A 57,671-nucleotide genomic window follows, 5' to 3' on the forward strand; every position below is an offset into this window, starting at 1 on the left:
CCGTAATCCTGAAAGAGCCCTCAGACGCAGAAATACGGTTCTGGAAAACATGCATAACGCAAATTACATCAGCGATGCTGAAGTAGAACTTCTGAAGAAAAGCCCTTTAAAACTGGCATTCAATCCTTCTGATCATAACGAAGGATCGGCACCCTATTTCAGGGCAGTACTCAAGAAAGATATTCAGCAGACCCTTGAAGAAAATTCGATCTATAAAGCCGATGGCACACCTTATGACCTGGACAGGGATGGGCTCAAGATCTATACAACCATCAATTCGCGAATGCAGAAATATGCAGAGGATGCTCAGCAGGAATATTTGAAGACCTTGCAGGTTAGTTTTAACAATTCATGGAAAGGCCGTGATCCCTTCAATTTTAAAGAAGCCAAAGGCCTCATCGATCAGGGGATGAGACGTTCTGACCGTTACCAATCTCTTAAAGCTGAAGGAAAAACCGAAGAGGAAATACTTCAGGATTTCAGAACACCTGCAAAGATGAGCATCTTTAGCTGGAAAGGGGAGCTTGATACGATTATGAGGCCAATTGACTCCATTAAGTATTACAAATTACTGCTGCGGAATTCATTAATGTCTATGGAACCGCAAACAGGTTACGTGCGTGCCTGGGTTGGAGGTATAAACTTTAACCACTTTAAGTACGATCAGGTAAAAGTAGGAACCAGGCAGGTTGGCTCTACAGCAAAGCCATTTACTTATGCAGTTGCAATTGGAAACGCAGGCTTTTCTCCCTGTTATATGGTTGACAACCTACCTGTAAGTATCGATGCTGGTGACGGAACTACCTATACACCGGCAGCATATAAACCTATTCCGGGTCCTATCACATTAAAAAAGGCTCTTGCTCATTCACAAAATAACGCTACAATGTTTGTAATGAAGCAGGTAGGCCCAACAGCGGTGTCAACTCTGATTAAAAACCTTGGAATTACTAGCCCGGTGAAAGCCATTCCCTCCAATGCATTAGGTTCATTTGAGGCCTCTGTATATGATATGGTGGGTGCTTATTCAGTTTTTGTCAATCACGGCATCTGGACCGAACCGATCTATCTGTTAAGAATCGAAGACAAAAATGGTAACGTTATTTACGAACGTAAACCAAGGATTAAAGTGGTAATTGATGAACAAACGGCTTACGTAATGACTGATATGCTAAAAGCAGTTGTTCAGGAGGGTACAGCTAGAAGATTAACGTGGAAATATAACCTTACTAACCCAATAGGTGGCAAAACAGGTACTACAGATAATAACTCTGACGGTTGGTTTATGGGCATTACACCCGAATTGGTTACTGGTGTATGGACCGGTGCAGAAGATAGGGCAATACATTTTACCTTAACGAATAATGGTGACGGTGCTACTACCGCACTCCCAGTGTTTGGCTTGTACATGCAAAAGGTTTACGCAGATCCCGTATTGAAATATAGCAAAGGTGATTTCCCTCCTCCAAAAGGTGGAATTACAACAGTCCTTGATTGTGCTGAATATACCAAACAGCAGTCAGGTGTGAGCGAACTTGATAAAAAGCTTGGTTTCTGATTTTTATATTTTTCCTTACAATTTGCAATTTTGCAGATCAGGTTCTGCCTTCACCATTATCCTGACATGAAAGAATTTGATCCCCGGCCTGAGTTAAAAAATATTCCGCAAAAACCCGGTATCTACCAATTTTGGTCGGAGACGGAAGAGCTTATCTATATTGGTAAGGCCAAGAATTTAAAAAACAGGGTTTCATCCTATTTCAATAAAGACAACTTTAAGGTGAATGCCAAAACCCGGATACTTGTCAGCAAGATCAGGAAAATCACCTTCACCATTGTTGATACTGAAATCGATGCCTGGTTGCTTGAAAACAGCCTGATCAAGAAGCATCAGCCAAGGTATAATGTGATGCTGAAAGATGATAAGACCTATCCCTGGATCATTATCAAAAACGAAAAATTTCCACGCATTTTCTGGACAAGAAGGATTATCAGGGATGGTTCAACCTATTTTGGACCTTATGCATCCGTAGGGATGATGCACACCATTTTAGGGATGATCAAAGAAATTTATCCTTTAAGAACCTGCACTTTGCCCCTGACCCGTGAAAATATTCATTCAGGAAAGTTCAGGGTTTGTCTGGAATATCAGATTGGTAACTGCAAAGGGCCTTGCCAGGCCTATCAATCAGAGGATGACTATGATCAGAGCATTTCGGAGATCAAAGAAATCCTGAATGGAAAAACAGGCTCCGTAATCAGACGCCTTAAAAATCAGCTTGAAGAATCAGTAAGCGGACTAAACTTCGAGCTTGCACATAACCTGAAGCAAAAGCTCGACCTGCTGGATAACTATCAAAGCAAATCGACTATTGTAAATTCATCCATTACAGATGTCGATGTATTCAGTATCGCAACAGATGATAAGCATGCTTTTGTGAATTTCCTTAAGGTGATGAACGGCACTGTTATTCAAACCCAGACTCTGGAAATCAAAAAACGCCTTGACGAATCTGATGAAGAGTTGTTAAGTATAGCGATAACCGAGTTCAGATCGAGGTTTGGCAGCAATTCAAAAGAGATTATCATTCCTTTTGAACTTGAGATTCCCGACTCAGGAATTAAATTCACTATTCCAAAACTTGGCGAGAAAAAGAAATTACTGGAACTTTCACAAAAGAATGTAGCCTATTTCAAACGTGAAAAATTAGATCAATATGAAAAACTGAATCCTGGGTTAAGAACCGACCGGCTACTGTCCCAGATGATGAAAGATCTCCGTTTAAATCAATTACCAAAACATATTGAATGTTTTGACAATTCGAATTTTCAGGGAAAATTTCCGGTATCGGCAATTGTAGTTTTTAAGAATGCAAAGCCATCGAAAAAGGATTACAGGCATTTTAACGTAAAGACAGTTGAAGGCCCTGATGATTTTGCTACAATGGAGGAAGCCGTTTTCAGAAGATACAGAAGATTGCTTGATGAAGAGCAAAGTCTGCCACAACTAATCGTGATTGATGGAGGCAAAGGTCAGCTATCATCTGCAATAAAAAGCTTAAAATTACTGGGTATAGATAAACAGGTGACTATCATAGGTATCGCCAAACGGCTTGAAGAAATCTATTATCCGGGAGATCAATATCCTTTGTATCTGGATAAAAAGTCTGAAACATTAAAAATCATTCAACAGTTAAGGGATGAGGCTCACCGCTTTGGAATTACATTTCACAGAAAGAAACGTAATAATGCGACTCTGGCTAGTGAACTTGAAAGTGTTCAGGGAATAGGAAAAGCCTCTGCCGAAAAATTGCTAAGACATTTCAAATCTGTAAAGAAAATAAAAGAAGCCTCTGAAACAGAACTACTGGAGGTATTGAATAAAAGTCAGGCTGCTTCGTTATTGGATTACTTTAAATGAAAATGCCGCCCTGAATAAATAACAGGCCGGCATTTTTTTATATTTTAAAATTGGGATCAATATGACCAAAGATCATGCTCAAAATCCATAAGGGCTTTCTTTACACGTTCAGATTCATAAAGTTTATCGATTCCAACAGCATAGTCTTTAATACGCAGATCTTCGGGATTAGACTCCTTTACGATATAACTAGCAAATATCCTCTTCATAAATAAATCGTCAAAGCTGAGTCCGGTAGCGTCATTATTTCTGTTTACAGCAGGCTTAGTTACCAATAGATGACGAACCTCAGGGAAGTATATCCAGAATGCAGGTTGCTCATCAAAAGACTGACCGGCTGCTGAAATACGAATCATTGGTGCTATTCCGATAATACGGGGTTCAAAAACTGAACGTTGCTTATCGAAAATCCAATCCTCTTTTATACGAAATTTTAAAATACTGTCAGGGTTGAATTCTCCAGCTTTTACTACCGTCCCGGTTTGGTTACCATCTGTATCAAAAATTGGCACCAAAACACTGTCAGCAAACTTTGCCATTGCCTGTTCTGGTTTCAGAATGACATTAAACTCATCTCCATTAACATCGTCCTTAGTGCTACTGGCATCGTATGCAGTAAGCTCTCCGGCCATAATTGCATCCGTTAAAATAGTAATCAGGCGGGCTTTAGGTGATGCAAAAATCATATTCACCTTGTCACGAACATCTATTTCCCTCCAAACACGCTTACTGAACATCACATCTGATTCTCTCAGACTGGCATATGGAGCAACCTTAGCACTAATTATATTGGTTTTTTGATAATATCCATCCAAAGGCTTTTCTACCGGCTTTGGTTTGGTATCATTCGTTAAATTAGGTGCCTGAGCACTCAATTTAAGAGCACCGGCAATCAAAATCAGGACAAAAAATATCTTTTTCATAGCACTTAATTTGCTTTAAAGGCCATAGGGTCAAGCTGCCTTTGAGTTCCGTCAGGACCAACGGCAACTATATCATCAAATATTACCCTTGTACCTGGTGTTATTGCGGCCACAGCTGCACTCATTTGAGCACTTAACGAATTTCCATTGGTTTGAAGTACAACAACATCTGCACGGGGTCTGGCAATTACCAGGCTAAAGCGGGTAACATTAAACTTGGCATCAAAATCGAAACCTTCAAGAATCGCAAAAATTGAATTTTGTGATTTTATAACTACAGAACTTAAAGCTCCTCCAGTTTTACCTGCAAATTTCGCTTTGGGATCCGGAATCCGCTTAACCCTGAAATCACTTGAACCAATGCTCTGAACCTTACCACTGACATTCGCTGCAACATTTACTTTAGCAGTTGTTCCGGGTGTATTTACTGTCACAGTATATTTTCCGTTGGATCCGGATATTGTTCCTCCACTCATAGTAACTACTAAATTCTCTTTGGGAATGCCGGGAGCCGATACTGATACAGGATTAGGAACACCCACATAGAATACATTCATTTTATCAGGAGAAACGACTGCCGAAGGACGGGCCACCTGATATTTTTGCTCTGTAGTAGTATAGGTTTTTATTGTTCCATCGGTTTGTTTAACACGCACTGTACCTGTCCAGCTAAATATTCCTTCGCTTGAAGTATTAACTGTATAAGTTCCTTTCCCTTCCTTAACCTGCAATCTTGAACCACCAACCGATATTTCAGGACTTGATTTTGAGTCTGATGCTGTCAAAAACACCTCAGCGGTATACGGCTGACCAGCAATCAGATAGGAAGTTGGAGCCACTGCAACTGCAGAAAACCGATCAAGATTGACAACTGCGATATCCATCTGTCCTAGCACTCTCTTTACAACCTCAGCCTCTGCATTCTTTGTGTCGGCCTTAATTTTCGCCAATGCGGTTAACGCAGCGGTCAATGGGATACCATCTCCGAAGTTTGATTGTTCCCAGCTTCTTTTAACTCCTCCGCGATTTGGTGGATCCTTTGCCTCCAATGAAAAACTTACATTTTTACGATCTTTCTCATCGAGTAATGCAATTAATTTTTCACGTGTCTCATTGATTTTTTTCTTCAATTCAGTAGCACGTGGCTCATTGATCATTAACCTTGGAGAAATATCAAGGTTATCTCTTTTGCTTATATCACCGGTTGCCTCATTATATCCGCCACCCTCTGTTTCAAAAAGTTTCTGAAGTCCTTCGACATAGGTGTTTAATTCACTTGTATATGAACTTGCCTTTTTAGCCTTTTCATATATTGGACGCGCTCTTTCGGGCTCATTTTTTAGTTTAGTTGCTTCAAATGAAGCATAAGTTGCATCAACACCAACTTGGACATTCTGAGTTGAAGCATTTAAACTATCCGTTAAATTTTTGAAAGCTTCTAAAATTGAATCACTGACATTCAGTGCTACTAAACCCAATAATACCAGGTAAAGTATTCCAATCATTTTCTGCCTTGGGGTTTCTTTACCTCCAGCCATGCAATTTTATTTAAAAAATTAAAGATCTATAATTCGTTTACCAATTATCCCCGGTTAGGTTGATTCATAGCAGAAAGCATATTCCCATAAATAGAATTCAGGGACGATAAGTTCTTTGCCAGTTTGCCAACTTCCTCTTTGAATTGTTTGGAATCTTCCATTGACTCATTAAAATTTTGCATGGTCAGAGAAAGATTCTGATAGAATTTGTTCATTGATTTCAAATGTGCACTTGAATCCTGTAATTCAAGCTCATAAACAGCGTTTAATGCCGAAATATTTTTTGCGAGATTATTCACCTGTTCATGGTATGATTTCGAATCAATACTTGTATCAGCCATTTCCCTGAGACTGACCGTTGCCTTTTCAAAAGCCGTATTCAGACTATCGAAGCTTCCTGAAGCTGTTTTAACTTTGGCAGTAAGTTCGCTGGTTGCGCTTGCCGTATCAGCTATTCCTGAAATCGCAGAAACTTTATCTCCGAAAGATCTTAATCCTGTGCCAAGGCTTTCAATCAATTCAGGCCCAATTTTAGCTTCAGCCATCATTTTATCCAATGCGGCGCTTGAAGAACCCGAACCTCCTGAAGATGGCCTGGATAACTCTCCTTTAAATTCTTCATCAAGTTCCGGATATACCCTTGTCCAGTCTGGCTCAGAAACCTCTGCTTTAAAGCCTAATGCAAAAAACAATAAGGCTTCTGTAATTAATCCAACGGCAATCATAATCTCTCCACCTTTCCAGTGCAGGATTTTGAACATCAGACCAACAATAACTACGGAGGCACCCCATGAAATTAAGGTATTAATACCCAGTTTAAACTTTTTCTTTTGAGCCATAATATATACGCTATTTTTTATAAGAAAGGATTGTAATTTTTGTTTAGAGTTTGTCTTTAATATCCCGACCCTGATACTTGGTTATGCAACGAAAACCGATGTAAGATTTTGCAGTGTCCTGATATTCAAAAGTACTTGCTGAATTTTGAAGAAAATAACCAATATCTTTCCATGAACCCCCGCGGACAACTTTACGTTTCATTACTTCAGGATCCTCCGGGCGGGCCTCATAACTAAAGGTAGGGTTCATATCATGAGTGAATGTAGAAGAAGATTCATCAAATGCAGAAGAAGTCCATTCTGAGACGTTTCCAGCCATATTATACAAACCATAGTCGTTTGGATAATAAGCCTTTACATTCACTGTAAATGGTCCGCCATCATCAATGTAATTACCTCTTCCTGGTTTGAAATTAGCCATCAGGCAACCCTTTGCATTTCTAATGTATGGGCCTCCCCATGGGTAACTTGTTCCAACCCGGCCTCCCCGCGCAGCATACTCAAATTCTGCTTCAGTAGGAAGGTCATAATCAGCACGTTTGGGAAGACGGCGACTATCCATATAAGCTTCATTGAAACGTGTCCTCCATACTGTAAAGGCACGTGCCTGACGCCAGTTAACACCAACAACAGGGTAGTTTGCAAAGGCTGGGTGCGAAAAATATCCTTTAACCATAGGCTCATTCTGAGCATAGGCAAAATCAGATAACCACACTAGAGTATCCGGATATACACCAACTGTATCCCTCAGAATAAAATCAGAACGTTTAGCTTCTCTATTGTTACGATTATTTGCTGCTTCCCTTAATTTCATTATCGCGAAATTATATTTCAGCAATCTAACATCAATTTCATTCCGGTCGAATACCCTGTCTTCGCCCTGGTAATACATGGCCTGCAGTTTAGGACCATTTGCTGATGCTCCTTTTTTGCCTCCCCATATCGCGCTGCCATTCCCTACTTTCTTCCAGTTGATGTATTTTTTACCTGCATCATTGGGATCTACCTTGCCCTTAGGTTTAAGATAATACTGTTCATCCTGAAGATAGGTCGTAATTGCGATAGAATCACGTACCCAATTCACAAATTGACGGTATTCACTATTAGTGATCTCAGTTTCATCCATGTAGAACGCCTGTACGGTTACCTGCTTGTTCTGAGATATCTGAGCAAAAGTGATATCCTGGTCGGTTTGACCCATAATAAAAGTTCCTGCAGGAATGTAAACCATTCCGTAAGGCACCTGATTGTTTTTAAACTTTTTAGTTGCAACACCAATCAATTCACCATTTGTACCACCTTTACCACAACTGGCGCCCAAAATGGCGATAGCTGCAAGAACGATAAAGTATATTTTTCTCATTTTATATGATTCCAGTTTGCATTCGCTCAACAAAATAATTTCGAATATAATAAAAAAGCATATATCATATACGACAAAACTAATCTATCTGCGTTGATATTAAACATTTCACATTTAAAATGTGAAAAATTCAGAACAAATTAATTTGCCGAAATATTGCATTATTATATATCCGCGATTTTTTACTAGTACGTATAAATCAAGTCCAGGGTTTAATTATTTAAAAAATAAAAACGAATCTGTTTCCAATTTGTTTCAATTTATTTATTGACTTGTTTAATATATTGCTCAAGTGCCATCGTCATACTTGGCGCTTCGGGAGTGGGTGCAGGTATATTAAGAACCAGTTCATGTTCAAGAACCGCCTTATGAGTGCTAACCCCAAAAGCTGCTATACGGGTATAGTTCTGCTTGAAATCGGGAAAGTTAATGAAGAGTGAATGAATGCTGCTCGGACTGAAAAATGCAATTACGTCATAAAAAACCTCCGCAAGGTCAGAAAGGTCACTGCATACAGTATGAAATAAAACCGCAGGCTTAAAATCATAGCCATTTGCTGAAAGGAATTTCTGAGTTTCTTCAGCTGCAACATCAGAACAGGGATATAAAAATTTCTCGGATATATGCTTTTTCAAAAGATCTGCAAGATCAGCTGCAGTTTGTTTTCCAAAGAATATTTTGCGTTTTCTGTATTGAATATATTTCTGAAGATAGAGTGCAATCGTTTCCGAAATACAGAAATACTTCATATCAGCAGGTACATCATAACGCATTTCCTCACATATCCTGAAAAAATGATCAACCGCATTCCTGCTTGTGAATATTACTGCAGTAAAATCAGCTAAATTTATTTTCTCTTTACGAAATTCTTTTGCCGGAACGCCCTCGACATGGATGAAGGATCTGAAATCTATCTTCAGATTATATTTTTTTGCTAAATCAAAATAAGGCGACTTTTCCGAATCAGGCTTTGGCAAAGTAACAAGAATACTTTTGACTTTTCTTGGTTTTTCAATTGGACTTACTTGCATATTTCTTAAAAAGACTAATACCCCAGTACTTTAAAAAGGATAATTAAAGGACAAAATTCGAGGGCACAAAGGTAAATAATTAAATAAACTTTTGGAAACTTGTAATTTGATAAAATATTTGTCCCCGCTCTGAGAAATTGCACAACGAAAATTCCGAGAACCATCACAATTCCGATATAACTGTAAATTCCTGCATAACGGCCGGAAGTGAGACTAAATGCAATAACCACTGGCAAAAACAAAATTGCTGCATTGAAATAACTTAGATATAATACTGATACATACTCTCTTACAAGCCTTCTGACATCAAACAAAAACCCTAAAACCCGAAGTACTATAATCTTGAAAGTGAACAATCCAATGACAAGTGCAGACAGGAAAAGAAAAAGTTCAAAGCCATCAAATGGGTAAGATAATTGCATATACTTACCTGATAAATACAAGTAGAGACCAATAATTAGCCCAAAGAGTAAATAGAAAAAAACGAAAGGCCATGAATTAAACAAACTGTCCTCCTTGTTAATTCTGGTCAAAATCTGGTTACTGTAAAATGCCATAATTATGCTGTTCATCTCTGCCGGAAAGAAATACCTGACAATTGAAAAGAATATTACCAGAAATAAAATAACCGCTATAATCCATGTTTCGCCTTTTGGCCTTACTATTCCATATTTATCATGACTGTCTTTTTTCGGAAATCTTGCAGCCCAGGCAGAAAAATCAAGGTTCTCGACTTTATATAACCTAATGAGGCTATCCAGGAATGGGTTGAAACGATTCGGATCAGGGGCTTTAATCCATACAACCGACAATGAATCTCTTATGGCTTGTATAGAGTCTCTGTAAGCAGCCCTTCTGGCAAAACCTGCTGAATCATAAGTTTGATAAACGGTAGTATTGAGATTCAGTCTGAGACTGTCCGTCTGCGAGAAAGCAAATGATTTAACCAGAAATAATAAAAGAATAATACTGTATAAACGTTTAAACATCCCCATTAAGTACTCCAAAGCAAATATTTTCCAGTATCTCAAATTTCCACTTTTTTATGTTTGTTTCCTAAATATCTTTCAGATTAAGGCTAATGAACATATCTATCCCGTCAAAAATTCAGTAAATTTTAATTCACAAGATTTCATAACAATGGATTTTTCTACAATTGACAGAATTTTATTCAATAAAGAATTAAATATTTTGAATTTTATTCCGAATAAAATAATTTTACCGAATAATGCATCAAAAAGAATATCAACTGGATCAGGTAGACCGGGAAATCCTCGGCCTGTTACAGAGGAATGCCCGAATCTCAAATGCTGATATTGCAAGGGAACTGAATATGGCCCCATCTGCTGTGCTCGAAAGGGTAAAAAAACTTGAGCAAAAAAATACCATTCTTCAATATACCGCACGCTTAAATCCATCGGCATTAAATCAAAATCTGCTTGCCTACGTGTTTATTAAAGCCTCCGACGGAATTGGCTGCAATGATACTGCCTCTGCACTTGCTGCGATACCTGAAGTTCAGGAAGTGCACCATGTAGCCGGGGATGATTGTTATCTGGTTAAGGTTCGCACTTTTGACTCAGCCTCACTAATGGAATTGATGAGAAACTCTGTTGGTAAAATCCCTAATATTCTATCTACCCGCACAACTATTGTTCTTGAAACGGTCAAAGAACAGCAGCAATTGGTTATACCTACAAAATAAACATGTCTAATCCTGTCAAAAAATCCGCATCTCTTTTAATGGTTGTCCTCGCCTTTGCAATAGTTTATATTGTATGGGGCTCAACTTACTTTTTTATTCAGATTGCCGTCAAGGATTTTCCTCCTTTCATTTTAGGTGCCTTACGATTTATCATCGCTGGTGTCCTTATGGTTGCCTGGTGCATTTATAAGGGTGAGAATATTTTTGCAGCCAAAGGAATAAAGCATGCGGCAATCAGCGGAATACTAATGCTTTTTTGCGGGAATGGTATTATAATCTGGGTTGAACAAAGTATGCCTAGTGCAATGGTAGCCATCATGGTCTCCTCTGCTCCATTATGGTTTGTTTTGCTCGACAAGCCTAAATGGTCTGAGAACTTAAGAAGCAAATCGATTATTGCAGGAATGCTGATTGGACTTGCCGGAGTAATCCTGCTCTTTAGTGAACAGGTTTCTGAGGCATTGTCTCTTCAGGGAAGTGAATCTGTGAAAATGAGCAGCATGGTCATGCTTGTTATTGCGGCAATAACCTGGTCAGGGGGATCACTCTACTCTAAATACAAGTCATCTGAAGACCCTATCATCGTAACCAGCACCTGGCAAATGATAGCTGCAGGAATAGCTTTCCTCCCCGGAATTATCATTCGTGATGAATTCAATGGTTTTCAATGGAAGGATGTATCAGGAGACGCTTGGATGGCCGTTATATACCTTGTCGTTTTGGGCTCTATTGCAGGCTTCAGTGCTTATGTGTGGTTATTAAAAGAAAGACCGGCAATGCAGGTCAGCACCTATGCCTACGTAAACCCTGTTGTGGCTGTGCTTCTTGGTGTATTTTTTGCCAACGAGCAAATATCCTCTATTCAGGTAATTGGGCTTATTATTATACTCGGCAGTGTTTTTATGATCAATATGGCAAGATACAGAAGAGAAAAACTTGCAGAAAGAAAAATGGCAGCAGCTGAATAAGTATTATTAAGATCAGACATTCATAAAAACAAAGGATTACACTATTGTTGTAGATTTGCAGAATGGCCGGAATTTATATTCATATCCCTTTTTGCAAAAAAGCCTGTCACTATTGCGATTTTCATTTCAGCACTTCTCCGCAGTATAAAGATCAGATGCTAAATGCATTGGGATCAGAAATCATTCTCCGAAAGAACTATCTGGATACGGAAAAAATTGAAACGATTTATTTTGGTGGTGGTACTCCTTCACTAATGAGTGCCGATGAATTGCAAATCCTGATTGGTCAGATCACTGATCAGTTTGAGGTTTCATCCAATGCGGAAATAACTCTTGAGGCCAATCCGGACGATCTGAATCCTCAGTATGTAAGGGAAATAAAAAATACCCTGATCAATCGTTTCAGTATTGGAGTGCAATCATTTTTTGAGGAAGATTTGAAATGGATGAACCGTGCACATACTGCCAGTGAAGCCCAAAGTGCAATAAAAAGAGTTCAGGATGCAGGATTTGAGAATATTACCGCCGACCTTATTTACGGATTCCCTCTTCTGAGTAATGAAAAATGGGAATTTAATATTCAGCAACTTATAGAATATCTTGTTCCTCATGTCTCTTCCTATTCCATCACAGTAGAACCCAAAACCGCGTTGGCAGCCTTCATCAATAAAGGTAAACAGGTCACTATGGATGAAGGCCAGAGTGCTTCACAGTTCCTGATGCTAATTGACCATTTGACAGAATCAGGTTTTGAGCACTATGAAATCTCAAACTTTGCAAAACCGGGTATGCATTCAAGGCATAATTCAAATTACTGGGATGGGGTAAATTATCTTGGCATCGGGCCATCTGCTCATTCTTTTAACGGAAAAAGCCGGCAATGGAATATTTCGAACAATTCAAAATACATCAATGAGATTGGATTGAAAAAGATTCCTGCAGAGACAGAACTATTAAGTACCGAAAACAGAATCAACGAATACATCATGACCTCCCTTCGGACCAGTAAGGGAATGAATCTGAAATCTATTAAGGAGAACTTCGGACCCGACTATTCAAATGAAATTTATAATGGTCTGGAGCCCTTCCTCGAAAAGGAATGGATCATTATTAATGAACAGTTGGTTACCTTAACAAGGGAAGGAAAACTTTTTGCAGACCATATTGCCTCAGAATTATTCCTCAGCACTAATTAGCTTTCAATCTTATGGAATTAAAGAATAAAATAGTCTGGATAACAGGTGCATCAAGCGGAATAGGTGAGGCTCTTTGCTATAAACTAAATCAGGCGGGAGCCAAACTGATCATTTCATCAAGAAGTACAGAAGGCCTTTACCTTGTAAAGAGCAAATGCAAGAAGAATCAACTGGACGTACATGTGCTGCCTCTTGATCTTGAAAACACCCTTGAGTTGGAAGATAAAGCAAAGGCAGCCCTGAAAATTTTTGGAAGGGTGGATATTATTATTCATTCTGGAGGTGTGAGTCAGCGTTCTCTTGCAATGGATACTGATCTGGATGTTGCCCAAAAAATCATGAATATCAATTTCTGGGGTGCGGTTGCCCTGACTAAGGTGCTTATCCCCTCAATGATATCAAATCAATCTGGACATATTGTGATCATCAGTAGCCTGGTTGGGAAATTCGGCACCAAATTCCGCTCGGCATATGCGGCTTCCAAGCATGCATTGCATGGTTATTTCGACTCCCTGCGTTCAGAAATCGATCCAAAAATCAAGATCAGCATCATTTGCCCGGGTTTTATTAAAACCAATGTTACGATTAATGCTTTAACGGCTGACGGAACAAGGCAAAATACAATGGATGATGCACAGGCAAATGGGATGTCTGCTGATGAATGTGCCGGGCAGATTATAAAGACGATCAAATCCGGAAAAGAAGAGGTTTATATCGGCGGAAAAGAGAAATATGCTGTTCTGCTAAAAAGATTTCTACCCGGACTGTTTTCAAAGATTGTAAGAAAAGCCAAAGTTACTTGATTTATAAATATTTGAAAACCAAGACTATTGTATAAATACAAGGAGGCTTTCCTCAATTCTTTCTTTCAGAATCAGGAAATATTTATTTTTGCAGAAGTATCTGAGTAAAAACATCGATAATCTGTTTTAGAAAATATCTATTCCTGATATGGGTTTTATATTAAGACCGGTTGATACTGTCGAAACCATCACACCGGAAGATTTCAGAGCGGATTATTTGATTCCGCGTAAACCACTCGTTATAAAAGGTCTTACAAAAACGTGGCCTGCAAGGGAAAAGTGGACAATTGATTATTTTAAGGAGGTAGCCGGAGAACTAAATGTCCCGCTTTACGATAACTCTAAAGCAGATCCCTCAAAACCAATAAACTCAGCTGCCGCCAAAATGAAAATGGCCGACTATCTGGACCTGATACGCTCTGAACCTACTGAACTCCGTATATTTCTATTCAATATTTTTAAGCATGTTCCTGAACTTTTGAACGATATAAAATTACCAAGGGAATTAATGGGAGGTTTTATTGAGAGCATGCCGGCAATGTTTTTTGGAGGAAGTAATTCTGTTACATTTCTGCACTATGACATAGACAAACCCCATTTATTCCACACTCATTTCGGAGGGCGGAAACAGATCATTCTATTCGATTATAAATGGAAACGTCGTTTATATTGCATCCCGAATGCAACCTATGCTCTTGAAGATTATGATGTGCTTAACCCGGATTTTGAAAAATTTCCGGCCCTTAAAGGTGTTGAAGGATATGAACTTTTTTTGGAGCATGGAGATACATTGTTCATGCCAGGATCAATGTGGCATTGGATGAAATATCTGGAAGGTTCATTTTCTTTAAGTCTAAGGGCCTGGGATGAATCCTTTCTGCAAAAAGCAGAGAGCTTGTACAGTGTTGTGACCAGAGGAGGAATCGACAGCATTTTAAAAATGATATTGAAAGCACCTTATGCACAATTCAGAGAAAAATTAGCTATCAAGCGGGCTGAAAGGGCATTGGCAAAAGGGGAACCAAAGTAAGCTAAGGTGCGGAATGGCACAGAATCTACCCTAGCTTGAATGATCGGCAATTACCTTCCATTCACCATTAATTTCCTTTAAAATAAGAGTGAAAAACCCCTTTGGTTCGTCCTTTTCACGCTTTAAATGCCAGGCACCTAATACAAATGCATGATCAGCAGAAATCAATCTAACTTCTTTAATGTCAAAACTTAAAAAGCCCATTGCCTTCTGATCAGGATAACTTTTTTTGTAATTCGCGAGTGTATTATCCCAGCCATATTTCGGTCCGTTTTTACCAACAAAAAGCAATGAATCAGATTTCAAATATCCCTGCATATATTCCACTATATCTCCCTTGTTCCATGCCTGTCGCTGATCCTCAAGAAGGTTAAGGATTAAAATCTTATCATCATTCTGAGCTGATGCCCGCAAAGTCCCCATAAAAAGCAGGAACATGATCATAATTTTCTTCATACCTAAAAGTAAGAATATTAAATAATCAGGACTTCCTTTTATTTGACATGTCAATAACATATTTAGATTCATAAACCTTTAACTTCGTTTTTTCGTAAATCAAGGTAAAATCAAATCATGCGGGGACATGCATTCTCGAAATTTATTCCAAATGAACTTCCCAAAGGAGGTTTCGAAGAGCTTTTGAAATTATTTCTCGAACTTCTGAATTATACTTCAGGGGATGCAAACGAAGCTTTGGACTGGATGAATGAGCTGGATAAGCAATATAAGCTTACCAGCGATGATTACGGGATGGGTGATTTCATAGAAGATCTGAAGAAGAAGGGCTATCTGGGAGATGATGATCAAAATCCCAAAGGTTTTAAAATCACCTCAAAAACTGAACAAAGTATCAGACAGTCAGCGCTTGAAGAGATCTTTGGGAAACTCAAAAAGTCTGGAAAGGGTGGACATAACACCAATATTTCAGGACTGGGAGAAGAGAAAAATGCAGATCGCAGAGAATATCAGTTTGGCGACAGCCTTGATCAGATCGATATGACTGCATCTATACACAATGCTCAGGTAAATCATGGTATTGGCGACTTCTCAATGACCGAAAGAGATCTTGAAGTTGAAGAAAAGGACTATAAGACCATTACTTCAACAGTTCTGATGATCGATATTTCTCATTCAATGATTCTCTACGGTGAAGATCGCATCACACCTGCAAAAAAGGTAGCAATGGCACTTGCAGAATTAATCCGAACCAAATACCCGAAAGATACGCTTGATATCGTTGTTTTTGGAAACGATGCCTGGCCAATAACCTTAAAAGAACTTCCCTATCTTCAGGTAGGACCTTACCATACCAATACATATGCAGGCCTGGAACTTGCGGTAGATCTGCTCAGGAGGCGAAAGACCCATAATAAACAGATCTTTATGATCACCGACGGGAAGCCCACCTGTTTAAAGGAAGGTACCAAATACTATAAAAATAGTATTGGTCTGGATAGAAAGGTGGTCAATAAAACGCTTGGAATGGCCGCACAGTGTAAACGGCTTGGGATACCGATAACTACATTTATGATTGCCAGGGATCCATATCTTCAACAATTTGTCAGGCAGTTTACCGAGATCAACGGAGGCAAGGCATTTTACAGCTCCCTAAAAGGACTGGGAGAATACATTTTTGAAGATTACATTAAGAACAGAAGAAGAACGATTAGATAGAAATTCGACAGATATTATGCTGCATATCAAAACACTGAAAGAACTAAAAGAATCGGGTTATGTTTCCCGCTCAGTAAAGGAAGAACTCCGTGAAAATCTTATACGCGAACTAAAGAACAAAAACACAGTACTCGAAGGAATTATAGGCTATGAAGATACCGTTATTCCTGACCTGCAGACTGCCATTTTATCTCAGCATAACATTCTGCTTTTAGGCTTGCGCGGACAGGCAAAAACACGTATTGCCCGTCTGATGATCAACCTGCTCGATGAATATGTACCATATATTGAAGGCTCTGAATTATTTGAAGACCCCTTAAACCCAATTTCATGGTTTGGTCATCATACCCTGGAAATTAAAGGTGATAATACTCCGATTGCGTGGTTGCACCGTTCTGACCGGTATACCGAGAAGCTAGCTACACCCGATGTAACAGTCGCCGATCTTATTGGAGATGTTGATCCAATTAAAGCAGCGACCTTAAAACTGACCTATTCAGACGAAAGGGTAATCCATTTCGGATTGATCCCACGTGCCCACCGTGGTATTTTTGTGATCAATGAACTCCCTGATTTGCAGGCACGAATTCAGGTAGCCCTTTTCAATATCCTTCAGGAAAAAGATATACAGATCAGGGGATTCAAACTGCGTCTGCCATTGGATATTCAATTTGTATTTACTGCAAATCCGGAAGATTATACCAACCGTGGAGCAATTGTAACCCCTCTCAAAGACCGGATCGAAAGTCAGATTTTAACGCATTATCCAAAAAGCATTGATATTTCGAGAAAGATTACACAGCAGGAAGCCAGGCTATCGGCTTCGCAAAGAAACACTATCGAAGCTGACGGATTAGTAAAGGATCTCGTTGAGCAAATTGCCTTTGAAGCACGTGAATCAGAATATATTGATAAAAAATCAGGAGTTTCTGCCCGTCTGACCATCTCTGCCTATGAGAATCTGATCAGCAATGCTGAGCGAAGAATGTTACTCAATGGTGAAAACAACACCTTTGTACGGATCTCAGATTTTCTTGGTGTAATTCCTGCAATTACCGGAAAGATAGAACTTGTTTATGAAGGCGAACTGGAAGGTCCGGGTAAAGTGGCGAACATTTTACTTGGAAAAGCTATTAAAACCCTGATGCTTAGCTATTTTCCAGATCCTGAAAAACTCAAGAAAGCAAAAGCAGCCAACCCATATGCGGATATAATTAACTGGTTTGCAGCAGGTAATACGATAAGCCTGGTTGATGACCTGTCACTGGAAGAATATATTGCAGCTCTGGAATCAGTACCCGGACTAAAATCTGTAATAAAACAGTTTCATAAGACTCTAAGTAGAAACCAGCAGATTCTTTTAATGGAGTTCTTATTGCATGGCCTGTCTGAATTTTCCTTGATCAATAAATCATTCCTCGATAAAGGATTTAGCTTTAATGATATGTTCAACAGTCTTTTCAATACCGAGTTTGAGGATGATGATGAATATAACGAAGACCGGGATCAGTTTTAGTTCCTGCTCTCAAGCTTAAAATAAAAATGGCTAACCGTATTTTTGGATTAATAATCATCAGTATTCTGCTGATTATTATTGACATCTACATTTACAGGGCAATACGCTCTGTGAGCTGGAAATGGAAAGGGCAAAAACACCTTTCATTTACCTATATCTGGTGGGGATATACCTTTTTGCTGATTACAGGAGTTTTCATAAGTATATTTTTCAATATTAAGTTCCTGCTCAGATCAATCATACTGGTTGTTTTCTTTTTGACCTTTGTATCCAAAATATTCATTCTGCCTTTTCTTATTGCTGATGATTTACGCAGAGCAATAGTTTGGATCAGCAGGAGGCTAAAAAGAAAAGAAAGCACTGAGCATAATAAAACTAATGCCATACCCCGTTCTGAATTCCTGATAAAAGCCGGAACTCTGGTTGCTGCGATACCCTTAGCATCCCTCACCTACGGTGTTGTTTCAAGTGCCTATGATTATCGTGTAAAACGCAGAACACTTTATCTTCCAAACTTGCCAAAAGCATTTGATGGAATTAAACTCGGACAGCTTTCAGACATTCACTCGGGTAGCTTCTACGACCACAAGGCAGTTATTGGTGGCGTTGATATGTTACTGAAAGAAAAGCCGGATATGGTATTTTTTACCGGAGATCTGGTGAATAATATTGCTTCAGAAATGTATGATTACCAGGATATCTTCTCGAAAGTGAAAGCTCCTCTGGGGGTTTTCTCTGTACTTGGAAACCATGACTATGGGGATTATCATTACGGCCAGGGGCCTTCGGCTGCTAAAATTAAAAATCTGGCAGATGTTAAGCAGACGCATAAGAACATGGGCTGGGATCTTTTACTTAACGAAAACCGCAGGTTAAAGATTGATGGCGATGAGATTGCAATTTTAGGGATAGAAAACTGGGGCGTTGGCCGCTTTGCTAAGTACGGCCGTATGGATTTGGCGGTAAAAGATACTGATGATATACCTGTAAAGTTATTGCTGTCACACGATCCATCACACTGGCGGGCACAAGTGTTACCAGAATATCCTCAGATTGACGCGATGTTCAGTGGCCACACGCATGGCATGCAGTTTGGCCTGGTAACTGATAAATTTCAGTGGAGCCCTGCACAATACGTTTATAAAGAGTGGGCAGGACACTATAAAGAAGGATTACAACAGCTTTATGTCAACGTGGGTTATGGCTTCTTAGGATATCCCGGTCGGGTTGGAATTTTACCTGAAATTACGATCTTTGAGTTACGCCGGGGGGATTCCTGAAAAGATCCCGGGTTCTATCTATGAACAAATACCTTAGGCAGAGCATCGACCTTCTTTTATTCAGCAATATTTTTATTGCTCTTTGTGCGGTAGCTCAGGGGTTGGTTACGTATCAGCTGTTAAAAGTCAAACCTGATATGTATGTATTAGGGCTTCTTTTCAGCTCAACTTTAGCACTTTATAATTTCAGCATCGTTCTCTCCAAACCTAAAAATCCGGAGAATTCAAAATCAGCAAGGGTCAGGTGGATATTTTCCCATTATCGGCTGATGATCACAATCAGCATCATTTCGGCATTTTCAATAATCCCCCTAAGTTTATTTCTGAGTACTTCATCAAAGATTTTGCTATTCACGCTTGCCCTGATATCAGTGGCCTACAATCTTCCGCTGTTTACTATTCATGATAAAAAATTCGGCTTGAGAAACATTCCGGGAATAAAACTATTTCTCATTGCATCAGTCTGGGCATTGAGTTGTGTTTTACTCCCGATACTTGAAATGGAAAGTAATCAGGCGATTTCTGTTACATTAAATGACACTATATTACTTATCACTAAGCGCTTCCTCTTTATTGCGGCAATAACTGTGCCTTTCGACATTCGCGATATTTATCAGGATAAATTTTATGAATTGAAAACCATACCTGTACTGTTCGGAGAAAGATGGGCATTGTTTATTTGCCAGGGACTACTTGGAGCATATATTATTTTACTGGTTCTTTTCACTGAGCATTTTGACGCCAACTTTTTTGGATTGAGCCTAACTATAATACTTACCGGATGGTTAATCTTCAAATCAAAATGGAAAAAAAATGAATATTATTACTTTTTGTATCTGGATGGTACAATGATCCTTCAATTTTTTATGCTTCTTCTTTGTGGCTCAATCATATTATGAAACCATCATGATTTTATCCAAACCACAGGGGGGATTATTAAATCATGATCGTCCGCCCGGCCAAGCCGTTCGGACGGGCTTCATCACTTTTAAAAAACAATAAATAAACGGATGAAAAATATCAGTATTTCATCGATCAATATACTTGGCAAGCCCGAGTTATTAGTTTCTGACCACCAGAAAGCATATTCCGCATACTGCAAAAAAGCCATATCAGCTGATTCCATTGAGCTGGGAATGACTGGATTTACTGGTGACATAATTGTAGACACAAAACATCATGGCGGAAATGATAAAGCCATATGCTGCTACAATTCTGATCATTTTAAAAAATGGAAGGCAGAACTTGGTTTTAATCTGGAGTCTGCAGCTTTTGGAGAAAATTTGACGCTAAGTGGTCAAAATGCCAATGAAGAACATATTTTTATCGGGGACCGTTATCAACTTGGCGAAGCAATAGTAGAAGTCTCAGAGCCCCGTGGTCCTTGTTATATGATTGGAATCAGGTACAATTATAAGCAGTTCCCTGTCCATTTACAGCAAACCGGGCTAACAGGGTATTATTTCAGGACTATCAAAACAGGCCTGGTAAAGAAGACCGACAAGCTGATACATCTTAGTTCACATCCTGAAAAGATATCAGTGATGAATGTAAATTTTGTAAGATATCATGACCCTGAAAACAAAGAATGGCTTCAGAGGCTGGTTGATCTGAAAGAACTGACATTAGAATGGAGAGAGCGATTTGAGAAAATGTTAAGCAAGTTATAATCCAAGCATTTAATCAATCCATATAACTTTACTTTACTCAATGATAAATTTGTAACCTACACCACGGACAGTTTGCATAAAATGTGGTCTGTCGGGATTACTCTCAATCTTTTTACGTAAACGGACAATATGCATATCAAGCGTTCGTGTATTTACATCAGAATTATAACCCCAAACCACCATCATTAATTCATCACGGTTAATAACAGTATTTGCATTCTTCAAAAAATACAGAAGAATCCTGTTTTCAAGTATAGTAAGCTCAATTTTCTTTCCCTCACGCATCAGGGAATGTGTGTTGGGATGATGCTCCATGTTTCCGAATTTATAGACTTCGGTCTTCTCATTATTGATAAAGAACTTAACCTTATTTTCAATCAATGCAACCAGGACATCCATATTAAAAGGCTTGGTTACATAATCAGAAACACCAAAATTATAGGCATCAATTTTATCAATATCCTGCGCCTTGGCCGTCATCATGATGATCAGATTATCAAAACCCAGTTTACGAACATTCTGACAGACTTCAGAGCCCTGTTTTGTTGGCAGCATCCAGTCGAGCAATACAATATCAGGTTCCTCACTCATAATGAGTTCTTCTGCAATCTGGCCGTCAGCAGCCTCAACAACTTTATACCCTTCGGTTTGAAGACGGTGCACAACTAAAAACCGAAGATTCTCATCATCTTCAATAACTGCAATTTTGATTTCTTTTCCCATGTTTATATTTCGTAAGGCAATTCAATTCTAAACTCTGTTCCCTTTCCTACTACACTTTTTATTGTAATTGTTCCGTTCATAAATTTAATCAGTTCTGCACAGAATGCCAAACCTAATCCTACACTACCCTGCTGATTATATTGATTTTGTACTCTGTAAAACTTCTTAAAGATATTCCTGATATCTTTTTCCGGAATTCCGATCCCCTGATCTGAAAATTTAAAAATTATTCGATTCTTCACCTTTTGAATACTGATCCTTAGGACCTTATTGTCGGGGCTGGAGTATTTAAATGCATTATCGATCAGATTCTGAAAGATACTTCCCAAAAGTACAGGATCCGAATTAAAATACTCAACATCTTTAATCTCACATTCTATGTCGAAACCCGGGTATTTTAACTGGTAACTATCAATCATATTCTGACAGAATACTTCGAGATTAATGCTCTCAGGTTTTAATTTGATGGCTTTATTCTCAATCTGGGCAAAAGACAATAGTCTGTTCATCAAATCGTTAAGCTTATCTGCCTCTTCATCCAGAATCTTGCCATAATGCATCCGTTCTCGATCCGACAGTTTGGAAGCACTACGGATATTATTACCGGCAATTTTTATAACGCTGACAGGAGTCTTAAATTCATGTGTGAGATTATTGATAAAATCATACTGCAGCTTGAAGAGTTTACTGTTGATATTCAGGTTTCTGAAGATCAGATACGCAATAAGTACCAGCACAAAATAGATAATAAATAAACCGGCGGCGATAGGCCTGAAGCGGGAATTCACTTCTTTTCTTAAAAAATCCTTGCCTGAGCTGAAGTATAATTTATAGTCGGAAAAAGGGCCTGATAAGGGCAGATCATTTTCCATAGACCCGGAGTCATTTTCAAGCGATTCATAAACCAGAGGCTTAATACTGATATACTGGTATAATTCAGGATGTGAATTAATAATTTCGAGCTTCAGTGGATTCAGGTAAAATGTAAGCATATCCATTTCATAGACCGGAGAGCTCGGTCTCTTTTTATACATCAGATCCTTATATACCTTTATTTCCTCACGTCTGGGAATATTCATAAAAGTGATCCTGTTTGACCTGATGCTGTAAAAAACATTGAAGCGGTCGTAATCTTTCAGAGCTTTGGCGGTATCAGCCAACTCAATAAAGCCACTGAACTTAATTGCCATTTTATTGAACTCATCCCCTGTTTTTAAGATAAATAGGGAGTCAGGGCGATTATTGTTATAAAGCACAATGGAATCCCTGGGTATATCCCTGCCAAACTGATAGACCGACTTTGGCCCCATAGAAAAATTTTTCACCCTGATTCCATCCGGTATTTTATGATTACTTATTTCAGCATCATAAAAAATGACCCGTTCTACAAAGCGAAATTTTCTGAAGATAGTATCAATGTATTTAGAGGTTTGGGCCGAATCCAAATAACCCTGATAAAAAGATATTTCAGGTATTTTATTTTGGAAGAAATCATTATAAGGTTTCACTGTTTCTTCGAGCACATCAATCTTCTGAGATGCAAATTCATTCTCAACATATTTTGATGTCAGATTATAGGCGAGGAAAAAGGCCCCGGCCATCGCGGAAGTGATTAGAAAAAGGAAAATTATAACCAGCGTGAAGTTTTTGCGGTATATATACTGATACTCCTGCATCCGGCTATTCCCTGCTTAGATTCTGGTCGAGGAATATTTCTAATTTCCTGTAAAACTCAAGCCTGTTTTCATTGTTCCTGAAAACATGCCCTTCTCCCTCTTTAAAGATATAAGTAACAGGTACTTTCTTCTTTTTTAACTCCTTTACAAACTGATGGGTTTCATTCATATTAACCCGGGGATCCCTCGCACCCTGGGCAATTAAAACCGGTACTTTTATTTTATCTGTATGAAAAACAGGCGATGCTGCTCTGAAATAATCCGCATCAGTTTCAGGATTACCCACAGTTTCATAATACATCTGCAAATACGGTCTGAAATAGGGCGGTATATCCTTAAAATAGGTAAATAAATTAGTGAATCCTGAGTAAGAAGCCCCGCACCTATAAAGTTCAGGATTCGACATCAGTCCGTGAAGTGCCGAGAATCCTCCAAAACTGAAACCATAAATCCCAATCCTTGATGGATCTGCAATCTTTTGCTCAATCAGCCAGTGAACTCCATCCGTTATATCATCCTGCATCTTAGCACCCCATTCCTTAAAGCCTGCGATCCAGAAATCCTTTCCATAGCCTTTTGAGCCCCTGAAATTAACCTGGAAAACTGCATAACCCCGACTTGCAAGAAACTGAACTTCAGAGTTATAACCCCAGCTATTCCTTGTATCAGGACCGCCATGAGGCATTACAACTACAGGGAGATTTTTAGGCGGCATGCCCCTGGGAAGGGTTAAATACCCATATACAGTCAAACCATCCCTGGTTTTATAGCTGATGGGTTTCATTTCTGCCATATTTTCTATTTTCAGGGATGAGTTTACATCACTTAATTTAACCAGCTTATCATCATCTATTGAATACAAATAGAAGGATCCGGGATTACGGTCCGTATAAGTTCTGACTATAAATTTCTTCTCTAAGGAGTCTGAACTGGCAATTACAATTTCAGTGTTTGGCAGCAATTTCTCAAGCTTTTTAAAAATGGCCTTAAAGGTATCATCAAGATAATGACGCTCTTTTTTCCAGGTTTCGAAACCGGCATAAATCAATTTATCCCTGTTAACAGAATAAATCGCTTCAGAGACATCAACCTTGGGATTACTATAAATAACACGGTGTTCTTTTCCGGTCACACAATCCAGCTCCACCAATGCCATTTTATCCCGATTTTTATTTGATAAAGCATAAATACAACTATTATCTGCACTGAAACTAATGGGAGAAATACTTGTCTTGAAATTATTCGTTAAAACACTTCTGAAATTCTGACTCTCCTTATCGCGGTATAATAATGTTTCATTTACACCATCACTGGCAATGGCCATTCTTAACTTTCCGGTAGGATCAGAGTACCACTTGGTGATGTTCCCGGGGTTTTGGAATAATAATGACAAGTTCCCGGTCTTCATATTTAACCGGTAGGCATCAAAAACGGTTGAATCGCGTTTGTTTAGTGAAACCAGTACCTGACCGTCACTAAGGGGACCTGAAGAAATTAGTCTGATTTTTGTATTTGGAAATGAAAGCAGCTCTCGCTTATTGTTACCGTCAATATTAACAGCAAACAGACCTGGCTCCATATTTTCGGAGGCCCCTTTTAAATATAGAATCTCATTATTGCTGGCCCAGAAATAATTAGCAATACTCCGGTTAGAATCGCAGGTTAGCTGTGTAGTAGTTTTACCATCAAGCGTCTCAACATAAATATGAATTCTATTATTATCCGGCTTTAGATAGGATATATATTTCCCATCTGGTGAAACCAGATAAGAAGTATTAATGGGAACATTGAAAAAATTTTCTATCGGTATCCGTTTCGTCGCTTTTTCCATATTACACGACACCAAAGTGGCAAGAACAAAACAGAAGAAATAAATTTTAGATCCCGGCATTCTATTATAAAATTAAATTCAAATTTTGAGGCAAGATTTAAAAACATGCAACAAAACAGATAAAATAAAGGTTTTTATGGCCATCAAAAAACAGACAGTCTAATTCCTCAACTAATCAGTCAAGTTAGTAAATACATTTTTAAGTAGTTAAATGGAATCGTAACATTTAAACTACAAGTGATTTTTTGTCTAAATTGTACCTGAATAAAGCGAACTTTAATAGGAATCAAAAATTGATATTCCCCGTAAAATTTGTTCGTATTGATCTTAATAATTTTAACAAGCCTGGTTCGATGAAAAAATTTCTGCTTCTGCTATTGATTATATCTGTCACTTCAGAACTGAAAGCTCAGCTAAATACTGATGAGGCTATGGCTGTGCAATATTTCCAGTCTGGTGATTATGAAAAGGCCGTAGTACTGTATGAAAAGCTGTTCAACAGAACAAAAAATGCGAGTTATTATGACCCATACTTCAGTTGTTTGCTCCGGCTAAAAAAGTTTGATGAAGCAGAAAAGCTGGCCCGGGTCATGCAAAAGAATAATCCTGAAAATTTTAATTATCCTGTTGATCTGGGCAGGGTTTTTCAGGAGCGGGGTGAACTGGAGAAATCAATTGCACTATATAATAACCTGATTAAAAACCTACCCGCCAATGAGTTTGCGATAAAAGATCTCGCAATAACCTTTTACAGGGCAGAAGCCTATGATTTTTCGATCAAGACCTTTTTGAATGGCCGAAAAATTTTAAACGATGAAAAATCATTCATCTATGATCTTTTAAGTTTATATCGTTACAGAAAGGATAAGGTAATGCTTATCCAGGAGTACTTATTGCTTTTGAGTATAAATCCCGAAGCATTACAGCAGGCACAAAATGTATTGGGTAATATCCTTGAAGATAAAGATGATTTTGATCTGCTTAAAACTGCCATCTTACGGCGCCTGCAGAAAGATGCTCAAAATGTTGTATTAACTGAGTTTCTGGCATGGCAATATGTCCAGCAAAAAGACTTTGATATGGCATTGCGCCAAACGCTTGCACTTGATCGCAGACTTAAAGAAGATGGGGCAAGGGTGTTTGACCTGTCGAGATTACTGATTTCAAACCAGGCATATGAACAGGGAATTGAAGCCCTGAATTATCTGGTGGCCAAGGGGGAAAAAAGCAGGTATTATATTGCTGCAAAAATCGACCTGCTGAATGTAAAAGCGAAACAACTAACCAGCGGCAAGTTAGATAAAGCTAATTTACTGACACTTGAAAGTGATTACGAGTCATTATTAAATGAATTCGGTAGAAGTTCCGGAACAGCATTCGCAATCAGGCAGCTGGCCAATCTGCAGGCATTTTACCTGAAAAAACCTGCAGAATCAGCCGTACAACTTCAAAAACTTCTGGAACTACCCGGCATAACCCCGATCATAATTGCACAAACGAAATTAGAACTTGGGGATATTTATACATTATCAGGAGAGGTTTGGGAAGCTGCCCTGATTTATGGGCAGGTAGAAAAATCTTTCCCTAATGAAGTTTACGGACAGGAAGCCAGATACAAAAATGCCAGATTAGCTTATTTCCAGGGGGACTTTCCCTGGGCAAAAGCTCAGCTTGACGTATTAAAAAGTTCAACCTCACAACTAATTGCCAATGATGCCCTGAATTTAAGTCTGCTCATTTCTGATAACTTACAAAATGAGAGCGACACCGCTGCGTTGAAAAAATATTCGGAAGCTGAGCTCAATATCTTTAAAAATCAGCCTGAAAAAGCATTGGGAATTTTAGACAGCATTAATATTCTTTACCCTTCAAATTCACTTGCTGATGATATTTTAATTGCAAAATCTAAAATATTTATAAGCTCTAATGACCTTGAGCAGGCCATAATCCAATTGCAGGCGATAATAGATAATTATAGTTCAGAGCTCTGGGGTGATGATGCAATTTTCATGCTTGCCGATATTTATGAAACAAAGCTCAACCAACCCGGGAAAGCAATCGAGCTCTATCAGAAAATAATAAATGATTATTCGGGAAGTTTGTACATCATTGAAGCCAGAAAACGCTTTCGTCAGCTTAGAGGAGATAAACTGGGTTAAGTTTTCGGATTAATTATTCAAAACTCAATTCCTATCTTCGCAGCATGGTCTTATATAATGTCACTATTATTCTGGATAATCAAATTCATGCAAATTGGCTCAAATGGCTAAAGAATGAGCATTTGAAAGAAATTATGAGCACAGGCTTTTTTATTTCTTACAGGGTTCTGAAGGTTTTGGACTCACCAAATGAAGGAGTTACCTATTGTGTACAGTACATTGCCGACTCAGTTGAAAAATACAATGAATACTTACAAATACACCCTAATCAACTGCAGACCAATGTTCCGGCAGAATTCCTGAATAAATTTGTAGTATTTAGTACATTAATGGAATTTATTGAGGCTGAATGAACTTTATAAAAACAAAAATCAAGGATCTGTTAATTGTAGAACCAAAGATCTGGAAAGACGATCGGGGATATTTTTACGAAAGTTACAGTAAGCGTAATTTCGAAGAAGCTGGAATTGATGCCAGCTTTGTACAGGATAATCAGTCTCTCTCCCAAAAGGGAACTTTAAGAGGACTGCATGCGCAATCTGATCCGCATGCTCAGGGCAAACTAGTAAGAGTAATAAAGGGAAGGGTTATTGATGTAGCTGTAGATATTCGTAAAACTTCAGAAACCTACGGACAGCATGTTAGGGTTGAATTATCCGGAGATAACCACAAGATGTTATGGGTACCACCCGGATTCCTGCACGGTTTTGTTACCCTTGAAGATGATACCATATTTACTTATAAAGTAACCAGCCTCTATGATAAGAATTCAGAATTTGGGGTTGTATGGAATGACCCGGAACTAAATATTGACTGGGGTATTGCAGCAGAAGAAATAATTCTCTCAGAAAAAGATAAAGTACTGCCTCTGTTTAAAGACCTGATCAGTCCTTTTTAATTCGTAAAATATAAAGCCGGAGCTTTCCGCTCCGGCTAAAGAAACATATCAAATTTTGAACCTTACTTGATCAGATTGTATAATTCATCAAGCTTGGGTGAAAGTACGATCTCTATCCGCCTGTTACGGCTTCTGACCTCCGGACTTGAACCTTCCTCAATTGGCTGGTATTCTCCTTTACCTGTTGCAGTGATCCTGCCATTCTCAATTTTCTCGGTTTCAGTTAGGAATCTAACCACTGAAGTTGCACGCAATACGCTCAGATCCCAATTATCCTTTATCTGACCAAGATTAACAACCCGCTGATTGTCAGTATGCCCTTCTACAGAAATATTGATCTCGGGCTGTGTTTTAAGCACCTTGGCAAGTTCGCGCAGAGCTAGCTTCCCCTTATCATCGATAACAATACTACCACTGCTAAACAATAATTTATCGGTTAAAGAAACATAGACCTTGCCGTTACGAATATCCACCGTCAATCCACTCTGCTGAAAGCCTAACAGTGCTTTTTGAAGTTTATTTTTAAGCGCATTGGTGGCTTCATCCCTTTTACGCAAGATGTCTTCAACCTCCCTCAGTCTGGCTTCACGTTTTTGCAGATCGGCTTCAAGTTTTTTAAGATTAGTTTCCAGCTTACTTATTTCCGAAGAGGAATTTGAGCGCAATGATGTAAAACTGTCATTCATCCCCTTAATTTTTTCCTCCAGATCTGTTATTTTGGCCTGAAGCATTGTACTATCTGATTTCAACCCTGAAATCATCTCTTCCAGAGAAGTAATTTTAATTCTTGCATTTTCCCAGCCGAGGGAGAGCGAATCCTTCTGAGTGATTAACTTATTATACTTCTTTGGCGACATGACAACGCATGAAGCAAGTAAACCAATAAATAAAAAAAGGGCAATTACAGAATAACTGGTTCTCCACATACAAAAATGATTTTATGATACTGCATTTCTCAAAAACGCAATAAAAGGGTATAATCGTATAAATCCATTACACACCTCTTCAACAGCATTTGAACCTGAAAGTTCTTTTCTTGTCAATGCATGGCTAAAAGTAAAACTTTTAAGTTTTAAATATTCAATATCCTGATGGTCGGGTTGATACCCTTTTGGTGGAGTCTTTAATTTATACTCAGAATCGGGAGAATCGAAATATTTTTTAAATGCCCTATCATCAATAATCTCATGAAAATCAGCTCCATTATAATCAATTTCCTGACGGATGGCCTTAAGCATATCTCCTTCGGGCATCCAGCAACCACCTGCAAGAAATGATTGTTCAGGATGGATATGCAAATAATAGCCGGCTCCTTTAAAATTCTTGCCATTCTCAGAAAATCCGGCGCCGAAATTGGTTTTGTATGGAGTTTTGTTTTTACTAAACCGAACATCCCGGTAGATTCGCATCACACAGCTCTTTGGATCAAGTTCTGAGGATACAGCAGGATCAATTTTTGAGAGCTTTGCGATCAGTTTTTCTGCAAATTCAAGTACATTATTTCTGGCTTCATCATGCCTTAATTTATTGGCCTGAAACCAGTCCCGATTATTATTCGCAGCCAAATCTTCTAAGAAGTCAAATGTTGCTGAGTTTATCATCAGTATCGTATTCAGGGTGATATTTAATTTTGGGTGTTAACAAATGAAGCAGGATTATTCTGGAATAGCGATAGTTGATTGGTGTGAGTAATAATATTGCGCCAAGGATTGTTGAAATATATAACCAGGGCGAAGTATCATTTCCTGTGATAAGGTATGTGAGTAAGCCTACATTAAGCATTTCACCCACTACAAATGCATAACTAACATACATTGCACCGTAAAAATAGCCCGGTTCTACCTCAAACTTCATCCCGCAATGTGAACATCTTTCATTGGTTTCCTGAAAATTGAGACCATACAGAGTCCCTGAAAAAACATCACCCCTTCTGCATTTGGGACATTTTGAAGTCGCTATAGCTACAAATTTAGAAGTCTTTGCCATAAAAGAAACCTGGTTGGATTTTAAGAGATAAGAAAATTAATGGAAATCAAGCGGGGCTTAATTCAGATTAATCTTACTATCCTTAATATTTAAATTGACATTTTTGCGTCTGTACTTTTTATACCAGAGAAATCCTACACCGGCAATTGCCAGATAAGGTGCAGCTAACAGATATAAAATGCCATTATTAAGCCCTTTGCCTTCAGTATTCCCATTCTGAACAGAGTTTTCGGCATTTAATGTACACATTGAGCACTGTGCTGAAACTTCAGCAGAACCCAGACATGAAAATATCAGGATGAAACCAATAATTGCTATTCTTAGCCTTTTCATAATGTAAAGATACGCCAATTGCGAGAATTTTAATAATGAAACGATTGGATTCAATTTTAAGTTTACAGTCTGCTGATTAAATTAATCCGTTTTGAGGCTGATCTAAAAAGAGTAATAAGGTGAGATCATCAAATAGACAATAACGCCACTAACAGTAACATACAACCATATCGGATAGGTCCAGCGCACCAGTTTCCTATGCTGCTCAACCTTCATTTGCAAACCCTTCTGAAAACTAAATAATACAAGCGGCAACACAATAGCTGCCAGAATAATGTGAGTAATCAGAATAATATAATAAACAGTCCGAATGGCGCCGACACCACCATAAGTAGTTTTAATTCCTGTTGCATGGAATATTATATAGGATACCAGAAATAATGCAGAAAGTATAAACGTAAGTATATTGAGTTTTTTATGGGTTATAATATCCTTCTTCTTGATGAAGTAAAGGGATAAAAGAAGTAAAATACTGCAGGTTCCGTTAATAATAGCATTGAGCAGAGGAAGTGAAAATACCCAGGCAGGGATTGCCTCCTTTTGAGGAAAAATATTTAATATCTTACTCTGTAAGATCACAACAACAACCAGTACAAAAATTGAAATTGCAGTAATAATTTTTGAAATCAGTTTATCACTCATAACATTGGTATTTATCAGAAAACAGAATAATATAGCTTAACGTACTTTAATACTCCGGAGCTCTTCTGTGATCAATAATTTAATTTCATCACTCAATAAGGTAACCTGTTCATGTCCCATACTTGAATCATAATATCCCCTGATCCGTTTTTGGGGATCAATCAGTATAAGCATAGGACTGTGAATGATATTTGCCTTTCCGCTGGTATCAGCAATGGCATCAACCATGAAATCGGTTTTTGCAAGCGAATAAATCAAATCCTTATCACCGGTTAAAAAATCCCATTTTTTATTTTCTGAGATATATGGCTTACTGTATTCTGCGAGTACTTCAGGCGTGTCGTAATCAGGGTCAACGCTAATAGAAATAAAGCGCATCAAACGATTGTTATTGTACATCTTAGCCACCCTGGCTAAATCCTTATTCATATCCCTGCATAATAGCGGGCAGCGGGTATAAAAAAAGTTAACAACAGTAATTTGATTACTATCTGCAGGGAATTTAATGGTGTCTGAATTTTGATTCAGAAGGCTGAAATCCCGTATAACATGATAGATTGTATCCGGAATCCGTTTACCACGTTTAGTATGAAACGTTGAGGAAACCTTTTTCTCACCATAAATGTTAAGGGGGCGATAACGGTTCTGCCCTTTCTCTTTTAACAGGTAATATAAAGTGCCCGGTACTGCCAATAAAATCAGCAGTATCAGAATTTTCTTTACAGGAAAAGAGGGTAAACTCATTAATTCATATGAATGAACTGGTAGTTCCCTTCAATAAGCATTAGTACAATGAAATAGATAATAAACACCAATGAAACAGTAATACCTGTTTTAAGTGCAAATTTCTCAAACTTCAGGTGCATAAAATAGGCCACTATGTAAAAGGCTTTGACCAGTGTAAGGACTATATAAGCGAAATTACCAATACCGTGTCCTACAATACCTTTTGGAATCAGGTAAAGGGCAATAAAAAATTCAACGGCAGTAATACCTAAAAGGTAAAAGAAAACCTGCCAGATTTTTTTCTTGGTCATTCCTTCATGCTCAGAAGCATGTTCGCTGTGTGTGTGTTCTGCTGACATTATATATCGATTATCAGGATTTTAAACTAAATAGAAAAATGTAAATACGAATACCCAAACAAGGTCTACAAAGTGCCAGTATAAACCAACCTTTTCAACCATCAGGTAACTTCCACTTTTTTGGAAAACATTTGCGAGAACCATCAGCAGAATAATAATGTTTATCAGTACCCCGGTAAATACGTGGAAACCGTGGAAACCGGTAATTGTAAAGAACAGGTTTGCAAATTGCAGGGCCCCGACCGTATCTACTCCGGTATATGATGCAGGAAAACTTCCCCACCAGTAACCTTCATGGTGTAAATGCGACCACTCCAACGCCTGACAACCAAGGAACATTAATCCGCCAATGATTGTAGCGATCATCCACCATACAACCTCTTTTTTAGAGTTACGATGTCCTGCCTCAACTGCAAGTACCATAGTTACTGAGCTCATGATCAAAATAAATGTCATAATACCCACAAACACCAAAGGGTATCCATGATCAGCTATTCCGGGGATCGACTGAAATACTACATCAGGATCAGGCCAGCTAATTTTACTGAAGCGCTGAGCTCCGTAATAGATCAGAAATGCCGAAAAAGTAAATGCATCTGACAAAAGGAAAAACCACATCATGAGTTTTCCATATTCTACAGCAAAAGGCGACTTCCCGCCGCTCCAGGCGTCAGTTCTTATTTCATCTAATTTTGATACAGTAGTGTTCATTTAAACAATGGTATATTGAGTTATTATTGATTCAAAAGTAAGAAAACATATAGATAAATCCATAGGATATCAAGAAAATGCCAAAAAATGGAAGCGACTTCCATCCGGAACACGTTTCGGACCTGAGGAATTGTGCGTATTGCCCCTATCAGCGCATAAATCAGGAAAAATAGTCCTACAATTACGTGCAATAAATGAGCACCGCTAAACACATATATAAAGGACTGAGAAGCATTATAATTTACGAAATAAGCACCTGAATTATACAAGGCCTGCCATGCCTGAAACTGACTGTAAAAAAATGCAATACCCAGCAAAATCGTTAACAGAATATACAACTTTTGCTTACCTAATTGCAAGCCCTTAGCAGACAGATAAGCCATGTGAGCTGTAATACTGCTTAGTATGATTATCACAGAGCTGTACATAAATGCTTTGGGAAGCAAAACCTTTATTCCGCGCTCTGCATTTCCCTCAGTATAGACAATGAAACCGCTGGTCAATGCGGCAAACATCATAAAAGAAGCAATAATAAAAAGCCACATTAAGAATTTCTTGGCTTTTAAATTTAATCTATCTTCAACTTGTAAATTTTCCATTTTGATAAAATTATTTTACTATAAAGTCAAATAACAGTGCTAATTGCATTACAGGAAGATAAATAAAAGAGGTGTACATCAGTTTCTTTGCAGATGCTACATCTCTCTTATTATATAGTTGAATTGCCTGCCAAACAAAATACAGGCCAGCCAGTATTACAACAATAGCATAAATACTCCCTCCAAAAGCCCGTCCCGATGGCATTAAATATACAGTGGGCATTAAACTAACAGGTATAAGGATGATTGTAGAAAGAAGTGTGATCATTGCACTCGCTTTATCCTGTTTAGTGCTTGGGAGTAACCGGAATCCGGCCCTTTTATAATCTTCATCAAGAACCCAGGCGATTGCCCAGAAATGAGGAAATTGCCATACAAATTGGATCAAAAACAAAATGACAGGAATCCAGGATATCTGAGGTTGATTAAAGGCTGCAAAATATCCTATCAAAGGCGGAAATGCACCGGGGAATGCACCAATAAAAACTGCAATTGGTGATTTCCGCTTCATTGGGGTATAAACAAATGCGTACAGAAATATCGAAAAAACAGCCAGTACACCAGTTGGGAAATTAAGGCTAACCAAAAGATAGGTACCTGAAATTCCCATAATCAGGCTGAGAACAAGAGCCTGACCAGTGGTCATTTTTCCGGATGGAATCGGTCTGTCCATTGTCCTTCTCATTAATTTATCCAGATCCTTTTCAATGATCTCATTAAATCCATTTGCCGCTCCTGTAACGAGAAATCCTCCAAGTGTCAGGATAATCCAGTTGATCCAGTTAATATCTCCCTGAAATCTGCTACCCATCAAAAAACAAACAGAAGCAGAAAAGACAACGGTAAGGGTCAGCCTTAGTTTAATTAATTTATTGAAGTCGGATATAAAATTCCTCACTATATTTTCTGTTTCACCTTTTCATATCAATTGCCGACAATTTTAAAATACAACCCAGATTCTCAAAAAAAAGAGCCGATTTTAAGATAATTCTAACGACAGAAACCTCTTTTGAAAGAAGGATACATTCGTTGTAATTTCTCTGCGGAAATAGCAGAAAGAATATTCTTTATAGTAAGCAGGCGATACCAAGATATCGCCTGCTTAAACTATTAACCTAATTTTTTAAACCTGTTCCGGATTATGCCGTTCCGATGCATGTTCTTTATCCCATTCCTGCTGAATATGCTCAGCTTCAGGGTTTCCTTCGAAATCATGAAGCAGGTTGGAGCTCATTGTCTCAGAAAAAGGAGTAGTTTGAGGAATAAAGTCGGTATGGTGACCAGGCTTGCTATAATCATATGGCCAGCGATGCACTGAAGGAATTTCTCCAGGCCAGTTTCCATGTAAATGCTCTACAGGTGCTGTCCATTCCAGCGTATTTGAATCCCAAGGGTTCTGTGGTGACTTCTTACCATAAAAAATGGAGTAGAAGAAATTGAACAGAAATGCAACTTGCGCCAGAGCAGAAATAATTGCTGCCCATGTTACAAACACGTTCACTGTTAACCACTCCTGCATAAATGCAAACTCTGTGAAAGCATAGTAACGACGAGGCACACCATCAATACCCATAAAGTGCATTGGGAAAAATACAAGATAAGCCCCAATAAATGTAAACCAGAAGTGAATATAACCCAGACGCTCATCCATCAAACGACCGAACATCTTAGGATACCAGTGATAAACACCGCAAAGCATACCGAAAATAGCCGCACAACCCATTACAAGGTGAAAGTGAGCTACAACGAAGTAGGTATCATGAAGATTGATATCTAAAGCCGCATTTCCTAAAAATAAACCAGTAAGTCCACCAGAAATAAAGAATGATACTAGACCAACAGCAAATAACATTGCTGGTGTAAAGCGAAGATTTCCACGCCAGATTGTTGCAAGATAATTAAAGGTCTTTACTGCTGAAGGAACTGCAATGATTAAGGTTGTAATCATGAATACACCTCCAAGGAACGGATTCATACCCGTTACAAACATATGGTGACCCCAAACAATGAACGACAATACAGTGATACCAATCAGAGAGTAAACCATCGCATGGTAACCAAAAATTGGCTTTCTGGAATTGGTAGCAATAACCTCAGAAGTAATACCCAATGCAGGCATAATTACGATATATACCTCAGGGTGACCTAAGAACCAGAATAAGTGCTGCCATAAAACTGGGCTACCTCCTTGATTAGGAAGAATTTGTCCGGCTACAACAATATCAGAAAGATAAAAACTGGTACCGAAGCTACGATCGAAAATCAAAAGTACAACTGCCGAAACCAATACAGGAAAAGACAATACCCCAACGATTGCTGTAAGGAAGAAAGCCCAGATAGTTAATGGCATTTTCCACATATCCATACCTTTGGTACGCATATTAAGAATTGTAGAGATATAGTTCAATGCTCCGATAAGAGATGACGCAACGAATAATACCATACTGATTAACCAAAGTGTCATACCAGTTCCCGATCCACTAATGGCTTTCGGCAATGCAGACAAAGGAGGGTAAACAGTCCATCCTGAACTTGCTGGTCCGCTCTCTACGAAGAAAGAACACATCATGATTACACATGAAGTAAAAAACAACCAGTAAGAGAGCATATTAAGGAAAGGCGAAGCCATATCCCTTGCTCCCAATTGAAGTGGAATAAGCAGGTTACTGAAAGTACCGCTCAATCCGGCAGTTAATACAAAGAATACCATCATGGTACCGTGTATAGTCACAATTGCGAGATAAAAATCGGGTTTTATTCTACCTCCCTCAGCCCATTTTTCGCCAAGGAATGTTTCCAGTAATGGGAAACTCTCATCAGGCCAAGCTAATTGCAACCTGAAGAGGATAGATAGAACCATAGCAACAACGGCCATCACTATACCTGTAATAAGGAATTGCTTGGCAATCATTTTATGATCCTGACTAAAGATATATTTAGTAATAAATGTTTCTTTATGATGTCCGTGATCGTGACCGTGATCGTCGTGTTGGTGAAGTACGGCTGAATCGTGTATTGCAGTGCTTGCCATAATTAGTTTCTAATAGTATTTGTATTTAAAGCTATTTTGTTCTCTACTTCAGTTTTGGCATTCTCAACCATCTGAAGTTCTTTTTTAACATCATCATTATAATATAATGGCTGTTTAGCCAGCCATGTAGCGTATTCAGCTTCAGAAACCACGGTTACTTTAGCCTGCATATTATAATGTCCTGCTCCACAGATCTTCGCACAAAGAAGTACATAATCGTATTTAGGATTATTTCTCTTCTCTCTCATCTGAGCGGTGGTAAGGCGAGGTGTAAACTGGAATGAAGTAGGCATTCCCGGTACAGCATTCATCTGCACCCTAAAGTCTGGCAGATAGAAACTGTGTAAAACGTCTTTAGAATTAATGATTACGCGAACCGCTTTATTTACGGGAATTACGATCTCACTTGTAAGTTTGTCATCCCAACTCTTCTGATCCTTGAAATCTATTCCAAGTCCGTTGGTTGGTGTAGTCAATTTGTAATTACGGTTTCCAATCTGATTATCAGAACCCGCGTAACGAAGGCTCCATTTGAACTGCTCACCTGTAACCTCAATATTGATCGCTTTCTTCTGATCCTCAGGAGAAACATTGGTAATCCCTCTCCAGGTAAAGAATCCAAGTAATACCAAAACAGTTAAAACAATTGCAGGAATAATAGTCCAAATCCTTTCTAGGGCGTTATTGTGCGGATAGAAATACGCTTTTCTATTTTCAGATCCTCTATACTTAAATGAGAAACCAAAAAGTGCAATATGAGTTAAAATAAATACAATCGTAGTTAAAATTAAGGTTGTATTAAACATAAAGTCGATATCCAGACCATGCTCAGAAGCTGATTCATGCATACTCATTGGTCCCTGAACAGAGAATGACCAGTAAACACCATACATACCTAAAATCAAAAAGATCCCAAGAAAAACACCCTGAATCCGTCGTGCATTAATGCTTGATTTTACACCCTGCATCTCACGGCTCAGTTCATATACCTTTAATATCTTTCCAATTATTGCAACAAATACACATAGAAGGAAAAACATTAAAACATAATAGGTAGCTGATTTGTAGGATTCTGAGTAATCCTTTGTTTCAGCGACAGGCTGCATGTTTTTGTATCGTGCTACAGTATCAACAGCCGTACTGATCAAAGGAGCAGATGATGGTGCAAGTTCAGCTGAAGCCGCTTTTACCGCTGTATCAATTGCTGCAGTTGTTGAACTGATTGTAGAATCCTGAACCCGCGCATATATTGCACTGTTAGTTACAGTAAGAGTGCATATAACTAGTAATGCAGCTACAGTCCTGATATTAAAAATTTCTCTTAACCTCATTTTATTCGTACTATTTTCTTTTAGCTATTAAGAACCGTGTTTAAATCTGGTGATTGATACTCTCCTGAAGGAAAGGATGGTTTGTTGTCACCAATGACCTCTTAGTTAACTGGTTCAATGTAAGGAATGTGAAAAGCCCTACAAAACCAATGGCTATTCCAATCTCAATTATACCAAAACCTCTGTGTGACTCCACAGTTCCAGGCATGATCATCATGTAATAATCCAGCCAGTGACCACATAAAAGCAGGATACATACAACCATTAAGGTATTCATTTGGCGCTTGGAATTTCTTGACATCAGGATCAGCAATGGGGCGGCAAAGTTAATAATGATATTTAACCAGAACCATGGAAGATACTCAGGCTCCCAGCGCTTGTAAAAATATACTGTCTCCTCAGGCATGTTTGCATAATAGATAAGAACAAACTGAGAAAACCATACATAAGTCCAGAAAATGGAGAATGCGAAAATAAATTTACCAAGATCGTGTAAATGGTTTTCATTGATCCAGCTCAGGTAACCTGCCTTTTTCATGAAAATAATTATCAGCGTAATCACACAAAGTCCACTAACCCACATTGCTGCGAAGTTATACCAACCGAACATTGTTGAGAACCAATGGGCCTCCAATGACATGATTGTATCAAATGCCCAGATTGGAGTAGTAAATCCAAAAACAATTAGAAATATAGCCGACCATTTAAAGTTTTTATCGTGATAAACAAGTCCGCCTTCTAATTCCTGCCCTCTGGTATATTTCGCAAACAACCATGCAAAGAAGCTGTATGCTCCAAGAAATACTGCAAGTCTGGTTAAAAAGAAAGGAACGTTAAGGAAACTGGCTTTCCCGGCAATTACCTTATCAAAATTAGGACTGGTTGGATCAGTCAGACCCTCACCATTCCAGTGATGATATAAGTTATGTGTTAATAAACCTGCTGCACATACTGCAAATAATACCAGAGATGCAATTGGAAGCACTCTCGACATTGCCTGAGGTATCCTTAACAAACCGGTTGCCCATCCTGCCTGTGCCACATACTGCACTGCCAGAAAGAATAAACCCGTTGCGCAAACACAGGTAAAATAATATGCCATTAAGAGCAGGTTAGCGAAAGTACGTTCCTGCTGACCTGTTAGTAAACCAAAAGCTGTAGCAAGAATTCCAACCACTATTGCTATTAAGGTCCAGGTTTTTAATTTTCCAGAAAATGTAAATTGTTCCGTGAAATTATGAGTATGATTATGATTTCCCATCTGGTTTTAGCAATTGACTATTGTAATTTTTGTAATTCATGAACGTACATAACAATTTTCCACCGTTGCTGCGGAGATAATTGAGATTTGTGTGGACCCATCAGGTTAACACCGTGTGTGATTGTATGATAAATTTTACCATCTGTAAGATCCTTCATACTTCCACCTCTTGAAGAGTTGCCAGTTGAATAAGAAGGAGGGGCAGGGAATTTACCGAGCTTAACGATAGAACCATCACCCTTTCCTTCAAGACCATGACAATGAGAACACATGTTTAAATACAATGTTTTTCCCTGCTCAAGAGTAGCTACACTTACAGGAATTGGATTTGCCATACCTGCACTTGCTGCCTGATAGCCTTCAAGAGTATTAGGATAAGCTTCATTCTTGTCAAATCCAACTGGCATTGTACCTGCAGGTGGATCCTGAGCAGTTTTACCGTCCTTAAAGTTCTTATTTGGCTGATCCGGGTTGTAACCGATCGGATCATACATATTACGGGCAAATTCAAGTCCCGTACTTCTATTATTTGAACAGGAAGAAATAACCGTAACAGCGGCTACAGCTAAAAAAGCGGTACAAATTATTAGGCGCTTATTCATAACTAACATATTTCCTTTCGTTGTGCTTAATTTCAACAGCACCTGCTTCTTTTAAAATGTTATCTATTTGATCATGCGAGGTATTTGTTCTTGCATCAATCGCAATCACAAATCTATCGTTGGTTGCTCTAAGGTCCATTACTCTGGGAGCACGACCAGGAGCCAGGTGATTTGCAAAGAAATAAGTTCCTACCATTCCGAATGCTGCAAACAATACGGTTAATTCGAACATGATTGGAATAAAATCGGGGAATGCAAAATGCGGCTTACCACCAATATTCATTGGCCAGTCGATAACAAGCATGTAAGTTATCATGGAGATAGCGGTGATAGTACCGGTCAGACCGAAACCAAAAGCCACTTTACCAAGCCTTGATCTTTTAATTCCTAATTTATCTTCAATACCGTGGATTGGCATAGGAGTATACACATCGTAAATACTTACGCTATTCTCCTGCAGTTTGTCTATCCCGTGCATCAGATCATCCGGATCCTCAAAATGACCTAAAATATATTTTATATTACTCATCTTTAAACTTTTTGGAATTCAGCAACTTTTGGAGAAACACTATCATACTTTTCAAGAGATTCGAGGTAATATTCAGCCTCTCCGCTATCTACAGCTTTCTCAGCGATCAATTTCTTCTTAGCCTGATCGCTTGAACTCTTCAGCAATAATTTAACCTCTGCCATTGCAATAGCCGGTAATACTCTGAGGAAAAGAAGGAATAAGGTAAAGAATACTCCTATCGATCCGATGAATACACCCACGTCAACCCAGCTTGGGTAAAACATAACCCAGCTTGATGGAAGGTAATCGCGGTGCAATGAAGTCACGATGATTACGAAACGCTCGAACCACATACCGATATTTACCACAATCGATAGAATCCATGATAAAGCGATGCTGGTACGAATCTTTTTGAACCAGAACAATTGCGGAGAAATTACGTTACAGGTCATCATGATCCAGTAAGCCCACCAGTATGGTCCGCTCACCCTGTTCAAAAATGCATACTGCTCGTATTCTACACCTGAGTACCAGGCAATAAATAATTCGGTTAAATAAGCTACACCCACAATTGATCCTGTAAGAATGATGATCTTATTCATCGACTCAATGTGGAACATGGTAATGTAGTTTTCAAAGTTCATCACCTTACGGGTAACCAGCAATAATGTTTGAACCATTGCAAAACCCGAGAAGATCGCACCCGCAACGAAATATGGAGGGAAGATGGTAGTATGCCATCCCGGAACCAGTGAAGTTGCAAAATCCATGGATACAATCGTGTGTACTGAAAGTACCAGAGGAGTAGAAACACCTGCTAAAATCAGGGATACTAACTCAAAACGCTGCCAGGTTTTTACTGAACCATTCCATCCGAAAGATAAAATAGAATAAATACGGCGACGGGTACCCACTGCGCGGTCACGAATGGTTGCTATATCAGGAAGTAATCCTGTGTACCAGAATACCAATGAAACCGAGAAATAGGTCGAGATTGCAAATACGTCCCAAACAAGTGGTGAGTTAAAGTTAACCCATAATGATCCGAACTGATTCGGAAGCGGAAGTGCCCAGGTAAACAACCACGGACGACCCATGTGTGAAATAATATAGGTAGCGGCACAGATAACGGCAAAAATTGTCATTGCCTCTGCTGAACGGTTAATTGAATTTCGCCAGTTCTGTCTGAACAGGAGCAATACCGCCGAGATAAGTGTACCGGCGTGACCAATACCTACCCACCAAACGAAACCGGTAATATCCCAGGCCCAACCAACTGTTTTATTCAAACCCCATTCGCCAATACCAAACCAGAAGGTCCAGCTAACAGAGAATACCCAAAGTCCGGCACCAAGGGCGGAAACAATGAAACCAATCCACCAGGCTTTATTTGGTTTATTTTCTACAGGAACCAATATATCTTCGGTGACCTTTGAATAGGTAATATTTTCACCGGTTACTAAGGGTTCTCTAAGTATAGACTCGTGATGAGATGACATATTCTTTTTTATTTCTTGTATTAAACCTCTACAGTATTTCTAACTTTTGTTTGATATCCTACACCCGGCTTAACGTTAAGCTCTTCCAGGACATAGTATGTACGCTCACTCTTCAGTGCTTTTGAAACTTCAGATTCAGGATCATTTCCATCACCAAAGATGATTGCATTGGTAGGACATGTTTGCTGACAGGCAACTTTAACATCACCATCTTTCAGGGTACGCTTCTCTAATTTAGCCTGAAGCTTACCTGCCTGAATACGCTGAACACACATTGAACATTTCTCCATTACCCCTCTTGAACGTGAAGTAACATCAGGGTTTAACACTAGCTGTGTAAACTCATTGTTCATGTAATTATCAAAACGTGAATCATTCCAGTAGTTAAACCAGTTGAAACGACGTACTTTATACGGACAGTTGTTCGCACAGTAACGTGTTCCGATACAACGGTTGTAAGCCATCTGGTTCAAGCCTTCTGAAGAGTGGACTGTTGCTAAAACCGGACAAACAGTTTCACAAGGAGCATGATCACAATGCTGACACATCATTGGCTGATGTATAACTGAAACGTTATCTATGTTCTCAAGTTTTTCTACTTCTTTTTCTTCAGTTACCTTATTTCCGCCCTCATTAACGGTGTAGTAACGGTCGATACGAATCCAGTGCATTTCACGACGACGGCGAACCTCATCACGTCCAACAACTGGAATATTATTTTCGGCATTACAAGCCACGATACATGCACCACAACCTGTGCAGGCATTGAGGTCGATTGCCATCACCCAGCTATGTCCTGGCTGCTCATACTCATTCCATAAATCATAGTGATTTACGTGAGCATGACCTGTGCCTGAGTTAGGATCTTTCAGGTAATCTTTTAAAGTAGTCTCGCGAACGATATTTCTGCCTTCAATTGAATGATGTGTTTGTGTTTGAGCAAGCTCATAAGTACCAGAAGCTTTTGACAGGCTTGCGGCTGTTGCAGTGTGGAAAGTTGCATTTACCAAACGCAGGAATGGATAAGCATTTTTACCAACTTCTGATCCGGCTTTTCCGGCTTTAGTTCTGCCGTAGCCCAAAGCAACCGAAACCGTTCCATAAGCCTGACCTGGCTGAATAAGTACCGGTAAAGTAATAGTGTATTTATCAGTTTTGATCTCTACAAGATCATTCTGTGAAATGCCTAATTTCTCTGCAAATTTTGCATTTATAGCAGCATAGTTATCCCAGGTTACTTTTGAAACCGGATCAGGTAACTCCTGCAGCCATGGGTTATTGGCCGACTTACCGTCACCAACAGAAACATTCTGATAAATATGTAATTCTACAGCATTATCACCGCCTTTTGCAAGTGAACTGCTATCGGCAAGAATAGTCTGCACTACTGAATCAAGTTCGCGGGAGAAAGTATAGGTACCTGCTGATCTTTCAGGAAGACTAACAGAACCTTTTTGTAGAAGATCTTTCCAGCTTGTACCCGATTGAGCCAGAACTGTTTTTGCCCAGTTATTCTGAATATACTGATAATAATCAGTAACAGCGCCTTCAGACCAGATTAAGAGACCCTGCTCAGCATTACGTGAATTATTAACAGGGTTGATGGCAGGCTGAACAATGGTATAATATCCTTCTACAGGATTTGAGTCGCCCCATGACTCAAGATAATGATGGTTTGGTGCAATTACCTGACATAGTGAAGATGTTTCATCCTTACGGTCTGCAAATGAGACACGCAATTTAACTTTTGCAAGTGCATCTGTGAATGCTTTGGTATCGTTGAACTCGTAAGCAGGATTTGTATTCAAAAAGAAAACTGCATCCACTTCAGAACGGTTCATTTCATTAACGAACTCAGCGAACTCAGCATCATTTCCAGCGTACTGGTATGATGGATTATCAAGATCAATAGTGGTACCGTAACTTCCCAGGATTGAATTGATCGCATTTACAACGATCTGGGTAGAAACATCATTTGAGCCACTGATTACCAGTGCTCTTCCTTTTGCTGCAGCTAATTCTTTAGCAGCTAATGCAATTGCCTTTTCTGCATTCGGATTATTTGCAAGAGGTTTTGTTCCTGTAACCGCACCGCCTAAAGCAGCATATAAATTTAACAGGGCAATACCTTCTTCTGATGGCTTTAATGGAAGGCGCGCATCAGCATTGGTACCTGTTAAACTCATTCCAGTTTCGAACTGGATATGGCGGGACATCTTTTTGCCTTGTAAGGCAGTGTTATTTCTTTTGGAAGTGTACTGGCGGCTAAACTCTACCGGAGAGATCCAGGTACCCAGGAAATCAGCTCCGAAACTTACAATAAGATCTGCTCTGTCAAAACGGTATTTTGGAAGAACTGCCTTACCAAAACTATTTTCATTTGCTTTGATGATACCGGTATAAGAAACCGCATCAACCTGAATATGTTTTGTATTTGGATATTGTGCTGTAAAGTCGGCAATAGCTGCTTTAGTCGAAGGACTGTTAACAGTAGAAGATACGATACGAATTTTCTTGCCACCTGCTTTGATCTTAGCAAGCTCAGCTTTTACGTACTCATCAATTTTTGCCCAGCTTGATTCAGAATCATTCAGAACAGGATTTTTCAGCTTGGAAACATCATAAAGATCAAGCACAGAGGCTTGTCCTTTTGCATCAAGACTTCCCTTACTCAGAATACAATTCGGATTTCCTTCAATCTTAATTGGACGACCTTCACGGGTTTTAACCAGAACGCTGTGTCCATTGAAAGTAGAAGTATAGTAATTTGGAATACCAGGTACTATTTCTTCAGGTTTAACCAAATAAGGAATTGACTTATGAACCGGAGTTGTCTGACATGCAGCAAGAGTAACTGCTCCCAAACCAAATCCAAGCGCCTTCAAAAAGTCACGACGTGGAGTTACGGTACTTAAACCGGCTTCATTCAGAACTTCTTCCATAGGAAGTGGTTCAGCGAACTCGTTTTTGTTTTTTTCAACAAAATCCTTTGTGTTCTGCAGCTCTTCTAAACCTTTCCAGTATTTTTTATTGCTTTCCATTTAAGCTATATAACTGTATACGTATGTTATCTTAAAATTATTCTAATTAGTAGTGACACTTAGCACATTCCAGTCCGCCTAATACAGCAGCTGTAACCTTTTCACCTTTTTTCAATTTATCATGTGCAGCAATCAGCTTATCATAATAAGGATTGTCCTTATGATTAACTTCGGTCTCCCTGTGACAGTTAATACACCATTTCATGGTTAGTGGAGAATATTGATAAACTTCTTCCATGGTTTGAATCGGACCGTGACATTTCTGACATTCGATTCCTGCTACCGCAACGTGTTGTGAATGATTGAAGTAAGCCAAATCAGGTAAGTTGTGAATTCTTATCCATTCAACGGGCTTGGTATTTTCACCGTAAACTTTGGTATCCTCGTTATAGTCAAGAGCATTGTAAATTTTCATGATTTCAGGAGAAGTCTTTCCATCATATTTTTCAGATGCCGTAACATAATTATGGCAGTTCATACAAACATTAAGAGATGGAATGGAAGCATTTTTAGAAGTAAATGCACCAGAGTGACAATACTGACAATCAATTTTATTTACACCCGCATGAAGCTGGTGAGAAAATTTAATAGGCTGTATCGGTTGGTATCCAGTATGAACACCAGTTTCCCACATGCCTTTCCAGCCTGCAGAGCCAAGGAAAATCACACAAAGTAAAACCATGAACAAAATAAACTTTTTGTTTTTACTTAACTTTTTAAGCCCTTCGAAACGATCTTTTGACTCAGCACCTTCTTCCTCTTCAACAGCAATGCCCTTTTTCTGAAGCATTACACGTTCCAGAGTGGTAATCACACGATTTAAAACCAGGATAACCAGGAATGCAATGATGATTACAGCCAGCAGACCAAATAACATGAAGTTACTTACACCGCCTTTATCAGCAGGCGCTCCGGATGCACCAGCGGCAGCATTTGGATCAGCTGCAGGCTTAACATCCCCAACTTTAACATAAGCTACAATATTTTTAATGTCATCGTCTGATAATTCAGGAAAAGCTGACATCATAGCCGGTGAATACTCAGCTGCTTTGACCGCCTGGGCATCGCCTGAAGCAATGAATGCAGGAGCATTTTTGATCCATTTGATCAGCCATGCTTCGTCATACTTTGTATCAATACCCTTTAGGGCCGGACCTACAACCGCCTTGTCAATACCATGGCAAGCGGTACACTTCTGCTTAAAAATCGCTGCTCCTGCTGCTGCATCCTGCGCATTGGCCGAAGAAACAGCCATTGAACACAATAAAGTAACCAGAACCAATGATTTTGTAACACTTCTAAAAAACAATGAGATGCTTCTCATATTGAGTATTTGTTGCTTAAAATTTGAAACGTATAATTAAAAAGTCGACCATAAGGTTATAATCAACATTTTCAGTTGACAAAAGTATGCTTTATTCAAATACGGATGACATTAACATGACCTATTTTATCAATTTATAATCATTCTAAACTAATATATAATTACCTGATTAACAGATATTTTTAGAGTTCTTTTGAAAAATAGCCCTTTTAATCCTAGCCTTAAGCCTTGTTTTTAAAACAGAGAATCACTACTGCTTCAGAACCCAGGCAAATATGAGCGGAGCAACAATTGTCGCATCTGATTCCACAATAAATTTAGGGGTATGAATATCCAGTTTACCCCAGGTAATCTTCTCATTAGGAACAGCTCCTGAATAAGATCCATAGGATGTTGTAGAATCTGAAATCTGGCAGAAATAGCTCCAAAAAGGAATGTTCTCCATTTCCATATCCTGATAAAGCATTGGCACCACACAAATTGGGAAATCACCTGCAATACCGCCACCAATCTGAAAAAAGCCAACACCTTTTCCCGCTGAATTGGCGATATACCAATCGGCAAGCCAGCCCATATATTCAATTCCGCTTTTCATAGTTGTGGCTTTGATCTCCTTTTTCATCACATAGGAAGCGAAAATATTCCCCATGGTTGAATCTTCCCATCCCGGAACTACGATCGGAAGATTTTTTTCTGCGGCAGCCAGCATCCATGAATTCTTAGGATCGATCTCATAATACTGTTCAAGCACCCCGCTAAGAAGCATTTTGTACATATATTCATGTGGAAAGTAACGCTCTCCCGAATCATCAGCATCTTTCCAAAGCTTATGAATATGCTTTTGAAGCCTTCTAAAAGCTTCCTCCTCTGGTATACAGGTATCAGTAACCCTGTTATAATGGTTTTCAAGCAGATCCCACTCATCCTGCGGACTTAAATCACGGTAGTTTGGAACACGCTTGTAATGCGAATGGGCAACCAGATTCATAATATCCTCTTCCAGATTCGCTCCGGTACATGATATGATTGATACTTTATCCTGACGGATCATCTCAGCGAGTGAAATGCCTAATTCGGCAGTACTCATTGCACCTGCAAGGGTGATCATCATTTTTCCGCCTTCATCCAGATGGGTTTCATACCCTTTTGCAGCATCCACCAGAGCCGCAGAATTAAAATGCAGGTAATTTTTTTCTATAAAACGGGATATAGGTCCTCTTTCAACAGCCATAATTTGAATTTAAGCCACAAAACTACCCTTCTTTAGGGTATGAAGCAAATTTTTGAGTACTGAGTACTGAGTATTGAGATCCGATACAGGTTCCCTGTGGTTGGTGTTATCATCGACCACTTTCTCTGTACTTGGTGTTATCAGCACCAATGATATAATCGTGCTTGGTACGGGAGAACACCGACCGGAGAGAAAGAGACTGTTTTTTAAACTTTTTAGAAAGCAGGGCCTGTGTCTCTTCTATCCCTCCAGTCCCGTGTTCTGCCCTGGTTTTTACCCAAAAATTGATTATTCAGATAATATTTTGCCCGGGCAAAAAGCCAGAGCTGACACCCGGGTTTATTTGGCAGGGCTGGTGGTTCTTTTGCTCTTGCTGGCGCACTCGTGCAGTCTGCTAACAAATTTTCATAGCACGCACCAGCGATGTAAAATCAGAAATAAACATTCTGATTACAGAAATTTTTATATTGTATCCTTAAAAAATATACATCCTATTCAGTCAAATAAATGAAAAAATCACTCTTACTGGCTTTAACTTTCATAATCTTTTCAGGCATTTATTCCGGCCTGAAGGCACAATCTGAATCGATTACCTTTATAAATGAATCAGGAAATTCTAGTTCAATAGACCCTATGAAGCTTAAATCAAAAACGATTAAAGCAATTGGGCATGACCTTAAAACACATGAATATTCTGGCCCGCTATTGAGTGATTTCCTCAGCTATGCAGGTGTAATTCTGGGTGAACCTGCAAAAAAACAAACCGTTTCGGGTTATATTACCATCAGAGCCAGGGACAATTATAAATGTGTTTTTGCCCTGGCTGAACTTGATCCATTATTTAGTTCATCTTCTATCATCATAGCTGGCAAAATGGACGGGAAAGCGCTTTCAGAAAATAATGGTCCATATCAGATCATTGCGCCAAGCGATAAAAAACATGGACGATGGATCAGGCAGGTTAGATCGATTGAGCTGCACACGGTTAAGTAACCTGAACTCGATTTAAAACTATACCAGTCTATTTTAAATTGAATAATCTTTTATTTTTTTAGAAAGCAGGGTCTGTTTCTCTTCGGTCCCAACAGACCCGTGTTCTGCCCTGGTTTTTGCCCATAGATTGCTTTTTCAGATAAAAATTTTGTTGGGGCAAAAAGCCAGAGCTGACACCCGGGTTTATTTGGCAGGGGCGGTGGTTCTTTTGCTCTTGCTGGCGCACGCGTGTCGCGTGTGCTAACAATTATTTATGGAAGGCTCGAAACGCGCGCACCAGCAGTGGGAATACTTGAGAGGTTCCCGCCTTCTCGGGAATGACAAGCTTATTTGGGTGGAAACAGGAGATTCCAGCCTTCGCTGGAATCGAAATGCAAAACCATAGGATATATGATATAGGCCTTTTACTCATTTATTGTCTTGAGGTATTTCGGAAATTGCAATTTGGGTAAATGAAGGAATATTTTGTCTATATGCTAACAAATACATATCAAAATGTTTTGTACATCGGTTTTACTAACAATATTCGAAGAAGAGTTTACGAGCATAAACGAAAGCTTGTTTATGGATTCACAAGCAAGTACAACTGCACTAAACTTGTGTGGTATGAACAGTTTTCTGATGTGAACTTAGCCATCGCCAGGGAAAAACAATTAAAGACCTGGGAACGATCCTGGAAAAATAATTTAATTGAAAAGTTTAACCCCGAATGGAACGATCTTGCTGCGAATTGGTTCCTGAAAGGTAATAAGTAACCAGATCCGATTCCAGCGAAGGCTGGAATCTCCCTATTTACTACTTTCAACTTGTCATTCCCGCGGAGGCGGGAACCTCATCGCTTGCACACGCGTGTCGCGTGTGCTAACAAATTAGTCATGGAACGCGCGGCACGCGCGCACCAGCTGTGAATTTCCCTGCCCATCCATAAATTATTTCCTTCATTTCATCACTAAACCTGTTAAAATCATCTGGCGTATTAAGAATGAGCTGATCAGGAGCACCTAACAATTTGTATATTTTTCCAGCTTCAGAAACCGAGGCTTTGATATCTGTAAGACTAGCTGTATGGTCTAGTTGGGGAGCAATCAGCAGCACCGGTCTTGGAGCAATTGATCCTAAGATTTCCTGATAATCATATGGAATACGATCCGCATGACCAACATAGAAACCCAGGCGGGGAATCAGTCCGTGCAAATGCGAAAAAGCTTTAATACCTTCACTTGCATTATCCTTTGAATCTGTACGCATCGGAGTAAATCCACTAACTGAAACAAGTCCGGCAATTCTTTCATCAAGTGCAGCAGCATAAAGTCCGACTGTTGCACCCATTGCATAACCTGCGACAAGAATTTTAGAGCTATCCACAAAATCCAGATTACTCATTGCGTCAACTGCCCCCTTAACATCCGCTAACATTTTTCCCATTTTTGACCAGTTCGGATATCGGTCATAAAAACGTGTGCCTTCTTCAATGCGATTCCCGAAACCGATCATATCGTATGAAAAAACAACATAACCAAGATCTGTCATACCCTCAAAGAAAGACTGAACATCATGATAAGAGGAAAAACCCTTCGAATAATCGTATTCATGCTGATAAATTAAAGCCGGCAATTTACCAGCCTTAATATTTCCGGCTTTATCCTTTGGATAATAAATATAGCCATACAAGTAATCGCCAAACTCTTTGTAAGGTGTAAGGGCCATACGCCCCATACGTGGGGTCACAATTGGCCGTTTGAGAACAGTCCCAAAATAATCTTCTCCGGCTCCCCCATTTTCTAAACGCTCCGGACCGCGATTGTACAAGCCGGGAGGTTCATCCCCAAGGATCCACTGTAAGTGTTGCTTTATTTCTGTTTTTTTAACCGCCCAATTTTCCTTCGTTATCTCTTTCCCTGCACTGGTCACGATTCCCTGTCCACCTTTGGAAGGATAATTCAATGGATTTATATTTTCCTTACTTCGCTCCCGCCAGCCTTCAAACGTATAATTATAAAACAGCTTGTTTTCCGGCTTTTCCTTGCTTCTCTTGAAAACATAATCAAAGAAATCAATATAGTCTTCAATATCGCCCGCATGGGTACCATGTTCACCATCCCTGAACCTGATTGCCAGATTATCCTCTGCATTAAGAAACTTATACACCTTTTGTGCCGAGCCATAGGCCTGCTCAATACCCCAGGGATTGCTGGCTCCTTCATTGATCGCTGTACTCAGCATTAAACCTCTCGGTGCTATCAGCGCCATAAAATGATTCTGATCAATGGGGAGTTTATTCTCCCGCCCAATAAAAAATCTTAGCCGGGGATGAAGCCAGGATGGTTGGGCAGCGGATAATAATGCAATATCTTCAACATCATATTGCTGGGTAGCATACCGCCATGGGACTTCGGCACCTGAACCACCACTGCTTGGAATAACAGCCTTTATGCGTTCGTCAAAAGCGGCAGCCATCAGTGCTAGTTTACCATTTCTGGAGTGGCCGCTCAGGGCAATTTTATCTTTGTCGACAATTGGAAGTGAATGCAAATAGTCAATCGCCCTGAAAGTCCCGAATGCTCTTCTCATCAAACGGGTAAAGTCATATTGGCCAGCCCATATTTCAGAGTATTTTTCAGTATCATCCTTTGCATCCGAAGCTGCATAAACACAGGCCATATACCCTCGTCTTACTGCAATCTGAGCCCAGCCCCTATGATTCCATTGGGTCATAAAAACAGGGAAGGGACCTTCCCCCTGCGGAATCATTAATTCCATGGTGAGTTTGGCTTGATCCTGCGGACCGAATGAGAGCTCCACTATACGAAGCGTAGTTGAACCCTCTTTCTTTTCACTCAGAACCTTCACATTGAAATCCATGGGAGATTGCGGATAAGTGCCGGTAATATAATATTCCAGTTGCTCCTTCATCCATCGGCGCTTTTCTTTCCATTGCACTGCCGTGGTAACCGGAATATTTTTGCCCCCCTCGTCCTCAATAAGGGGATCCGGCAGAAAGGGTATGGATGGCATCTTATCAAAATCAGGAGGAAGCTCGCCGGTCCGTTTAATCCAATCCTTGAATGTCTCGTCCAAAAATGAAACCCGACCATTACTAATCTTATCAGCAGGTAACACCTTCATGGTCCTGCTGAGGCTGGCTTTAAGTTTTAAACTGTCAGATTGTGACGTTGCAGGGATTTTATTTTGAGCAAAGGCTATTGTTGTTAATCCAAAGAAGAAAATCAGGCAAATAATTCTGATTGAAATTAGCGTCAAAAATCCCGGGTGTTGATTTTCCATCATGGTATTGATAATATATTACGGATATGAAGATATAAATTCCCTGCCTCACGGAAGGTATCAACGGCTATTTTTTAGATGAGTCTGTGCAATATGAACGGGATTGCATTGAATAATTCTTAAAGCAATGAGCAGAAATCTAAGGACAGGGGAAGTTTAATTCAGGCCAGATGATTTCAATTGCGACAACAGTTTTTCTAATGACCCAGAATGGGTCAAATGTTTATAGAAATACGTTAACACGGAATCCCGACCCTGAAGGGGTCGCATGTATTTAAAAATTTTCACATACGACCCCTTCAGGGTCGAAAACGATGTTCTATTACGTTTCTATAAACATGCGACCACCTTCGGGGTCGGTTGGACGCATAATTATAGGAACAGAAATTTGCAGGTATACATTAAGCTAATAAAGGGGTTCTCATTTCTAATTATATAAATCAACAAAACTCCTATTCATAAAGATCATTCACATCAGCATTAGCCAATTCAATCAAAAAATGGGATATTTTTAAAGTCACAGCCTTAAAGTATTTTTTCCCTTTCTCCTTCGTTGCAAATTCAGGATTTCCCACCCCAGTGTCCTTGGTAATTTTTGACCATTTTCTTTCTGCCCAGGCCCAGCCTTCTGAAAACTCTTTGATTTTATATTTCTTCTCTTTCCCATCTCCGGCTGTATCTAAAGGAAGCATGAAATCCGGAGCCAGGTGTTGAATCAGGCTTGTCTCCATTTCGTCGGCATGGTCACCATCATGTTCAAAGAATTTCATTTTGTCTACAGACTGAAACCAGTTACAGGTGCTGAGAAACATTTTTGGGTATTTTAAACCCAGCTCTCTGACCATCATTCTAAAATCATTCCCCCCATGACCGTTCAGAATCAACAGCTTAAAAATATTCGAGCGTTGAAGCACTTCTATAATGTCACACAAAATTGCCAGCTGGGTACTTGGATAAATATTCAGATCCAATTTTATGTCCGCCTGACCGGTATTAACTCCAAAAGGGACTGTAGGCAAAACAATGATCTTAGCACCACTTTCCCAGGCAATCCTGGCAGATTCAGCAGCAATATGGTCTGCCTCAATCACATCCGTAGAATAGGGTAAATGATAATTATGAGCTTCTGTAGCACCCCATGGAAGGATTGCCAGGTCATAATCTGAATCTTTTACAGATTTCCAGTTTGTTTCTGCTAAAATGTAGGGTCTGATCATTTTGTTTGGGGTTTGTGAGGTAAGAGGTTTTTGGTGCTTTTTTGGTTTAGATTATGATAGCAGAACCAGCAAAGTTTTAGTACCTTTCATTAGCGGGTTAAGCAATCCAAATTAAACATTCTACCTCAATTTCCAAAGCAGGTGCGAGTCTAATACAGTTGCCCGCCATTGAGGAAAAATCAATTTTTTTTAAAATAGCCTTTAGTTTTTATCAGTATTTTAGCAAAACCTAAGCATACTAACCATATGAACTCAAAAATTAAATTCCTCGCATTTTCTGCCTTGGTCTCTCTGGCTGCCTGCAATCAGAGTAAGCCAAAAATTTCAGATGAAGATGGACTTGCTGCTTTCAGTGCAGATAGTTTGAAACTGCACGTCGCTGAGCTTTCTCACGATTCATTGCAGGGACGTAAACCATTTACGCCCGGAGAAACAAAAACCATAGCCTACCTGCAAAAACAATTCAAAGCTGCAGGTTTGGAGCCTGGAAATGGTGATAGCTATATTCAGGAAGTCCCGATGGTCAATATTCAGACTAAAGCGGCTGCGGATATGCAGGTGACAACATCGAAAGGAAGTTTTAAGCTCAAAGGCTTTGACGATTATGTAATCTGGACTGATAAGATTACCGATAAGGTCAGTTTTGATAATGATGAGGTGGTTTTTGCCGGTTATGGTGTTGTCGCACCAGAGTATAACTGGAATGATTATGCCGGACTGGATGTTAAGGGAAAGATCGTCATGGTGATGGTGAATGATCCTGGATTTGCTGCCAGAGATTCCAGCTTATTTAAAGGCAAAACGATGACCTATTATGGGCGCTGGACCTATAAATTTGAAGAAGCTGCCCGTCAGGGTGCAAAAGGTTGTCTGATTGTGCATACCACTGAGGGTGCAAGTTATCCATTCACTGTCGTTCAGAATAACTGGAACGCATCCAAGCTGAGACTCGATGACCGCGGAAAAAGCAATGTTTATACTGATATCAATGGATGGCTTTCCCTGCCGGCTGCAAAGAAATTGGTTGCTGCTGCGGGACAAGATTCGACTAATTTCTTCGCACAGGCCGACAAAAAAGGATTTAAACCCCTTGCTTTGGATCTTAAGCTGAGTACCAGTGTCTCCGTTAAGACCATATTCAACAAATCACAAAATGTTATAGGCAAAATAACAGGTACCAAACGCCCTGATGAGGTGATCATATACACTTCACACTGGGATCACCTTGGAATTGGCAAACCGGATGAGACTGCCGATTCAATCTATAATGGTGCCTTTGACAATGCCAGCGGCACCGCCGGACTGATTGAACTGGCCCGGGCATTTAAAAGCATGAAAGTTCAGCCTGAGCGTACCATCATCTTGCTCGCAGTAACTGCCGAAGAACAGGGACTTTGGGGCTCTGCATATTATGCTCAGAATCCAATCTATCCAACATCAAAAACAGTCGCGAATATTAATATTGACGGTTTAAATCCTTTTGAGAAAACAAAAGACATCATCATCGTTGGTGAAGGGCAATCAGAACTGGAAGAATATCTGAAAGAAGCTGCTGAAAAAGCAGGACGGGTAATCGCATTTGAAAATCATCCTGAAGCAGGTTATTATTATCGTTCCGATCACTTCAATTTTGCTAAAGTTGGAGTGCCTGCACTCTACACTTCAAATGGCATTGATGTAATTGGCAAAGAAGCTGGCTATGGCGAAAAAAGGGAGAAAGAATACACTGAGAAGCATTACCACCGCCCCTCAGATGAATTTGATTCTGCAACATGGACCTTTGAAGGCGGTCTGGATGATTTGAAGTTGTTTTTTCAGGTTGGTAAACGATTAGCTTTCGAAGAAAAGATGGTACAGTGGAAAAATGGTTCAGAGTTTAAAGCCATTAGGGAGAAGAAATAATTAGATTAAAGATTGCCGGCTATGTGTTAGCTGCCAATCAGTATTTATTGAGTCAGATTCCGGCCCCAGAGCCGGAATCTCCTTTTTACCCCCATGCACTGTCATTGCGGGCTTGACCAGCAACCTCCTCTTTGTTAAATATTGCCCTCTCATTCTCCCGCCCGAGCCTGAATCTACTTAGGAAACTACCCATGCACTATCATTGCGGGCTTGACCAGCAACCTCCAACTCTATTAAACAATCCTTTCATTCCGGCCCCTGAGCCCAAAAATGGCTCTCGCAAAGACGCAGAGACGCAAAATTTATCATCTTAAATAAACAACAGTTAACCTGCAGCCATTTGTGTCTTGGCGTCTTTGCGAGAGTAAAACCCTTTGTCGTGTAAAGGCGGGCCTGATCCGCCATTGCCTCTTGTCTGTTATAAATTATCAGGTCGTGCTTTCAAACTATTTTAAATAAAATGAGGTCGTGGCCTTCGCCACGATGACAGTCAATATTTAAAAACAGGAGATTCCGGCCTCCGCCGGAATCGGATTTCACACCAATCTAATGTCATGACGGGCTTGACCCTCTACCAACTCCCGAACTAATTAATACCTCGTTCGAAACAAGCACAAATTAAGCCAAGATTAAACGCATACTAAACCCATATTTTTGTAGGTTTTGTCCGCGTTTAGTGCGCGTTTACTCCGTGTTTAGTATGCGTTCCTTTAGAAGCAAATACGAACAATTTTTCAACCTTTCCCGCCCTAAGGAATAAGCATATTTTAAGGTCATGATCAGAGCTATTCCCTATCGGATTTTGAATAAGATTCAATTCCAATCAAACTATAATTAACTTAGCGCCCTCTATGAATAAAGAACTGCTAAAAACACTTTTTGCGCTCAGCCTTTTAATACTGATTTCCGGAAATGGCTTCAGCCAGATGAAGCTGATTAAGAAACTCCTCTCCAATGAAGCCGATACAACCCGCGGTAGTAGTTTCCTCCCTCTGCCGGCACTTGGCTATGCCCAGGAAACGGGAATAGAAATAGGGGCCGCCAGCCTTTATTCATTTTATACCGACCGCAAGGATACCCTAATGCGCACTTCCCGAATTACAGGTATGGTAACCTTTACAACAAAAAAACAAAGCAACTTCGCGCTGAAATCAGATATCTGGACACCAGGAAACAAGTTTCATGTAACCTCTGAAATCCGTTACAGAAATTTTCCTTTCAATTTTTACGGGATTGGCAATTCCACCCTGGAAATGAATGAAGACCCCATCACCCAAAAACTCTTTAAACTCAATGCCGGACTGGAAAAAAAACTGGGTAAAAGTATTTATACAGGAATGAGCATGGCTTATGAATCTTACCGCTTTGAAGATAAAGTAGTAGGTGGGATTTACAGCAATGATCCGGGTATCCGGGATAAAGATGGAGGGAAGGTTTTCTTTCTGGGAATTACACAGATCTTTGATAACCGAAATACGAATACCTATACCACAAGAGGATCATTCCTTAAATTCAACTATTCTTATGCCCCTGATTTCTTTGGCGGTGATCATTTCAGCGGGAGCCTGCTTAAACTTGATCTGCGTAATTTTCATGCACTTAGCAAGAAAACAACCCTTGGTTTAAATGCTCATTTTCAAACTATTAGCGATAGTAACACCCCATTTTATCTGCTTCCACAACTTGGCAGTGACGAAATGATGCGTGCATATTATGCCGGACGATTCCGTGATCAGAATTTATTAGCTCTGCAGGGTGAACTCAGGCTCAGGCTTAATCCACGATTTGGATTGGTCGGATTTGCCGCTGCAGGCAATGTCTATTCTGGAGGCAATTTCAAATTGATCCAACTCAAGCCCAGTGTTGGCGGCGGTTTCAGATACTTCTACGACATCGAACGAGGACTTAGCGTTAGGATGGATTATGCAATCGGCGAACAGAATCCGGGAGAAAAGCGGCAAAGCGGTTTTTATTTAAGTTTGGGCGAAGCGTTTTAATTATTATTCAACATAATTGCCCGAATGAATTTTTGGTCATCGGCCCCTTTGGTGTCAGTAGAAATACCCACCTTAATTGCCAATCAAGATTAAAAAAACCCTTAAAGGATTTTTCTAAATTACTAAATAAGGAGGTTCTCGCCTTCGTGACTGTTGCACAACTCGGTTTCTAACCTCTGAAACTTCCGATTTAAACTGTAAGATGGGTCAGAATTTTTCTTAATATATTGATTAAATCTGCGTTTTTGCGTATTTTAGCCTATGCAGGGAAAGAAAATCAAACAGAGAAAACTGTTCATAAATTTCAGTCTTGAAGACCGTGTCAAACCGGATAATTTTTATCGTCGTTTGAACGAAATACTCAATTTGGACTTCCTTTATAAAGCCACAGCCAAATACTATGGCAAGGAAGGTCAAAAGAGTATCGATCCGGTAGTCTTTATGAAACTAGTACTAGCCGGTTACCTTGAAAACATTAACAGCGACAGACGTATCATTAGTACTTTTGAAAACAGGATGGATATTCTTCTATTCCTGGGTTATGATATCGACGAGGAGTTTCCCTGGCATTCTACGCTCAGCCGTACCCGGAAGCTCTATGGACAAGAGCAATTCCAGGCCCTATTTGATCAGGTAATTAGACTATGTGTGGAAAAGAGGCTGATCAGTGGCAAGCGTCAGGCCGTGGACAGTGCACTTGTGCGTGCTAATGCCTCTAAAGAAAGCATGAAAGAGATCATGGATGATGCCCGTCTGTACGTTCAGGAACTAACGGATAATACCGAACCCGACCCTGATCCTCCGACAGAAAACAACGATAAAAAAACAACAAAGAGAATATCTAAC

Annotated in this window: 51 protein-coding genes (1 of these 51 running past the window's edge); 20 read left to right on the top strand and 31 right to left on the bottom strand. The window is 39.4% G+C overall.

Annotation, left to right across the window (positions count from 1 at the left end):
• Both VGE44_RS12440 and uvrC read left to right on the top strand, forming a co-directional pair.
• A partial coding sequence (locus VGE44_RS12440; RefSeq protein WP_331079516.1) for a penicillin-binding transpeptidase domain-containing protein occupies positions 1 to 1,558 on the top strand: 1,558 nt, incomplete at its 5' end.
• 66 nt (positions 1,559 to 1,624) lie between these two features.
• Positions 1,625 to 3,421: an excinuclease ABC subunit UvrC gene (gene uvrC / locus VGE44_RS12445; RefSeq protein ID WP_331079518.1), complete on the top strand. Its 1,797-nt coding sequence runs from the start codon at positions 1,625 to 1,627 to the stop codon at positions 3,419 to 3,421.
• Positions 3,422 to 3,477: 56 nt separating this feature from the next.
• Here uvrC and gldN read toward each other — a convergent pair whose 3' ends face one another.
• The 6 genes from gldN to VGE44_RS12475 all read right to left on the bottom strand — a co-directional run bounded on the left by gldN (position 3,478) and on the right by VGE44_RS12475 (position 10,146).
• On the bottom strand, positions 3,478 to 4,344 hold the full coding sequence (gldN, locus tag VGE44_RS12450; protein ID WP_331079520.1) for a gliding motility protein GldN: 867 nt from the start codon (positions 4,342 to 4,344) through the stop codon (positions 3,478 to 3,480).
• A 5-nt stretch (positions 4,345 to 4,349) separates the two neighbouring features.
• Positions 4,350 to 5,882, bottom strand: a complete 1,533-nt coding sequence (gene gldM, locus VGE44_RS12455; RefSeq protein ID WP_331079522.1) for a gliding motility protein GldM — start codon at positions 5,880 to 5,882, stop codon at positions 4,350 to 4,352.
• A gap of 44 nt (positions 5,883 to 5,926) precedes the next feature.
• The gene (gene gldL / locus VGE44_RS12460; protein WP_331079524.1) at positions 5,927 to 6,721 is read right to left on the bottom strand and encodes a gliding motility protein GldL; all 795 of its coding nucleotides are present in this window, start codon (positions 6,719 to 6,721) and stop codon (positions 5,927 to 5,929) included.
• A gap of 43 nt (positions 6,722 to 6,764) precedes the next feature.
• Positions 6,765 to 8,084 (bottom strand): SUMF1/EgtB/PvdO family nonheme iron enzyme, encoded by a 1,320-nt coding sequence (locus VGE44_RS12465; protein ID WP_331079526.1) that lies wholly within the window; start codon positions 8,082 to 8,084, stop codon positions 6,765 to 6,767.
• Positions 8,085 to 8,344: 260 nt separating this feature from the next.
• Complete coding sequence (locus VGE44_RS12470; RefSeq protein ID WP_331079528.1) at positions 8,345 to 9,115, bottom strand: uroporphyrinogen-III synthase; 771 nt, start codon at positions 9,113 to 9,115, stop codon at positions 8,345 to 8,347.
• Between the two features lie 14 nt (positions 9,116 to 9,129).
• The gene (locus tag VGE44_RS12475; RefSeq protein WP_331079530.1) at positions 9,130 to 10,146 is read right to left on the bottom strand and encodes a DUF4271 domain-containing protein; all 1,017 of its coding nucleotides are present in this window, start codon (positions 10,144 to 10,146) and stop codon (positions 9,130 to 9,132) included.
• 197 nt (positions 10,147 to 10,343) lie between these two features.
• Here VGE44_RS12475 and VGE44_RS12480 point away from each other — a divergent pair, with 197 nt between their 5' ends.
• The 5 genes from VGE44_RS12480 to VGE44_RS12500 all read left to right on the top strand — a co-directional run bounded on the left by VGE44_RS12480 (position 10,344) and on the right by VGE44_RS12500 (position 14,817).
• Complete coding sequence (locus VGE44_RS12480; protein ID WP_331079532.1) at positions 10,344 to 10,820, top strand: Lrp/AsnC family transcriptional regulator; 477 nt, start codon at positions 10,344 to 10,346, stop codon at positions 10,818 to 10,820.
• 2 nt (positions 10,821 to 10,822) lie between these two features.
• Positions 10,823 to 11,788, top strand: coding sequence for an EamA family transporter (locus tag VGE44_RS12485; RefSeq protein ID WP_331079534.1), 966 nt, complete (start codon positions 10,823 to 10,825; stop codon positions 11,786 to 11,788).
• A 62-nt stretch (positions 11,789 to 11,850) separates the two neighbouring features.
• Positions 11,851 to 12,984: a radical SAM family heme chaperone HemW gene (hemW, locus tag VGE44_RS12490; RefSeq protein WP_331079536.1), complete on the top strand. Its 1,134-nt coding sequence runs from the start codon at positions 11,851 to 11,853 to the stop codon at positions 12,982 to 12,984.
• 11 nt (positions 12,985 to 12,995) lie between these two features.
• On the top strand, positions 12,996 to 13,787 hold the full coding sequence (locus VGE44_RS12495) for an SDR family oxidoreductase (protein ID WP_331079539.1): 792 nt from the start codon (positions 12,996 to 12,998) through the stop codon (positions 13,785 to 13,787).
• A gap of 148 nt (positions 13,788 to 13,935) precedes the next feature.
• Complete coding sequence (locus tag VGE44_RS12500) at positions 13,936 to 14,817, top strand: cupin-like domain-containing protein (RefSeq protein WP_331079541.1); 882 nt, start codon at positions 13,936 to 13,938, stop codon at positions 14,815 to 14,817.
• A 30-nt stretch (positions 14,818 to 14,847) separates the two neighbouring features.
• Here the strand turns inward: VGE44_RS12500 and VGE44_RS12505 are convergent, their stop codons facing one another.
• Entirely contained in the window at positions 14,848 to 15,273 is a 426-nt protein-coding gene (locus VGE44_RS12505; RefSeq protein ID WP_331079543.1) for a YybH family protein, read from the bottom strand.
• 117 nt (positions 15,274 to 15,390) lie between these two features.
• On the opposite strand from VGE44_RS12505, the gene VGE44_RS12510 reads away from it, so the two are divergent.
• From VGE44_RS12510 to VGE44_RS12530, 5 genes are all read left to right on the top strand, one after another.
• A complete protein-coding gene (locus tag VGE44_RS12510; RefSeq protein ID WP_324486776.1) occupies positions 15,391 to 16,491 on the top strand; it encodes a vWA domain-containing protein in 1,101 nt (366 codons plus the stop codon).
• A 16-nt stretch (positions 16,492 to 16,507) separates the two neighbouring features.
• The gene (locus VGE44_RS12515) at positions 16,508 to 18,007 is read left to right on the top strand and encodes a sigma 54-interacting transcriptional regulator (protein WP_331079614.1); all 1,500 of its coding nucleotides are present in this window, start codon (positions 16,508 to 16,510) and stop codon (positions 18,005 to 18,007) included.
• Positions 18,008 to 18,033: 26 nt separating this feature from the next.
• Complete coding sequence (locus VGE44_RS12520) at positions 18,034 to 19,287, top strand: metallophosphoesterase (RefSeq protein ID WP_331079546.1); 1,254 nt, start codon at positions 18,034 to 18,036, stop codon at positions 19,285 to 19,287.
• A 20-nt stretch (positions 19,288 to 19,307) separates the two neighbouring features.
• Positions 19,308 to 20,186 (top strand): hypothetical protein, encoded by an 879-nt coding sequence (locus VGE44_RS12525; protein ID WP_331079548.1) that lies wholly within the window; start codon positions 19,308 to 19,310, stop codon positions 20,184 to 20,186.
• 111 nt (positions 20,187 to 20,297) lie between these two features.
• A complete protein-coding gene (locus VGE44_RS12530; RefSeq protein WP_331079550.1) occupies positions 20,298 to 20,957 on the top strand; it encodes an MOSC domain-containing protein in 660 nt (219 codons plus the stop codon).
• 33 nt (positions 20,958 to 20,990) lie between these two features.
• Here VGE44_RS12530 and VGE44_RS12535 read toward each other — a convergent pair whose 3' ends face one another.
• The 3 genes from VGE44_RS12535 to VGE44_RS12545 all read right to left on the bottom strand — a co-directional run bounded on the left by VGE44_RS12535 (position 20,991) and on the right by VGE44_RS12545 (position 25,247).
• Positions 20,991 to 21,680: a response regulator transcription factor gene (locus VGE44_RS12535; RefSeq protein WP_324486780.1), complete on the bottom strand. Its 690-nt coding sequence runs from the start codon at positions 21,678 to 21,680 to the stop codon at positions 20,991 to 20,993.
• Between the two features lie 2 nt (positions 21,681 to 21,682).
• Entirely contained in the window at positions 21,683 to 23,281 is a 1,599-nt protein-coding gene (locus tag VGE44_RS12540) for a HAMP domain-containing sensor histidine kinase (RefSeq protein WP_331079553.1), read from the bottom strand.
• 79 nt (positions 23,282 to 23,360) lie between these two features.
• A complete protein-coding gene (locus VGE44_RS12545; protein WP_331079555.1) occupies positions 23,361 to 25,247 on the bottom strand; it encodes a S9 family peptidase in 1,887 nt (628 codons plus the stop codon).
• Between the two features lie 293 nt (positions 25,248 to 25,540).
• Here VGE44_RS12545 and VGE44_RS12550 point away from each other — a divergent pair, with 293 nt between their 5' ends.
• The 3 genes from VGE44_RS12550 to rfbC are packed head-to-tail and all read left to right on the top strand — an operon-like array spanning position 25,541 to position 28,244.
• Positions 25,541 to 27,346: a tetratricopeptide repeat protein gene (locus VGE44_RS12550; protein WP_331079557.1), complete on the top strand. Its 1,806-nt coding sequence runs from the start codon at positions 25,541 to 25,543 to the stop codon at positions 27,344 to 27,346.
• A gap of 44 nt (positions 27,347 to 27,390) precedes the next feature.
• Positions 27,391 to 27,699: a DUF4286 family protein gene (locus VGE44_RS12555; RefSeq protein ID WP_331079559.1), complete on the top strand. Its 309-nt coding sequence runs from the start codon at positions 27,391 to 27,393 to the stop codon at positions 27,697 to 27,699.
• On the top strand, positions 27,696 to 28,244 hold the full coding sequence (gene rfbC / locus VGE44_RS12560) for a dTDP-4-dehydrorhamnose 3,5-epimerase (RefSeq protein ID WP_331079561.1): 549 nt from the start codon (positions 27,696 to 27,698) through the stop codon (positions 28,242 to 28,244). Before VGE44_RS12555 ends, rfbC begins: the two co-directional genes overlap by 4 nt.
• 62 nt (positions 28,245 to 28,306) lie before the next feature.
• Here rfbC and VGE44_RS12565 read toward each other — a convergent pair whose 3' ends face one another.
• The 19 genes from VGE44_RS12565 to VGE44_RS12655 all read right to left on the bottom strand — a co-directional run bounded on the left by VGE44_RS12565 (position 28,307) and on the right by VGE44_RS12655 (position 47,431).
• Positions 28,307 to 29,170, bottom strand: a complete 864-nt coding sequence (locus tag VGE44_RS12565) for an OmpA family protein (RefSeq protein ID WP_331079563.1) — start codon at positions 29,168 to 29,170, stop codon at positions 28,307 to 28,309.
• Positions 29,171 to 29,182: 12 nt separating this feature from the next.
• Positions 29,183 to 29,845: a DUF2461 domain-containing protein gene (locus VGE44_RS12570; protein ID WP_331079565.1), complete on the bottom strand. Its 663-nt coding sequence runs from the start codon at positions 29,843 to 29,845 to the stop codon at positions 29,183 to 29,185.
• Positions 29,823 to 30,230: a DUF983 domain-containing protein gene (locus tag VGE44_RS12575; protein WP_331079567.1), complete on the bottom strand. Its 408-nt coding sequence runs from the start codon at positions 30,228 to 30,230 to the stop codon at positions 29,823 to 29,825. Before VGE44_RS12575 ends, VGE44_RS12570 begins: the two co-directional genes overlap by 23 nt.
• Before the next feature lie 57 nt (positions 30,231 to 30,287).
• Complete coding sequence (locus tag VGE44_RS12580; protein WP_324486789.1) at positions 30,288 to 30,563, bottom strand: hypothetical protein; 276 nt, start codon at positions 30,561 to 30,563, stop codon at positions 30,288 to 30,290.
• 102 nt (positions 30,564 to 30,665) lie between these two features.
• Positions 30,666 to 31,205 (bottom strand): DUF420 domain-containing protein, encoded by a 540-nt coding sequence (locus tag VGE44_RS12585; RefSeq protein ID WP_331079570.1) that lies wholly within the window; start codon positions 31,203 to 31,205, stop codon positions 30,666 to 30,668.
• A 36-nt stretch (positions 31,206 to 31,241) separates the two neighbouring features.
• Entirely contained in the window at positions 31,242 to 31,949 is a 708-nt protein-coding gene (locus tag VGE44_RS12590) for an SCO family protein (RefSeq protein ID WP_331079572.1), read from the bottom strand.
• Positions 31,949 to 32,290, bottom strand: coding sequence for a cytochrome C oxidase subunit IV family protein (locus VGE44_RS12595; RefSeq protein WP_331079574.1), 342 nt, complete (start codon positions 32,288 to 32,290; stop codon positions 31,949 to 31,951). The genes VGE44_RS12590 and VGE44_RS12595 overlap by 1 nt, the downstream gene beginning before the upstream one ends.
• A gap of 21 nt (positions 32,291 to 32,311) precedes the next feature.
• Entirely contained in the window at positions 32,312 to 33,001 is a 690-nt protein-coding gene (locus VGE44_RS12600; protein WP_331079576.1) for a cytochrome c oxidase subunit 3, read from the bottom strand.
• A gap of 23 nt (positions 33,002 to 33,024) precedes the next feature.
• Positions 33,025 to 33,600, bottom strand: a complete 576-nt coding sequence (locus VGE44_RS12605) for a cytochrome c oxidase subunit 3 (protein WP_324486794.1) — start codon at positions 33,598 to 33,600, stop codon at positions 33,025 to 33,027.
• A 10-nt stretch (positions 33,601 to 33,610) separates the two neighbouring features.
• Positions 33,611 to 34,498 carry a heme o synthase gene (gene cyoE / locus VGE44_RS12610; protein WP_331079579.1) on the bottom strand — a complete coding sequence of 296 codons (888 nt, stop codon included), beginning with the start codon at positions 34,496 to 34,498 and terminating at the stop codon, positions 33,611 to 33,613.
• A gap of 225 nt (positions 34,499 to 34,723) precedes the next feature.
• The gene (locus VGE44_RS12615) at positions 34,724 to 36,631 is read right to left on the bottom strand and encodes a cytochrome c oxidase subunit I (protein ID WP_331079581.1); all 1,908 of its coding nucleotides are present in this window, start codon (positions 36,629 to 36,631) and stop codon (positions 34,724 to 34,726) included.
• Between the two features lie 2 nt (positions 36,632 to 36,633).
• A complete protein-coding gene (locus VGE44_RS12620) occupies positions 36,634 to 37,962 on the bottom strand; it encodes a cytochrome c oxidase subunit II (protein ID WP_331079583.1) in 1,329 nt (442 codons plus the stop codon).
• A gap of 40 nt (positions 37,963 to 38,002) precedes the next feature.
• The gene (locus tag VGE44_RS12625) at positions 38,003 to 39,223 is read right to left on the bottom strand and encodes a quinol:cytochrome C oxidoreductase (RefSeq protein WP_331079585.1); all 1,221 of its coding nucleotides are present in this window, start codon (positions 39,221 to 39,223) and stop codon (positions 38,003 to 38,005) included.
• A gap of 17 nt (positions 39,224 to 39,240) precedes the next feature.
• The gene (locus VGE44_RS12630; protein ID WP_331079587.1) at positions 39,241 to 39,825 is read right to left on the bottom strand and encodes a cytochrome c; all 585 of its coding nucleotides are present in this window, start codon (positions 39,823 to 39,825) and stop codon (positions 39,241 to 39,243) included.
• Positions 39,818 to 40,354, bottom strand: a complete 537-nt coding sequence (locus VGE44_RS12635; protein ID WP_305363405.1) for a DUF3341 domain-containing protein — start codon at positions 40,352 to 40,354, stop codon at positions 39,818 to 39,820. Before VGE44_RS12635 ends, VGE44_RS12630 begins: the two co-directional genes overlap by 8 nt.
• Before the next feature lie 2 nt (positions 40,355 to 40,356).
• Positions 40,357 to 41,835: an NrfD/PsrC family molybdoenzyme membrane anchor subunit gene (nrfD, locus tag VGE44_RS12640; protein WP_331079591.1), complete on the bottom strand. Its 1,479-nt coding sequence runs from the start codon at positions 41,833 to 41,835 to the stop codon at positions 40,357 to 40,359.
• Between the two features lie 20 nt (positions 41,836 to 41,855).
• Entirely contained in the window at positions 41,856 to 44,876 is a 3,021-nt protein-coding gene (locus VGE44_RS12645) for a TAT-variant-translocated molybdopterin oxidoreductase (protein WP_331079594.1), read from the bottom strand.
• A 46-nt stretch (positions 44,877 to 44,922) separates the two neighbouring features.
• Positions 44,923 to 46,200: a cytochrome c3 family protein gene (locus tag VGE44_RS12650; RefSeq protein WP_331079596.1), complete on the bottom strand. Its 1,278-nt coding sequence runs from the start codon at positions 46,198 to 46,200 to the stop codon at positions 44,923 to 44,925.
• Between the two features lie 250 nt (positions 46,201 to 46,450).
• Entirely contained in the window at positions 46,451 to 47,431 is a 981-nt protein-coding gene (locus tag VGE44_RS12655; RefSeq protein WP_331079598.1) for a deoxyhypusine synthase family protein, read from the bottom strand.
• Between the two features lie 507 nt (positions 47,432 to 47,938).
• On the opposite strand from VGE44_RS12655, the gene VGE44_RS12660 reads away from it, so the two are divergent.
• On the top strand, positions 47,939 to 48,424 hold the full coding sequence (locus VGE44_RS12660) for a molybdopterin-dependent oxidoreductase (RefSeq protein ID WP_331079600.1): 486 nt from the start codon (positions 47,939 to 47,941) through the stop codon (positions 48,422 to 48,424).
• A gap of 473 nt (positions 48,425 to 48,897) precedes the next feature.
• Positions 48,898 to 49,179 carry a GIY-YIG nuclease family protein gene (locus VGE44_RS12665; protein ID WP_331079602.1) on the top strand — a complete coding sequence of 94 codons (282 nt, stop codon included), beginning with the start codon at positions 48,898 to 48,900 and terminating at the stop codon, positions 49,177 to 49,179.
• 118 nt (positions 49,180 to 49,297) lie between these two features.
• On the opposite strand, the gene VGE44_RS12670 is transcribed toward VGE44_RS12665, so the two are convergent.
• Both VGE44_RS12670 and VGE44_RS12675 read right to left on the bottom strand, forming a co-directional pair.
• The gene (locus VGE44_RS12670) at positions 49,298 to 51,709 is read right to left on the bottom strand and encodes an acetylxylan esterase (protein ID WP_331079604.1); all 2,412 of its coding nucleotides are present in this window, start codon (positions 51,707 to 51,709) and stop codon (positions 49,298 to 49,300) included.
• A 452-nt stretch (positions 51,710 to 52,161) separates the two neighbouring features.
• Complete coding sequence (locus tag VGE44_RS12675) at positions 52,162 to 52,926, bottom strand: creatininase family protein (protein ID WP_331079606.1); 765 nt, start codon at positions 52,924 to 52,926, stop codon at positions 52,162 to 52,164.
• A gap of 246 nt (positions 52,927 to 53,172) precedes the next feature.
• Here VGE44_RS12675 and VGE44_RS12680 point away from each other — a divergent pair, with 246 nt between their 5' ends.
• From VGE44_RS12680 to VGE44_RS12690, 3 genes are all read left to right on the top strand, one after another.
• Positions 53,173 to 54,828 carry a M28 family metallopeptidase gene (locus VGE44_RS12680; RefSeq protein WP_331079608.1) on the top strand — a complete coding sequence of 552 codons (1,656 nt, stop codon included), beginning with the start codon at positions 53,173 to 53,175 and terminating at the stop codon, positions 54,826 to 54,828.
• An 851-nt stretch (positions 54,829 to 55,679) separates the two neighbouring features.
• The gene (locus tag VGE44_RS12685) at positions 55,680 to 56,825 is read left to right on the top strand and encodes a BamA/TamA family outer membrane protein (RefSeq protein WP_331079610.1); all 1,146 of its coding nucleotides are present in this window, start codon (positions 55,680 to 55,682) and stop codon (positions 56,823 to 56,825) included.
• Between the two features lie 261 nt (positions 56,826 to 57,086).
• On the top strand, positions 57,087 to 57,671 hold the beginning of the coding sequence (locus VGE44_RS12690) for an IS1182 family transposase (RefSeq protein ID WP_331079612.1). It continues 822 nt past the right edge of the window; the window shows 585 of its 1,407 coding nt (coding positions 1–585); the start codon lies at positions 57,087 to 57,089; the stop codon falls past the right edge of the window.

Source organism: Daejeonella sp. (assembly GCF_036405355.1).
Lineage (GTDB): Bacteria > Bacteroidota > Bacteroidia > Sphingobacteriales > Sphingobacteriaceae > Daejeonella.

Bases quoted from the DNA above. Each gene is read 5' to 3' on its own strand.
- VGE44_RS12645 (WP_331079594.1), bottom strand. From the start codon at position 44,876: ATGGAAAGCAATAAAAAATACTGGAAAGGTTTAGAAGAGCTGCAGAAC.
- VGE44_RS12495 (WP_331079539.1), top strand. From the start codon at position 12,996: ATGGAATTAAAGAATAAAATAGTCTGGATAACAGGTGCATCAAGCGGA.
- VGE44_RS12550 (WP_331079557.1), top strand. From the start codon at position 25,541: ATGAAAAAATTTCTGCTTCTGCTATTGATTATATCTGTCACTTCAGAA.
- VGE44_RS12470 (WP_331079528.1), bottom strand. From the start codon at position 9,115: ATGCAAGTAAGTCCAATTGAAAAACCAAGAAAAGTCAAAAGTATTCTT.
- VGE44_RS12535 (WP_324486780.1), bottom strand. From the start codon at position 21,680: ATGGGAAAAGAAATCAAAATTGCAGTTATTGAAGATGATGAGAATCTT.
- nrfD (WP_331079591.1), bottom strand. From the start codon at position 41,835: ATGTCATCTCATCACGAGTCTATACTTAGAGAACCCTTAGTAACCGGT.
- VGE44_RS12515 (WP_331079614.1), top strand. From the start codon at position 16,508: ATGCTGCATATCAAAACACTGAAAGAACTAAAAGAATCGGGTTATGTT.
- VGE44_RS12655 (WP_331079598.1), bottom strand. From the start codon at position 47,431: ATGGCTGTTGAAAGAGGACCTATATCCCGTTTTATAGAAAAAAATTAC.
- VGE44_RS12485 (WP_331079534.1), top strand. From the start codon at position 10,823: ATGTCTAATCCTGTCAAAAAATCCGCATCTCTTTTAATGGTTGTCCTC.
- VGE44_RS12500 (WP_331079541.1), top strand. From the start codon at position 13,936: ATGGGTTTTATATTAAGACCGGTTGATACTGTCGAAACCATCACACCG.
- VGE44_RS12685 (WP_331079610.1), top strand. From the start codon at position 55,680: ATGAATAAAGAACTGCTAAAAACACTTTTTGCGCTCAGCCTTTTAATA.
- VGE44_RS12675 (WP_331079606.1), bottom strand. From the start codon at position 52,926: ATGATCAGACCCTACATTTTAGCAGAAACAAACTGGAAATCTGTAAAA.
- rfbC (WP_331079561.1), top strand. From the start codon at position 27,696: ATGAACTTTATAAAAACAAAAATCAAGGATCTGTTAATTGTAGAACCA.
- gldM (WP_331079522.1), bottom strand. From the start codon at position 5,882: ATGGCTGGAGGTAAAGAAACCCCAAGGCAGAAAATGATTGGAATACTT.
- gldN (WP_331079520.1), bottom strand. From the start codon at position 4,344: ATGAAAAAGATATTTTTTGTCCTGATTTTGATTGCCGGTGCTCTTAAA.
- VGE44_RS12615 (WP_331079581.1), bottom strand. From the start codon at position 36,631: ATGGCAAGCACTGCAATACACGATTCAGCCGTACTTCACCAACACGAC.
- VGE44_RS12605 (WP_324486794.1), bottom strand. From the start codon at position 33,600: ATGGAAAATTTACAAGTTGAAGATAGATTAAATTTAAAAGCCAAGAAA.
- VGE44_RS12585 (WP_331079570.1), bottom strand. From the start codon at position 31,205: ATGAGTGATAAACTGATTTCAAAAATTATTACTGCAATTTCAATTTTT.
- VGE44_RS12545 (WP_331079555.1), bottom strand. From the start codon at position 25,247: ATGCCGGGATCTAAAATTTATTTCTTCTGTTTTGTTCTTGCCACTTTG.
- VGE44_RS12630 (WP_331079587.1), bottom strand. From the start codon at position 39,825: ATGAATAAGCGCCTAATAATTTGTACCGCTTTTTTAGCTGTAGCCGCT.
- VGE44_RS12520 (WP_331079546.1), top strand. From the start codon at position 18,034: ATGGCTAACCGTATTTTTGGATTAATAATCATCAGTATTCTGCTGATT.
- VGE44_RS12620 (WP_331079583.1), bottom strand. From the start codon at position 37,962: ATGAGGTTAAGAGAAATTTTTAATATCAGGACTGTAGCTGCATTACTA.
- VGE44_RS12565 (WP_331079563.1), bottom strand. From the start codon at position 29,170: ATGTGGAGAACCAGTTATTCTGTAATTGCCCTTTTTTTATTTATTGGT.
- VGE44_RS12650 (WP_331079596.1), bottom strand. From the start codon at position 46,200: ATGAGAAGCATCTCATTGTTTTTTAGAAGTGTTACAAAATCATTGGTT.
- VGE44_RS12590 (WP_331079572.1), bottom strand. From the start codon at position 31,949: ATGAGTTTACCCTCTTTTCCTGTAAAGAAAATTCTGATACTGCTGATT.
- hemW (WP_331079536.1), top strand. From the start codon at position 11,851: ATGGCCGGAATTTATATTCATATCCCTTTTTGCAAAAAAGCCTGTCAC.
- VGE44_RS12575 (WP_331079567.1), bottom strand. From the start codon at position 30,230: ATGGCAAAGACTTCTAAATTTGTAGCTATAGCGACTTCAAAATGTCCC.
- VGE44_RS12510 (WP_324486776.1), top strand. From the start codon at position 15,391: ATGCGGGGACATGCATTCTCGAAATTTATTCCAAATGAACTTCCCAAA.
- VGE44_RS12595 (WP_331079574.1), bottom strand. From the start codon at position 32,290: ATGTCAGCAGAACACACACACAGCGAACATGCTTCTGAGCATGAAGGA.
- VGE44_RS12555 (WP_331079559.1), top strand. From the start codon at position 27,391: ATGGTCTTATATAATGTCACTATTATTCTGGATAATCAAATTCATGCA.
- VGE44_RS12525 (WP_331079548.1), top strand. From the start codon at position 19,308: ATGAACAAATACCTTAGGCAGAGCATCGACCTTCTTTTATTCAGCAAT.
- VGE44_RS12680 (WP_331079608.1), top strand. From the start codon at position 53,173: ATGAACTCAAAAATTAAATTCCTCGCATTTTCTGCCTTGGTCTCTCTG.
- uvrC (WP_331079518.1), top strand. From the start codon at position 1,625: ATGAAAGAATTTGATCCCCGGCCTGAGTTAAAAAATATTCCGCAAAAA.
- VGE44_RS12580 (WP_324486789.1), bottom strand. From the start codon at position 30,563: ATGAAAAGGCTAAGAATAGCAATTATTGGTTTCATCCTGATATTTTCA.
- VGE44_RS12480 (WP_331079532.1), top strand. From the start codon at position 10,344: ATGCATCAAAAAGAATATCAACTGGATCAGGTAGACCGGGAAATCCTC.
- VGE44_RS12530 (WP_331079550.1), top strand. From the start codon at position 20,298: ATGAAAAATATCAGTATTTCATCGATCAATATACTTGGCAAGCCCGAG.
- VGE44_RS12505 (WP_331079543.1), bottom strand. From the start codon at position 15,273: ATGAAGAAAATTATGATCATGTTCCTGCTTTTTATGGGGACTTTGCGG.
- VGE44_RS12540 (WP_331079553.1), bottom strand. From the start codon at position 23,281: ATGGCCGGGGCCTTTTTCCTCGCCTATAATCTGACATCAAAATATGTT.
- VGE44_RS12665 (WP_331079602.1), top strand. From the start codon at position 48,898: ATGCTAACAAATACATATCAAAATGTTTTGTACATCGGTTTTACTAAC.
- VGE44_RS12570 (WP_331079565.1), bottom strand. From the start codon at position 29,845: ATGATAAACTCAGCAACATTTGACTTCTTAGAAGATTTGGCTGCGAAT.
- VGE44_RS12625 (WP_331079585.1), bottom strand. From the start codon at position 39,223: ATGGGAAATCATAATCATACTCATAATTTCACGGAACAATTTACATTT.
- VGE44_RS12465 (WP_331079526.1), bottom strand. From the start codon at position 8,084: ATGAGAAAAATATACTTTATCGTTCTTGCAGCTATCGCCATTTTGGGC.
- gldL (WP_331079524.1), bottom strand. From the start codon at position 6,721: ATGGCTCAAAAGAAAAAGTTTAAACTGGGTATTAATACCTTAATTTCA.
- VGE44_RS12600 (WP_331079576.1), bottom strand. From the start codon at position 33,001: ATGAACACTACTGTATCAAAATTAGATGAAATAAGAACTGACGCCTGG.
- VGE44_RS12660 (WP_331079600.1), top strand. From the start codon at position 47,939: ATGAAAAAATCACTCTTACTGGCTTTAACTTTCATAATCTTTTCAGGC.
- VGE44_RS12670 (WP_331079604.1), bottom strand. From the start codon at position 51,709: ATGGAAAATCAACACCCGGGATTTTTGACGCTAATTTCAATCAGAATT.
- VGE44_RS12635 (WP_305363405.1), bottom strand. From the start codon at position 40,354: ATGAGTAATATAAAATATATTTTAGGTCATTTTGAGGATCCGGATGAT.